A 57,671-nucleotide genomic window follows, 5' to 3' on the forward strand; every position below is an offset into this window, starting at 1 on the left:
TCTTGTTCCCAGATTTTGGCAGGGGATGGCATGTGACACCGCCTTTTATTTAAGGAAGAAGAGCCCCATCATGGCACAATAGGGATTACGGCTGTAGTACTAACCAAGATTTTTCGCAAAAAATGCACCTTGTTGATGTAAAATCGGGAAAATTGGATGGTGCATGGGAACTTTCTAATAACCAGATGGAGCTTAGGTTGCGTCATTTGCCACCTTCCCGTGAATTACGATTGACGGTTGATGAAGGTATAAAAGGCATAAATGAGCGTCGATTGACGACGGGTTATCAGAAAAAATTTAATACAGCCCCTATCACTCCTACAGTTGGATTTGCCAGTAAAGGCTTATTATTACCTAGCAAGATAGCGGAAGGATTGCCTGTTCTGGCCCTCAATGTGGATCGCGTAGATGTCAATTTTTTCCGCATCAAAGATGAAGCATTACCTTCATTTATCGCCAGTTGGCAATACAGCCGTAACATGAATTATTGGAATTCCAAAGAATTACTGCAAGAAACTGAATTAATTTATACAGGCCGTTTTGATCTCAACCCTACCGCCAATACCCGTGAAAAAATATTGCTGCCACTAAGTAACATCAAAGAACTGCAAAGAGATGGCGTTTATCTGGCAGTCATGCAGCAGGCGGGAAAATATTCCTATAGTAATCCAGTTACCCTGTTCACATTGAGTGATATTGGCGTTTCCATGCACAGTTATCTGAACAGGATCGATGTCTTTACCCAATCACTGGAACAAGGCTCTGGTCTGAAAGGCGTTGAGATCCGTTTATTGGACGCCAAAGGGCAGTCTGTGGCAAAAGCGACAACAGACAGTGATGGGCATGCTTCGCTTGAAAAAAGTAATAAAGCAAGATTATTGCTGGCTACCCAGAATGGACACTCCAGCATGATCGACTTGAATTCGCCAGCATTAGATCTCTCCGAATTTGATATCGGTGGGTCGCAAGGGTATAGCAAACAGTTTTTTGTATTCGGCCCAAGAGATCTTTATCGGCCAGGAGAAACATTGATTGTTAATGGCTTACTGCGTGATGCTGATGGTCATCCACTAAAATCACAGCCAGTTAAAGTGGATGTATTGAAAGCAGATAATCAGGTTGTTCGCAGTTTTGTCTGGCAAGCAGAAAACGATCTATACCAATATCGTTACCCGATTCCTCGTGAGGCTGAAACGGGAATGTGGTCACTGCGATTTGATTTAGGCGATAACACACCACGATATTACAAGTTTAACGTTGAAGATTTCATGCCTGAAAGAATGGCACTAGAAATTAAAGGAAACGTTGATAATCAGCCTGTACTTACAGATGAAAATGTTGAATTCACAATAACAGGTCGTTACCTGTACGGCGCTCCTGCTGCTGATAATCGTTTGCAAGGGCAATTATTCCTGAGTCCTGTCCGTAATGCCGTAACAAAATTACCGGGATATGAATTCGGCTCCATAAAAGAAACTGATTTGAGACGGACACTGGATGAATTTGATTTAACCTTAGACAGTGAAGGGAAAACTAACCTTTCTGTCAGCAATAATAACTGGAAGTCTGTCACATCTCCGGTAACAGTCATTGTACAAGCCAGTTTGCTGGAGTCTGGTGGACGTCCGGTAACACGTCGTGCTGAACAGGCTATCTGGCCTGCTGAAAAATTGGTTGGTGTACGCCCGCTTTTCAATAAGAAGGTCATTTATGACTATCGTACTGGCCGTGATGAAAACCGCTATAACGTAGATGAAAATTCATTGGCAGAATTTGAAATAGTTTATGCGGATGCCAGCGGCAAAAAATATGCTGCATCAGAATTAAAGGCGCGCCTGATATATGAACGACGTGATTACTATTGGCGTTGGTCTGATAGTACAGGCTGGGATTCGGGTTATGACCAGAAAGATTTGGTAATGGCTGATGAACATGTACAGACTACGGAAAACGGCACAGCTAAAATCAGTTTCCCTGTGGACTGGGGTACTTATCGAATTGAAGTTTTCAATCCGCAAAATCAGCTCGTCACCAGCTTAAATTTCTGGGCGGGGTATTCATGGCAGGATAATACCGGAGGTACAGGGGCCGTGCGTCCGGATCAGGTTAAATTGTCACTGGATAAACCCGCCTATAAACCGGGTGAAAAAATGAAAGTGCGCTTGTTTGCACCACAAGAAGGTAAAGGTTATTTGTTGGTGGAATCCAGTGATGGCCCATTGTGGTGGCAGGAAATAAATGTCACAGAAAAAGGCTTGGATGTTGAGGTTCCCATTAATCAGGCGTGGGTTCGCCATGATTTATATCTCACTGCGGTTGTTGTGCGTCCGGGTGATAAATCCCGTCAGGCAACACCTAAGCGAGCAATCGGTGTATTGCATATACCACTGACGGATGAAGGACGTAAGCTGAATTTAGCTTTAAATGCACCTGACAAGATTCGTCCAAACCAGGATCTCTCAGTCAAAATCAAAGTTACTCCTCAGCAGGGGCAACCACTGCCTAAACAAGTTAATGTCCTGCTTTCAGCGGTAGATTCAGGAGTATTAAGTATTACTAATTTTAAAACACCCGACCCTTATGAAGCGTTCTTTGGCCGTAAACGTTATAGCGTTGATCAATACGATGTTTACGGCCATCTGATTGAAGCAGAAGGTCGTCAGGCCAACCTGCGCTTTGGTGGGGATGGGAGTGATAGTACGCTGGATCGAGGTGGTAAAAAGCCACTGACGGAAGTAAAAATCATTGCAGAGCAAGCCAAACCGATTACTTTGAATGCCGATGGAGAAGGTGAGATTACCCTGCCTATTCCTGATTTCAATGGAGAGCTCAGATTGATGGCGCAGGCATGGAGTAGTGATGAATACGGTCACAGTGAACGTAAAATCATTGTCGCGGCACCGGTCATTACTCAGATGTCATTGCCTCGCTTTATGGCGGGAGGTGATCAGTCCCAATTGTCGTTGGATATCACCAATTCAACGGAGCAACCTCAGATCCTGACATTGAAGTTTGCTGCTGAAGGATTGGTTAAATTACAAGGAATAACAAGCAAAAAACTCATATTGGAAAAAGGGAAACGGACAACTATCCAGATTCCGGTTAAAGCAGATTATGGATTTGGACAAGGTGAAATTTTTCTGACCATTGATGGCTTGAACCTGTCTGACGAAAAACTGACACAGTATAAAAACAGTTGGAAAATAGGCGTGCGTCCTGCACACCCAGCCAAAACTATTCAATTTGCTGATGTGATTCATCAAGGCCAAAATTGGCAATTACCTCTGACAGCCATTTCAGGTTTGGCACCAGAAACAGTAGAAGGGCAGCTATTGCTGACTAGTAGGCCACCATTGCAAATTGCACGTTATATTCGTGAATTATATGCTTATCCTTACGGCTGTCTGGAACAAACGGTGAGTGGGCTTTATCCGTCACTCTATTCCAATGAAGCTGAATTGAAAAAGCTGGGTATTAACACACAAAGTGATGAAAAACGCAGGAAGGCCATTGAGGCTGGTATTGCACACTTGTTGAGCATGCAGCGCCATGATGGCAGTTTTTCGTTGTGGAATCGTAATGGTGATGAAGAATTCTGGTTGACAGCTTATACAACGGATTTTCTGTTTCATGCAACCCAGCAGGGTTACAGTGTCCCCGTTGATGCCCTGAAAGCGGCTAATAACCGCTTACTGCGTTACCTACAGGATAGAACTATCATCAGTGATCGTTATAATGGTTCACGTATAGCGACACAATTTTCTGTACAGGCTTATGCTGGCTTGGTGTTGGCTAATCAGCAAAAAGCACCGTTGAGTGGATTGAGGCAGCTCTATGAACGTCGGATGCAGGCTGAAAGTGGCTTGTCTCTGGTTCAGCTGGGTGTTGCACTAAAAATGATGGGTGATAATACCCGTGGTAATGAGGCTGTTCGATTGGGTGTCAATAAACCCCGTGAGCCGGGTTATGGATTGGGTGACTATGGCAGTGTTATCCGTGATAACGCACTGATTGTTGCCCTGTTGACAGAGCACAATATGTCGCAGAAAGATCGTGACGAAAAACTGCTTAGTTTATCCAATGAGTTGTCAAGTCGCCGTTACTTCTCAACACAGGAAAGTAATTCGCTGTATCTGGCTGGACGTCACTTTATTAGCACCACTGAACAACAGTGGAAAGCAGCAATTAACCAGCAAATGCCGCCACTTAACCGTGATAGTGCATTGACTGAGACATTAACGGCAAACCAGATTTTAAAAGGTGTGGATATCAGCAACCGTGGTGACAGTACACTGTACTCGCGTTTGAATATAGTGGGATATCCACTGAACACTCCTAACCCTTACTCAAATGTACTGAAAATTAAGCGAACTTACTTTGATTTAAACGGTAATTCAGCCTACATCCAACGCATGAAAAGTGGGGAGATGGTCGTTGTTAAGTTAGAAGTCAGTGCAAGCCAATCAGTGCCAGATGCCTTAATAGTGGATTTACTGCCAGCCGGATTGGAGATTGAAAACCAAAACTTGGCAGCCAGTAGCGCCAGCTTGAATGATAGTGCGACGGGTTTGAAAGATTTTATTGAAGAAATGCAAAATGCTGATATCCGTCACATCGAATACCGAGATGATCGCTTTGTTGCCGCAGTTGCTGTGCCATCTTATAAATCAGTAACATTACTGTATTTGGCTCGTGCAGTTGCACCAGGAGTTTATCAAGTACCAGCACCACAGGTTGAATCCATGTATGTCCCTAACTGGCGTGCTGTGGGTGAAACTGACTCTAGACTGGAAGTTGTCCGCTAATCATTATTAGCTCCTATCTTCCGAGATAGGGGCTATTTCCTTTCGGATACGGTTTGAATGAGAAAATTGTTCTCCCGCAGTTATCTGCTTATCTTGACGATTACTCTGGTTGTTTTGTTGGTTTCCTCCACCGCAATGTGGCTGGCAGATAAAACCTGGCCATTGCCAATACATAACGTCAAAATGGCGCGTGTAGTGGTGGGGGTTGATGGCACACCGTTGTGGCGTTTTACTGATAGCGAGGGGATCTGGCGTTATCCCGTTACTTTAGATCAAGTCTCTCCTGAATACCTTCAGGCATTACTGACTTATGAAGATCGCTGGTTTTATAAACATCCCGGTATCAACCCAATCTCCCTTTTGCGGGCTGCATGGCAAGATCTTCGCGCAGGAAAAATAGTATCTGGGGGGAGTACCATTTCCATGCAAGTTGCCCGGCTGATTGATCCACACCCACGTACTTTTACGGGAAAATTCAAACAAATTTGGCGCACACTGCAACTGGAATGGCACTATTCAAAAGATGAAATTTTGGAGATGTATCTGAATCGTGCGCCATTTGGTGGCACATTGGAGGGTATTGGGGCAGCAAGCTGGGCTTATTTAGGGAAATCACCATCTGAACTTTCGTCTGGAGAGGCGGCACTATTGGCTGTATTGCCACAAGCCCCCAGCAGGTTAAGGCCGGATCGCTATCCAGAACGAGCGCAAGCAGCACGTGATAAGGTATTGGAGCGATTGGCGCAATATCATGTTTGGTCAGAGAAAAAAGTAGCTGATGTTAAAGAAGAAAACATATGGCTGGCTCCACGTCAAATTCCCCATCTTGTGCCATTATTGGCAAGGCGAATGGTGAATGAAAATCAGCAGGAAGTGATCCAAACGACCATCGATATTGGTCTGCAACGTCAATTGGAAGATATGGCACTTAACTGGAAATATCAGTTGGCAGCCAAAACATCAATTGGTGTATTAATTGTGGATCACACTGACATGTCCGTTAAAGCCTATATTGGTTCTGTAGATTTTCAGGATGATAGTCGTTTTGGGCACGTGGATATGATAAGCGCGTGGCGTTCGCCTGGCTCCACACTGAAACCCTTTTTATATGCCATGGTGTTGGATGATGGGTTAATTCATGGTGAGTCTTTATTACAGGATGTTCCCCGTCGCTTTAATGATTATAGACCCGGTAATTTTGATAGTGGATTCAATGGGCCAGTGAGTGCTAGTGATGCATTGGTAAGATCATTGAATTTACCCGCAGTGCAGCTTCTTGAAGCCTATGGTGCTAAACGGTTTACGGCTAATTTGCATAATGTGGGAATGAAACTGCGTTTCCCATTGGGCAGTGAACCTAATTTATCCCTTATTTTAGGGGGAACTGCTGCTCGTATGGATGAGTTGGTTTCGGCTTACAGTGCCTTTGCCCGTCAGGGAAAAGTATCCCCACTGCGTTTTACACCGCAGCAGAAAGTACGGGACAGGCAATTATTCTCTGCCGGAGCGGCTTGGATTGTCAGAAGGATTATGGCTGGTGAGGGGCGTCCTCAGCCTGATGATATTTTGCCCGCCAGTGTTCCGCTGGCATGGAAAACAGGTACAAGCTATGGCTATAGAGATGCATGGGTAATTGGCTTGAATGCTCGTTATACCATAGGAGTTTGGGTTGGCAGACCAGACGGAACCCCTGTCATTGGTCAGTTTGGGTATGCTACGGCGATACCAATCATGAATCAAATAAATGGATTATTGATGGAGAATTTGCGTTATAGCTCAATACGTACTCCTGTTGATCCCCGGCCAGCCAGTGTCACGCAAGCAACCATTTGCTGGCCGAGTGGAACTATTCTGCCTCAAGGCAGCAATAACTGTCGGCAGCGTCGTCTGAGCTGGATTCTGGATAATACGATTCCCCCGACACTATCTGCAGTGGAACAAGAAAGTATTTCAGGGATCAATGAGCGGATATGGCTGGATAAAAATGGCTTGCGTGTTGCTCCTGATTGCCCTGATGCCCACTCTGAAACGGTAAGTTTGTGGCCAATCACATTGGAAGCATGGCTACCCGTTAAGGAACGTCGTGCAAGTCGGCTTCCACCCATTAATCTAAAATGCCCACCCATAAAAATGGATGAAGCACCACTATTGATTATTGGAATCCGTGAAGGAGAAGTGTTGAAGCGTATTCCGGGTAAAAAAGATTTGGACTTACGGATCACGACGCAAGGAGGTAGTGGTAAACAATGGTGGTTTTTGAATGGTGAACAAGTTGCCGTGACAGAAAATAACCAATCTTGGAGCAAAACTTTATCACAACCAAGTAAATATCAGCTCAGTGTTTTAGATTTTAGTGGTCAAGTCAGTTCAATCAATTTTATGCTGAGATGATAGTTGAGGTGGTTCAGACACTGTTTAGGGTATTACTTCTTCATGATATTTTTCATAAAAAACATAAGCTTAGATATGTGATCTGTTCCTGAGTGCAATTTATTTCATGTTTAATGATGAGATATTATTGTTTTACGATAATTTTTGATTATAATTTGATCCAAACTCAAAGCGGATGATATGTATAATGCGCACTTCAAAACTCACACGAATAACGACAATTAGTTTGGTGATGTCTAAATTATCGCTGCTGATTATTTTTGCTGTGATAGTGATGAATATTACTAGCTGGCTGGAACCAAAATTAATTTTGGAAAAATATGGGTTTGAATTTTCCCTGACTGGGAGAATATTATCACATTTTGATAAGGATACTTTTAGTACGTGGAAATTAATGGGAGGAATATTGATATCAACCATCCCACTATTATCGTTAGTAGGTAGTTTTTGGGCTTTTTATCGATTGTTCGGCAATTACAGAAAAGGTGATTATTTTTCCAAAGATACAGTTAAATATTTAGAATACGCAGGTTGGGGGGTAGTTTTATGGAGTATTTTAGATATTTTTTGTGAGCCTCTACTAACGCTGTGGTTAACAATGTCTGCGCCAGCAGGTGAACGCTTTATTTCATTAAGTTTAACTTCCAGTCATTTTGTTGCGATTTTCATTTCAGTTTGTCTGATGATCATCTCACGTATTCTTTATCAAGCATGTGATATATATGAAGAAAACCAGAGTATTTTATAGGAGATACCGTGGCAATTCTTATTAATCTTGACGTGATCATGGCAAAACGTAAGGTTAAATCTAAAGACTTAGCTCTAGCCATTGGTATTACTGAACAAAATCTTTCTCTGCTGAAAACAGGAAAAATTAAAGGTATTCGATTTTCTACCCTGAATGCTATTTGTCAATATTTGGATTGCCAACCTGGGGATATATTGGAATTTAAAGAAGATTAGTTATTCAATTATTATACCCGTGGATTGGGGAATTAATTAAACGTCAACAGTGAGGAAATAAGATGAGATATTTTTCATATGTTTTATTGCTGGGTGCATTTTATATTCCTGCATCTTTTGCTGATACATCAGTGACAGGTGTTAAACGTAACCAAGAGTCAGCCCAACAGGGAGCGTTGATAAAATGTACAGATTTATTACCTGCAGACCGTAAATATACCATTAGTATTATTGGAAAATTGGATAAAACAACTAAAGATGCCAATCAGCGATTAAAAGGAAATCTTAATGTTTCTGATGAAACTAATAAACCGTTAAATCAGGAAATGGGTGAAGCAGTTAAACCTTTCGTTCAATGTGTCACAGATACGGTTTTATAATTGATATTAAGTTAAAAAATACCAATTCAATGATCGTGATCAAAATGCCTATTCGGGATTTATTCGCCCAAATAGGCATTGTTTTATAAAATCAGCAGAGCAAGAAAGAATAACACACAGTGCAGATATTTTGTCCAATGTTAAGGTTAAATATCAGTAAAGCAATTTAACTTGCCGGATGTAATCAAGCAAAAATGTGATTTATGCTAAAAAATGATAATTTTCGCTAAGAAAGTTTTAATAAAATGTTGTGTTTTTTGTAGGCAAGCAGAAAGTCTCCTCCTATAATCAACGCCTATTTTTATTCCTGTCAGATATCAGATACAGGGTAGAGTTGTCCCTCCGGTTTTGTTTGGGGCATAAAAAATTATAACGAATCATCGAATCATCGAATCATCGAATCATCGCTGAAAGTGCCAAAGAGGTTATCCAATGACAATTGAACGTACTTTTTCCATTATTAAACCCAACGCAGTTAAGAAAGATGTTATCGGTTCTATCTATGCTCGCTTTGAAAGCGCAGGGTTTAAAATCATCGCGGCCAAAATGTTGCATCTGACTCGTGAGCAGGCGGAAGGTTTTTATGCTGAACACAAAGGCCGTCCTTTCTTTGATGGTCTGGTGGAGTTCATGACCTCTGGCCCAATTATGGTACAAGCTCTGGAAGGTGAAAATGTGGTTCAACGTCACCGTGATCTGATGGGCGCTACTAATCCTGATAATGCATTGGCAGGTACTCTGCGTGCAGACTACGCAGACAGCTTTACTGAAAATGCGGTTCACGGTTCTGACTCTGTTGAATCTGCAACCCGCGAGATTGCTTACTTTTTCAGTGATGATGAAGTTTTCCCTCGCTTTTAAAGCTCTTAGCTACATGTAGCATCTAAGTAGCATATAAACAGTAAAGTTTGTACAATGAAACGCCCCACTGATTTGATTCAGCGGGGCGTTTATTATTTTATTTCAATGTTCGTTTAATTTGGCTCGAATTCAGTCTTGCCTAAAAAGATAATGACCATTGAATTGGCAGTCACCGCATGAAAACTTAGTGCTGAAATTAGATCAGCATAAAGCCGAAAGTGTAACAACGAGGCGATGTAAAAATGTCCCAACTTAACGAAACCGCACTACCTTCAACCTCCGCTGTATCCGTCACGCCTGAACAGAAAAACGGTAAAATCAATTTGCTCGACCTTAACCGTAAGCAAATGCGTCAATTCTTTGTCGATATGGGAGAAAAACCTTTTCGTGCCGATCAGGTCATGAAATGGATTTACCATTATTGCTATGACGATTTCGAGCAAATGACCGATATCAACAAAGTACTCCGGGCGAAACTGCAACAAGTTGCTGAAATCAGGGCACCAGAAGTTGCAGAAGAGCAACGCTCCTCTGATGGCACTATTAAATGGGCGATTACTGTTGGTGATCAACAGGTTGAAACGGTTTATATCCCAGAAGATGATCGTGCGACACTGTGTGTTTCATCTCAGGTGGGATGTGCTTTAGAGTGTAAATTTTGTTCTACCGCTCAGCAGGGTTTTAACCGTAACCTGCGGGTTTCTGAAATTATTGGCCAAGTCTGGCGTGCCGCTAAGATTATAGGATCACTGAAATCCAGTGGCCGTCGTCCCATAACCAATGTGGTGATGATGGGAATGGGAGAGCCATTGCTCAATTTGAACAATGTCGTACCAGCAATGGAAATCATGATGGATGATTTTGGCTTTGGTCTGTCAAAACGCAGAGTGACATTGTCAACTTCTGGCGTCGTTCCTGCACTGGACAAACTGGGTGATATGATCGATGTTGCACTGGCAATTTCCTTGCATGCACCTACTGACGACATTCGTGACGAAATCGTACCCATTAACCGCAAGTACAATATTGAAGAATTTTTGACCAGCGTGCGTCGTTACCTGACAAAATCCAATGCGAATCAGGGGCGTGTTACGGTGGAATATGTGATGCTTGATCACGTCAATGACAGTGTTGAACAGGCCCATCAATTGGCGGAATGCCTGAAGGATACCCCTAGCAAGATCAACCTGATACCGTGGAACCCATTCCCGGGTGCACCTTATGGGCGCAGTTCCAACAGCCGAATCGATCGCTTTTCTAAGGTGCTGATGGAATATGGTTTTACAACTATCGTGCGTAAAACGAGGGGAGATGATATTGATGCAGCATGTGGACAGCTTGCCGGTGATGTGATTGACAGAACAAAAAGGACACTGAAAAAACGTTTGGCAGGTGAACCTATTCAGGTAAAAACAGTCTAATTTTCTGTTTAATACCGATTAATGGCTAAAAATCTGGCAAAGTTTGACATATCCTTATAAAGGAAAATAGTATGATACGGAAATCAATAAGTTGGTCTATAGTTTGTTTTGGCCTGTTAACGGGGTGTGTGGAACGACCAACGCATCGCGCTTATCAGGTTGTTGCCATAGATACACGATTGCAGCTAGGGAAGGCTTATTTAGCGGAGCGAAATTTATCGGCCGCTAAATATCATTTTCAAAAAGTTTTGCTGGCAGAGCCTCGTCATTCGGAGGCTCACCTAGGTATGGCGCTGCATGAACAATATGCAGGCCGATCGGAAACCGCCAGTCAGCATTATAGAATAGCCATGCAGTATGCGGCTGGAAGTGATACTGTAGTACGTCACTACTATATTTTTCTTTGTGAACAAAAGCAGTATGAAAAAGCGGAGCAATTGATCGCGGAAAGTATGGTGATCGCGGAAAGCATGGCAAACCGTTATAGTTGTGATAGATGATTTTTTGCGTTCGACTCAGTAATTAGATGATTTCACTACATAAATTAAGTGATATGTTCTATCAATTTAATTTGTGTAAATTCTTTAAACCAGAACAGTACCAGTGTCCCTAGCTAATAATGAAGACTGAAACTTACCCAGAAGAAGCCAATCTGACAATAGGTCAGATTTTGCGTCAGGCTCGTGAAAAGCATGAGCTTTCTCAGCAAACTGTGGCAGATCGCTTGTGTCTTAAACTGTCCACTGTTCGCGATATTGAAGAAGATAATATCCCGTCAAGTATTTCACCAACATTTTTGCGTGGGTATATTCGTGCCTATGCAAAATTGGTTCAAGTGCCTGAGTCTGAAATCTTGAGCACTTTGGATAAACAAATGCCATCTAAGGCTATAAAAACGTCTCCTATGCAAAGTTTTTCTGCGGGGAAAAAACGTAAGAAGCGTGATGGCTGGTTAATGAAGATAACATGGATTGTTATCATTTTATTATTGGGAATGACGGTTCTGTGGTGGTGGCAGAACTATGGGGCACAACAAACAGAATTGTCTTCAATGTCAGAACAATATAGTACCAAGGACGCTCAGGTAACAGCTTCTGAAAAAGCACCAACCATAGGAAAGAATAACGAATCCGTTCCTCTTAAAGAAAAGCAATCTGTGGCGGCATCCCAAGGTAATGTTTCCCAAGAAAAAACGTCACCAGCAGAAGCAAGTGATACTGCAGTAAGCAGCATGGCTCCGGTATCTTCTACTCCTAAAACAGTATCATTGCCCGTTAATAAACCAGCAACAAATACGACAACAGAAAATTCGACCTCTTCCGCCAATACAGAGATGGATCATTCTGTTGCGAGTACATCATTGGTTGATGTGAGTGATATCAGTGCGGTGAACAACAATGGACTCATTGTAAATTTTAAAGGTCGATCCTGGCTGGAAATCAGAAATGCTAAAGGCAATGTGTTGTACAGCGGTATTAAAAATAAAGGTGATAGCCTGAAATTTTCCGGTGAGTCGATTTACTCATTGACGATTGGAGTACCTGCTGAAGTTGAAGTTTTGTTCAAAGGAAAACCAGTGGATCTGAGTTCATTTGCGAAGAAACATGTCACTGCTAAATTGAAACTGAAATAGACTCCTTAAATTTAGGCGAACATTGAATTAAGAATTCATGTTCGCCTGTGTGTATTATTCATCACAGCGTGTATTATTCACCACAGCATAGTTGTAATTTTTATAAACAAAATACAGGGATGTAGGGGAGTAATGTAAAAAATGCATAATGAATCACCGATAAAAAGACGTAAATCTAAACGTATTTATGTCGGTAATGTGCCCATAGGGAATGGCGCACCAATTGCGGTGCAATCAATGACTAACACACGGACAACCGATGTTGAGGCGACTGTCAATCAAATTAGGGCGCTGGAGCGTGTAGGTGTTGATATCGTTCGTGTTTCAGTTCCAACAATGGATGCAGCCGAAGCGTTCAAGTCTATCAAACAGCAGGTCAGTATTCCTCTTGTAGCCGATATTCATTTCGATTACCGCATTGCATTGCAAGTCGCGGAATATGGTGTTGACTGTCTGCGCATCAACCCTGGCAATATCGGTAACGAAGAGCGTATCCGTCAGGTTGTGGATTGTGCCCGCCACAATAACATTCCAATTCGCATTGGGGTCAATGGTGGATCGCTGGAAAAGGATCTACAGGAGAAATATGGCGAACCTACGCCAGAAGCATTGGTTGAGTCAGCAATGCGTCATGTGGATATTCTGGATCGCCTGAATTTCGATCAGTTTAAGGTGAGTGTCAAGGCATCTGATGTTTTCTTGGCGGTTGGGGCATATCGTTTGCTGGCACAAAAAATTGATCAGCCGTTGCATCTTGGCATTACTGAAGCTGGCGGCGCCCGTGCTGGCGCGGTGAAGTCCTCAATTGGTCTTGGAATTTTATTATCAGAAGGAATTGGCGATACGTTGCGCATTTCGTTGGCCGCAGATCCAGTGGAAGAAGTTAAAGTCGGTTTTGATATTCTGAAAGCATTACGTATTCGCTCAAGGGGCATTAATTTCATTGCCTGCCCAACTTGTTCGCGTCAGGAATTTGACGTTATCGGTACGGTTAATGCGCTTGAACAGCGTCTTGAAGATTTAATCACTCCAATGGATGTTTCTATCATTGGTTGTGTCGTGAATGGTCCCGGGGAAGCAGAAGTTTCGACACTTGGCGTAACGGGAGCGAAAACAAAAAGCGGCTTTTATGAAGATGGCATTCGTCAAAAAGAGCGCCTTAACAATAAAGATTTGATTGATCAGCTTGAAGCAAAAATCCGAGCAAAGGCAGCTATCCTTGATGCTAATAACCGAATCAGCGTCAATCAACTTGATGAATAAGATACTTAATGCTGGCTCATGCTATCATGAACCAGCTATGCCTTTTATCTTATGCCATGTATCTATAACTCAATGGATTTCGAGTTTCAGATAACTAAAGCTGCAACTTGAAAGATAAACTAGTTTATCGGTACACAGTTATAGTTTTGCTTGCAGATTGAACCCCGCAAGTATTCGCTTTTATAATCGATGGCATTGTATAAATATTAATAAGAGATAAAACGTGACAAAAAATATCCCAGCTATTCGTGGCATGAACGATTGCCTTCCTGCTGAAACGGCCATCTGGCAACGAGTTGAATCCACGGTGAAACGTGTGCTGTCAGGTTATGGTTTTAGCGAAATTCGGACACCGATTGTAGAGCAGACCCCGTTATTCAAACGTGCCATTGGGGAAGTGACCGATGTTGTCGAAAAAGAGATGTATACCTTTGACGACCGCAATGGTGAAAGCTTGACCCTGCGCCCAGAAAATACGGCAGGATGTGTTCGTGCCGGTATTCAGCATGGTCTGCTGTACAATCAGGAACAGCGTTTGTGGTACATCGGGCCTATGTTCCGTTATGAGCGTCCACAAAAAGGCCGCTATCGCCAATTCCATCAGTTGGGAGCTGAAGTGTTTGGTCTTCAGGGGCCGGATATTGATGCTGAAATGATTTTAATGACAGCCCGTTGGTGGCGTGAACTAGGTATTGCTGATCACGTTACACTTGAATTGAACTCTATTGGTTCACAGGAAGCCCGGGCAAATTATCGTGAAGCACTGGTGGCTTTCCTTGAGCAGCACAAAGAGAAGCTGGATGAAGATTGCCAGCGCCGCATGTATACCAACCCACTGCGTGTATTGGATTCCAAAAACCCTGAAATTCAGCAACTTCTTAATGATGCGCCGGAGTTGTTTGACTATCTTGATAGCGAATCGAAAGAACACTTTGATGGACTGTGTCAGATACTTGATAGTGCAGGTGTCAAATACCGTATTAATCAGCGTCTGGTTCGCGGCCTTGATTACTATAATCGTACTGTTTTTGAATGGGTGACATCTGCTTTGGGTGCACAGGGAACCGTTTGTGCGGGGGGGCGTTACGATGGTTTGGTTGAGCAATTGGGCGGTAAGGCAACACCCGCTGTGGGTTTTGCAATGGGCATGGAACGTATGGTTCTGTTAGTGCAGGAAATCAATCCCGATTTTGTTGCTGACCTGACAGTTGCCGATGTTTATCTCTCTTCCTTTGGTGAAGGCAGCCAGCAAGCTGCATTGATATTGGCAGAAAAAATTCGTGATCAACTGCCTGAATTGCGTCTGATGACCAACCATGGTGGTGGTAACTTTAAGAAACAGTTGGCGCGTGCAGGCAAACACGGTGCCAAAGTTGCCTTGATCCTTGGGGAAGATGAAATTCAAGCTGGCAATATCACAGTGAAAGATTTACGAAGCGGTGAACAAGAAACGTTGCTACAACAAGCAGTCGCAGCGCGTTTGAGAGAACTGTTAGGCTAAGGAGAAAGACTCTAGTGCAAGTCTATACCACTGAAAATGAACAAGTTGACGCAATAAAGCGTTTTTTATCTACCAACGGTAAATACCTTGCTGTTGGTTTAGTATTAGGTATTGGTGCTTTGATTGGCTGGCGTTACTGGCAGACTCATCAAACAAACCAGTTACATGATACGGCGGCAGTATTTGAGAAATTGAACAAATCATTGCAGTCGGGGTCGAAAGAAAGCGTTGTTGCCGTAGAAAAGTTCGCTAATGAAACGAATAATGTCTACGGTGTTATGGCGGAGCTGGAACTGGCAAAACAGGCTATTACCCAAAATAATCTGGCTCAGGCAGAGAAAAATTTGCTGGCGGCCTCCGGTAAAGCCAAAGATGAGGACATGCAAGCATTGTTCAATATTCGTTTGGCCCGGGTTCAATTGTCGGAAGATAAAACGGATGCTGCGCTGAAAACGCTGGAGCTGGTCAAAGGCAAGGGATGGAAGGTTATGGTTGAGAATATTCGTGGGGATATTCTGACCAAAAAAGGAGATATTGCTGGCGCGCGCGCAGCATATTCTATGGGGCTTGGATCTGATGGCCCTAAACTAATCAAAGACCTCATGAAAATTAAACTTAATAATTTATCCAACTAAGGGAGCCAACTTCATAATGCAACTGCGAAAAACACTCTTGGTTGGGCTGGTTGCTTCTGTTCTGCTGGCAGGTTGTTCAAGCGAACAGGATACGGTAACAATGTCACCGTTGCCGAAGGTTGAAAATCAATTTAAACCTCGTATCGCTTGGGATAAGTCTGTTGGGAGTGGCATTGGGCAGTATTACTCTCATTTATCACCAGCTTGGCAGGGTTCAACGGTTTACGTTGCTGATCGTCATGGTGTTGTCAAAGCACTTGATATAGACAGCGGTAAAGAGTTGTGGGCAACGGATCTGTCAGAAAAAGCAGGTTTGTTGTCATCCCGCTTGCCAGCGCTGCTTTCCGGTGGTTTGACTGTATCCGGTGATCGCTTGTATGTCGGAACAGAAAAGGCAAAAGTCATCGCACTGGATACAACGAGCGGTAAGGTTGAATGGGATTCAACAGTTGCTGGTGAAGCGTTGTCCCGTCCTGTAGTAAGTGATGGCCTTGTCTTGATTCATACTGGCAATGGTATGTTGCAGGCATTGAACGAAACTGATGGTAGCGCTGCTTGGTCAGTTAACATAGATACACCTCCATTATCAGTTCGTGGTGAATCTGCTCCTGCCGTAGCCTATGGTGCAGCAGTTGTAGGTGGTGATAATGGTCGAATCAGTGCTATTTTGCTGTCTCAGGGGCAATTAATTTGGCAACAGAGGATTTCTCAGGTAACAGGTTCTACCGAAATAGATCGCCTGAATGATGTTGATATGACCCCAGTCATTTCTGAAAATATTATTTATGCCATGGCTTATAACGGCAGTTTAGTAGCAATGGATATGCGTTCAGGTCAGATCATCTGGAAACGTGAACTGGGCTCGGTGAATGATATGGTCATCACGGACAGCAATATTTTTATTGTTGATCAAAATGACCGTATCTTGTCTCTGCGTAAGAGTGATGGAGTGACTTTATGGTCGCAAAATAATCTCTTGCACCGTAACCTGACAGCCCCGGAAATGTATAATGGCTATCTGGTTGTTGGTGATGGTGAAGGTTACCTGCATTGGTTGAATATGGCTGATGGCAAATTTGTGGCGCAGAACAAGGTTGATAGTTCTGGCCTGTTGAGTCGCCCAGTTGTTGCCAGTGATAAACTGATGGTACAAGCGAAGAACGGAACAGTTTATCTGTATACTCGCTAATTCCAGAACGTGTTTTAAATAACACGAAATTATACGGCTCCTGGACAGTAACAGGAGCCGTTTCGTCTTTTTAGTATCTTTGTATCTTGTTGTGGTGAACAACATTGAAAGGGCACTTTCAGCAGGATATCGATTTAAATATAGTCATGAGGCATCAAAAAATGATACCTGTCGTTGCGCTGGTTGGGCGCCCGAATGTTGGAAAATCCACCTTATTTAACCGATTAACCCGAACCAGAGATGCGCTGGTAGCGGACTTCCCTGGCTTAACCCGTGATCGTAAGTATGGACGGGCAGAGGTTGAAGAGCAGGAGTTCATCATCATTGATACGGGAGGTATCGATGGTACAGAAGACGGCGTAGAAACGCATATGGCCACACAATCTCTTATGGCCATAGAAGAGGCTGATATCGTTCTCTTTATGGTTGATGCCAGATCGGGACTGATGCCCGCTGACCATGCGATTGCCAAACATCTGCGTAGCCGTGAAAAAGCAACTTTCTTGGTGGCGAATAAAACTGATGGTATTGATATTGACACCTCTATAGCTGAATTTTATTCACTGGGGTTAGGGGATATTTATTCCATCGCTGCTTCTCACGGTCGTGGTGTGACACAACTGATTGAACGTGTGCTACTGCCATTTTCTGATAAAGAAGAAACGGAAGAAGTCGAACTGACTGAAGAAGAAGCTAACGCAGCTTATTGGGCAGAAATGGAGCAAGCTGAGTTGGATGCTTCTGCTGAACAAGAAGAAGAGGAGGCATTTGATCCTACCGCCTTGCCACTGAAACTTGCAATTGTTGGCCGCCCTAATGTGGGTAAATCCACATTAACCAACCGTATTCTGGGTGAAGAACGTGTTGTTGTTTATGATATGCCAGGTACAACCCGTGACAGCATTTATATTCCTATGGAGCGTGATGGCCGTGAATATATTTTGATTGATACCGCGGGCGTTCGTAAGCGTGGAAAAGTCACTGAAACAGTTGAAAAATTCTCTGTGATTAAAACGCTTCAAGCGATTGAAGATGCGAATGTTGTGTTGCTGGTAGTGGATGCCCGCGAAGGAATTTCTGATCAAGATCTCTCTTTGCTTGGTTTTATTCTTAACAGTGGCCGTTCTCTGGTTATTGCTGTAAATAAATGGGACGGTATGAGTCAGGAAGATAAAGATCACGTCAAAGATATGCTTGATCTGCGTTTGGGTTTTGTCGATTTTGCGCGTGTTCACTTTATTTCTGCATTGCATGGTAGTGGTGTCGGGAATTTATTTGAATCAATTCAGGAAGCCTATGAAAGTGCAACCCGCCGTGTTAACACTGCTTTATTGACCCGTATAATGCGTATGGCTGAAGATGATCATCAACCACCGATGATTCGTGGCCGCAGAGTGAAAATGAAGTATGCCCATGCTGGTGGATATAACCCACCTATTGTGGTTATCCATGGTAATCAGGTGACGGCTTTACCGGATTCTTATAAGCGTTATTTGATGAATTATTTCCGCCGTTCTTTGAAGGTGATGGGAACACCTATCCGCATTCAATTTAAAGAAGGCGCTAATCCTTATGCGGGCAAGAAAAATACATTAACAACGACTCAGCTTCGTAAACGTAAGCGTTTGATGGAACATCTGAAAAAACGTTAATTATTTCAAAATACTGTTATAAATAAAGGGCTGTTTTCAGCCCTTTATTATTAAGTAAACGTATAATTTTTTCTTTTTAAATATAAGCTTATGATTTTGTGATTTTTCTATTTATTCTTCTTTTTAAGAAAGTCATTCAACTATCATAAATATAAAAAATACTACATAAAATAATTTTACAAGTAAAACTAATTAGTTGAAAAATTTTCTCATGAATATCAGTGTAATTATATACCCTGCTGTATTAATTTGGATATTTTTCTTATTGGTTATCTTAAATATTATGTAAATCAGTGAATAATGCTACACTTCAGTTAAGTTTGTTTTTGACACTTGTTATCTGTTTCTATGATAGAACATTTTTCTAAAATTAAATTTATTTAAAAAAAGTTTTCTCCAAAAATTTATTTTCCTGATAGTTGGTAACTGCCTTCTGATTCAGAAAAATTTTTATTTTTATAGAACAGGGGGTCATCTTTAGGGTCTGAGGGATCTTCGCTGATTGATTTTTCCATTAGTTTATTAACGTGATCTAATGTATTTAAAACACTTTCTTTGTCATTAGCATCACAGGTTTTTGCAATATATTCCAATAAATAAGGAGGGATTATATTCTGTTTACTCGTTCTATTATTATTCATGATAATACCTTGTTTTGTATGTGTTGCCGTGTTGGTGTATATTTCTCCTAACTCAAATAGTAACTAAATTAACCATGTTAGTCACTACTAAAAATGTAAATTTTTATGATATGACACAAAGTAGTAAAATAATTCATTTTATGAAATAGAGGGATAATTTATTATTAGCGATCTGCAACTTTGAAAAAATAAAAAATTTGATTCAAATAGTAGATATGAGTAGAGGAAGTGGAGGAATATATAAATATAATCAAGACCTTCCTTGGTCTTTGATGATTAGTGAGATATTCTTGCTTTTAGAGCAAGGTTCCGACTTGATTCCATGAATGGGTCACAATATCTGAAATTTTCTTACCAAATAATATGTTAGCATTGTCAACGGTTAACTGTGCAAAATCATTAAAACTGGCTTTATGGGATAACCGTTTGTCCAATAATGTGTTGTACCAGATTTTTCCGGCTTGCTCCCATGAGTATCCTCCCAATTCTATTGCCAATAAATAGAATGCCTTATTGGGAATGCCTGAATATTTGTGGACACCTCCGTTATCGTCTCTGACTGACAAATCTTGATATTGATTCATATGACCGACTTGGTTATCTTTCGGGTTTGCTGTTCCGGGGTTTTTAAATGAACGTAAGGCAATATTAGGATCATTGTCTGGATTAAGTGCCGGGCCAAATATTCCTTGGCCTATCAACCAATCAGATTCGTTGGCTTTTTGGTTATTAGCATACTGCTTTACCATAATGCCGAATACATCTGAAATAGATTCGTTTAATGCACCTGACTGATAAGCATAATCAAGATTTGCTTCACTTTCAGTTACTCCGTGGGTCAGTTCATGCGCAGTAATATCAATGCACGATGTAAGACTATTGAAGTAGGGAGCATAACCATCACCGAAAATCATTTGATTATTATCCCAAAATGCATTCATATAATTTCTTTGATAATGAACAGTAGCAACTAATTTAAGACCTTGGTTATCAATTGAATTACGACCAAAAATCTCCTTATAAAACTCATATGTCTTACCAAGATAATTATAAGCTTCAGTGGCTGAAACATCATCGATTACAGTCATATCTTCACGTAAAATTAATATTTTACCTGGATATAGATCATTATATTCAGCACTATAAATAGTTCTGTTCAATTTATTATCAGAACCTGGCTGATATCCATGAACTAGAGTATCTATTTCTTCTGCAGGGTTATTCATTAGATTGTAAACATGGTCTAATGTTTTTAATATGTACGTTTTATCTAATTGACCACAAATTTTAACAACATATTCTAATAAAAATGGTGGGATAATCCCAGATTTGTTTAATTTTTCTTTATGGCTGCACATAATAATACCCCGCTTTTTAGATGTTATGAATATTCTTAGGGCCTAAATCAATTATGAATCTAAATGGTGGTATTTACTACTAATACAATGTGTTTTTTGGTGTTTAACATATTAATTTATAAATATAATAAAGGGCTATCCTTAACCCTTTATTGTTTGTTTTTAAGATTATCTTAATGTTGCTAATTAGAATTTTAATTGATATTTTATTAACTTAATTTATTTTAGAAAGTAGAATGCCAACTTCTTTCCAACAGTTATTTACAATATCAGCGGTTTTTTTATCAAATAACTTCTCTGCATTATTAACCGTTAGTTTGGCGAAATCTTCAAAATCTGCATCTGAAGATAGGCGATTATCCAGTAGCGTTTCATACCAAATTTTACCTGCTTTTTCCCAGGCGTAGCCTCCAAACTCCATCGCCACTAGATAGAATGCTCTGTTGGGAATGCCTGAGAATATATGAACTCCTCCATTGTCAACGGTGAAGGGAAGATCTTCATATTGATCCATATGACCAACTTGCTTATCTCCGGAAAATGCCGTTCCTGGTTTGATAAAGGTGCGTAACGCAACACCGGGTTTGTTATCTGGATTAAATTTTTCTCCGAGTAAACCTTCGCCTAATAACCAATTAGATTCATCAACTTTTTGGTTATTAGCATATTGTTTAACCATAATACCAAATACATCTGCGATGGATTCATTCAATGCGCCAGATTGGTAGATATAATCCAGTTCTGCTTCACTCTCGATGACACCATGCGTCAACTCATGGGCTATAATATCAATGGCGGAGGTAAAACGATTGAAGTACTTTCCATCACCATCACCAAATACCATTTGTTTTCTGGACCAGAATGCATTCAGATAGTTTGTGCCATAGTGTACTGTAGCAACTAACTTTATCCCTTCATTATCAAGAGAATTGCGACCGAAAATTTTTCTATAGAATTCATGGGTTTTTCCAAGATAATCATAGGCTTCATTAACCGCAATATCTGAAATGTCTGACATGCCTTCAGCACGAGATAATTCTTCCCCCGGAAACCTTTCTTTATTTTTAGCATTATAGATAGTGCGGTGAAGTTTATCATCTTTGCCTATTTGGTTTTCCTGTTGAGATAAATTCTCTTCAGAAGGGGCACTCATTAATTGATAAACATGATCTAATGTTTTTAATACATATTGACTAGTACATGCATCACAATCATCAGAAATATGTTCTAAAACAAATGGAGGAATTAAACTATATATATTGGTTTGATTGTTTTTCATAATAATACCCTGTTTTTGTCGTTAGATGTTGTATTAGTTTTTTTCGGGCCCGGATTGAATACTAGCTGTAATTAATAGGAGAGTCATTAGTGAAAGTATTGATTTTTTATGGCAGGGTATTGCTAATGAAAAATAATAAATGTTTTTATCAGTATTATGATAAATCTCCTGAGAGTTTCAGAGTTAATCTTAAAAATAAAAAATAAAACAGGAATAAAGAGATTCCTCTATATTCCTGTTTTGAATTGTCATACCCAATCTTTTTTTATTAGAAATGAGGTATGTAATTCAGATTCAGGAGAGTCAGACTCTGGGGAGTAACCATATTCCCAACGTACTAACGGGGGCATGGACATTAATATTGATTCAGTTCTTCCACCACTTTGCAAACCAAAGAGAGTTCCTCTATCCCAGACGAGGTTAAATTCGACATAGCGGCTTCGACGATATAACTGGAATTGCCTTTCTCGATCGCCCCAAGTGATATTTTTTCTTTTTTCAACAATAGGTAAATAAGCAGATAAGAACCCATCTCCGACCGCTTGCGTGAAATTAAAGCAGGTATCAAAATCGGGCGTATTTAAATCATCATAAAACAAACCACCAATGCCGCGAGGTTCATTTCGGTGCTTTATGAAGAAGTAATCGTCGCACCATTTTTTATATTTAGGATAAATATCATCACCGAAAGGTTGACATAAATTTTTGGCAACGGTGTGCCAATGAATAGCATCTTCTTCAAAACCATAATAAGGCGTGAGATCAAAACCACCGCCAAACCACCATACAGGAGATTCACCTTCTTTTTCAGCAATAAAGAAACGCACATTTGCATGGCTCGTTGGGACATAGGGATTAATTGGGTGAATAACAAGGGAAACTCCCATAGCCTGATAACTGCGACCTGCCAATTCTGGACGATGGGCTGTGGCAGAAGCCGGCATTGAATTCCCCGTTATATGTGAGAAATTCACTCCGGCTTTTTCAAAAACCATACCTTCCGTTAGTATACGGCTCCGCCCGCCACCACCTTCTTCTCGTTGCCAGCAGTCTTCCATGAAAGTTGATTGACCATCAAGTTGTTCCAGTTGCTTGCAGATGTGATCTTGCAATGAGAGGAAAAAATTCTTCACTTGATATATGTTAGGTATATTCATTTCTGCTTTCATTTTGGTTAGTTACGAAGACCAGCAGTATACCTGTTAGTGTCTGTAAACGCATTTTCATATTGATTCCACAATAAAAGCAGCGATAATTAACAGTGATTCAATTGCTTATTAAATAGGCTTATTAACTATGGAAATTCGGATATTTCGGCAAGACGACTTTGAAGCCGTTATTACACTTTGGGAACGCTGCGATTTGATTAACTCTGGTGATGATCCAGAAGTAGATATTGAGCGTAAACTCAACCATGACGCTGATTTATTTCTGGTTGCTGAAGTTGCGGGGGAAGTGGTTGGTACAGTGATGGGCGGCTATGATGGGCATCGTGGTCATGCCTATTATCTGGGAGTTCATCCTGAATTTAGAGGTAGAGGAATAGCTAATGCGCTGATTTCCCGCCTTGAAAAAAAATTATTGGCAAGAGGTTGTCCAAATATTTTGATCATGGTTACAGAAGAAAATGATGCAACAATTTGTATGTGTGAAAAGATGGAATATGATTATTTAGGTCAAGAGAGTATGATATTTAGTAAGCGTTTAATTATTGATTGAGCTACCTATTAAATAAATATGTGAACTTAAAATGGCTGAATAGTATTGTGCTATTTAGCTATTATTATGTGAATCCGCGTAATAAGAAGATTTTCTAAAGTTACAGACTTTTCACTGTTAATGTGAGGAGTGATTTTAGTTAATAAATAAACTATTTTAAATATAATTTGATGTTTCTGTTTATGAGCGATTTGATATTTACAATTGAATGTTTTTTTGAAAGTGTGGTCTGATAGATATCAAGTATCAGTTCTACAGAGCTAAGGGTAAGAAAATAGTGATGAATAAATTCTTTGCATTCAAGTATTTTAGTCATAAGCATTTTGGACATAAGTATTTTGGACATAAGTATTCCAAGTATAAAAGAATTATGGCAGTCAGTAGCTTAGCAGGATGCTCATTCTTGCTGACAGCTTGTGCTGGAACATTAGGTGTATCATGGCCAGCTTTATCTCCTTTTAACTGGTTTGGCGGTTCCTTGAGTGTTTCTGAGAAGGGGATTGGAGAAATCAATAAACAAACAGATATGGCTCAAGCAGCGATAGAAAAGGGTTTGGAAGGGAAATATCATCTGCGTAGCGGCATGGAAATGCAAAATGGTAAGTTAGTCAGTGTGATTCAGGGCATGGAAGAAGGTCAGGTGAAAGTGGAGTTTCACGGGCTGGTCAATGGTAAAGTTAACCGTATTGATGTATTGGATGACGAGGTTAAAACAGTTTGGGGAGCAAAAATAGGAACATCTTTCTCTGAGCTATATAACAAGGCATTCGGAAAATGTCAGCGTTCCCATGATGTTACTGCACAGCCTGCCGTCATTTGTACTGCTCCGCAAAGTCAGCATGTCAACTATGTTTTTACCGGAACTTGGAATGGTCCTGAAGGATTAATGCCTTCTGATGATGTTTTGAGGAGTTGGAAAATTTCGCAAATTATTTGGAAGTCATGATAAAATTCTGATAATTATTTTATTTAAAGAAAAAATATTTTCATAAAAGGAAAGCAATATGACGCAGTTACAGACATTTTAAATTTAAACAACGGTGCAAATCATTTCAATGCTATTTACTGTGGTATTGGTTGATAAGGGATCACCCTGCTGCACCGTGACATACCTGATAATTAGCTCTAAATAATTAATACCAGATCACCACTCCGCTTATATTTTCTACACCTTATCGCTTTTCATCATTTCTCATAAAAATTCGGTATATAAAACATAGGTTAGTATACTACCCTGTTATAAAGATTCTGGATACAGTAAAGAAAGGGCTGTCAAATAGTGTGACGAGTAAGGTGTTGGATGAAAATAGTGGCAATAAAAAATAAATTATTGAGCGGAGTGGCTACCTTATTGCTTTTTGCTAGTCTCAACGCTTATAGCTCCAGCGCCTTGGCTGTCGGGCTGCTGAATAGTTCTTATGATATTGGACGAGAATTATTCTTGAGCTTGAATCCGGAATTTGAAAAACAATGGAATGAACAAAACCCGCAGAATAAATTAACCATCAAACAATCTCATGCAGGTTCATCTAAACAAGCGTTGGCCATTTTACATGGGTTGCGAGCGGATGTCGTCACTTATAATCAAGTCACGGATGTTCAGGTTTTGCACGATCTCGGCAATCTCATTCCTGCCAACTGGCAACAGCGCTTTCCGAATAATAGTTCTCCATACTATTCCACCATGGCTTTTCTGGTGCGCAAAGATAACCCTAAACACATTCGGACCTGGGAAGATTTGGTACGAAATGACGTGAAATTGATTTTCCCAAATCCAAAAACATCAGGTAATGGGCGCTATACCTATTTGGCTGCATGGGGCGCTTTTCAGCAAAAAAATCCACATAATCCTGCAAAGGTTCACCAACTGATGCTGCGTTTTTTACAGAATGTGGAAGTGTTTGATACCGGAGGTCGTGGAGCAACAACCTCTTTTATTGAACGGGGAGTAGGGGATGTATTGATTAGCTTTGAATCTGAGGTCAATAACATCCGTAAGCAGTATGGTGAAGATAACTATCAGATTATTGTGCCGTCGGTAAATATTCTGGCTGAATTCCCGGTGACTTGGGTGGATAAAAATATTGAGAAAAACGGCACTGAAATCGCCGCCAAAGCGTATTTAAATTATCTGTATAGTTCGGCTGCCCAGCAAATCATAGCCAGTTTTAACTATCGTGTGATTGATCAAAATATTATGAAAGCACATCAATCCCGTTTTCCTGTGACCCAATTATTTCGCCTCGAAGAACAATTCGGTAGCTGGCCTCAAGTAATGAAAACTCATTTCAATACTGGTGGCACGCTTGAGCAGTTATTGATGGAAGGGCGTAAATAATGTCGGTATTCAGTAAACGTGTCTTGCCCGGATTTGGGCTGAGTTTGGGCTGTAGCCTATTTTATGTCTGCCTTATTTTGCTGTTGCCATTAAGCGCTCTGGTGGTACAGCTATCGAATATGACATGGGAGCAATATTGGCAGGTTGTCGTCAACCCGCAGGTTGTGGCTGCTTATAAAGTGACATTACTGGCCGCAGCGGTTGCCAGTTTGTTCAATATGGTTTTTGGCATGTTAATGGCTTGGATATTAACGCGCTATAAATTTCCGGGACGCAGTTTACTTGATGGTTTGATGGATTTGCCATTTGCCTTACCGACAGCTGTTGCGGGTTTAACGCTGGCGACACTTTTTTCTGCGACTGGGTGGTATGGTGCCTGGCTTGGCAACCTTGATATCAAAGTTGCCAATACTTGGCTGGGTATTGCGGTCGCAATGGCATTTACAAGTCTGCCTTTTGTTGTTCGCACTGTTCAGCCTGTTCTTGAAGAATTAGGCCCCGAATATGAGGAAGCGGCACAGACATTGGGCGCAAGCCGTTGGCAAACTTTCCAGCAGGTTATTTTGCCAGAGGTTTCCCCTGCATTGATAGCCGGGACTGTGCTCTCTTTTACACGTAGTTTGGGGGAATTTGGTGCTGTGATTTTTATTGCGGGCAATATTGCCTGGCAAACCGAAGTCGCCTCCCTGATGATCTTTGTCCGTCTGCAAGAATTTGATTATCCGGCCGCCAGTGCGATCGCTTCGGTCATCCTTGCCGCATCATTATTATTGTTGTTTAGCGTCAATATATTGCAAAGTCGCTTCGGTAAACGGATAGGGGGACATTGATGACTAGATTTTCCGAATGTTCTGTTTCTGAAGACACGGTTTCTGAATATACAGTGGCGCAACGTTCTTCCACCAATTGGGGGAAATGGTTACTGATTGGCACTGGCGTGTTTTTTTCAGTTTTATTGTTGGTCATACCGATAGCATGGATTTTCCTGACCGCCTTTTCCGAAGGAATCGACATGGTTGCCCAGAACCTTTTCGATTCCGATATGCTGCATGCTATCTGGCTGACAGTGATGATTGCGCTTATCACCGTTCCTCTCAATTTAGTTTTTGGGGTCATGACGGCATGGCTGGTGACGCGTTTCCAATTCCCCGGCAGACAATTATTGCTGACATTAATTGATATTCCGTTCGCGGTTTCGCCAGTTGTGGCCGGGTTACTTTATCTTCTGTTTTATGGTGACAAAGGTTGGTTAGGTGGCTGGCTGGGGAGCTATGACATTCAACTGATGTTTTCATGGCCTGGCATGGTGTTGGTGACAGTATTTGTGACGTGTCCGTTTGTTGTTCGTGAATTAGTGCCGGTGATGTTGAGTCAGGGAAATCAAGAAGATGAAGCCGCCATATTATTGGGAGCCTCTGGCTGGAAGATGTTCTGGCGCGTGACACTACCGAATATCCGTTGGGCATTGTTATATGGTGTTGTTTTGACCAATGCACGGGCGATTGGGGAGTTTGGTGCTGTGTCTGTGGTATCGGGGGCAATTCGCGGTGAAACCTATACGCTGCCTTTGCAGGTTGAACTGCTGTATCAAGATTACAACACGGTTGGCGCATTTACAGCAGCGGCCTTATTGGCGGTGATGGCGATTATTACTCTGATTGTCAAAAGTGCATTGCAATGGCGTTTAAGCCGCCAGCAAGAGTAGATCAGGAGCGAAATATGAGTATTGAAATCAATAAAATCAGTAAATCTTTTGGTCGATCTCAGATACTGAATGAAATCTCACTGGATATTGAATCTGGTGAGATGGTAGCCCTGCTTGGCCCATCGGGTTCAGGTAAGACGACATTGCTGAGGATCATTGCGGGGCTTGAACAGCAGAGTGCGGGTCAACTGAAATTTCACGGACAGGACGTCAGCCGATTACATGCAAAAGATCGCCGTGTTGGGTTTGTATTCCAGCACTATGCTTTATTTCGCCATATGACGGTGTTTGATAATGTAGCTTTTGGCCTGACAGTACTTCCCCGCCGCCAGCGCCCCAGTACTGAGGTATTGCGTCGTAAGGTCATGACATTGCTTGATATGGTGCAGCTTTCTCATTTGGCAGAACGCTATCCTTCGCAACTCTCTGGCGGGCAAAAACAGCGTGTGGCATTGGCAAGGGCATTGGCGGTTGAGCCACAGATCCTATTGCTGGATGAGCCTTTTGGCGCATTGGATGCTCAGGTACGAATGGAATTGCGTCGTTGGCTGCGCCAGCTTCATGAAGAATTGAAATTTACCAGCGTATTTGTTACCCATGATCAGGAAGAAGCGATGGAAGTGGCTGACCGGGTAGTGCTGATGAATCAAGGCCGCATCGAACAGGTCGGTACTCCTCAGCAAGTATGGCATGAACCGGAAAGCCGCTTTGTCCTTGAGTTTATGGGTGAAATAAACAAACTGAATGGTGAAATTAAAGGTTCCCAACTCTGGATTGGCGGGAAAATTTTTCCATTGGATATCACGCCACTGCATCAAGGAAGCGTAGATGTCTTTTTCCGCCCTTGGGATATGACACTTAGTACCAAGCAAACAACTTCCTGCCCTTTGCCAGTGCAAATCGTAGAAGTCAATCCCCGTGGTCATTTTTCGATATTATCTGTTCAACCGATAGGGTGGGGTGATGAATACTTGTCAGTAATTTGGCAGGATGATTCATCCATTCCTGTTAGGGGAAGCCGCTATTTTATTGGAGGCACAGATGCCCGCTTATATGCAGGTGATTTGCCATTAAAGGTTTTGCAATTAGCTGAATCTGCCTGATTTAATTAATTTATATATTGAATCCCTATCTCCCGCCACGTAAGGGAGCAGGGATTTTTTGCTTAATATCTTGCTACAGTTTCCTTAATATGATTATTTGGTTATCCATTCTCATATAAACTAGGTAATGCTGTGGCAAGCTTGGAAAAATTTATAGGTAATACACCGCTGGTAAAATTGCAACGAATTACAGAAAGTGTTGATGCGGAAATCTGGGTGAAGCTGGAAGGCAATAATCCTGCGGGTTCTGTGAAAGACAGAGCAGCGCTTTCTATGATCCAGCAAGCGGAACTGCGCGGAGAAATTACTCCGGGTGACGTTCTGATCGAAGCAACGAGTGGCAATACCGGCATTGCTCTGGCGATGATTGCAGCGGTAAAAGGATATCGTCTGAAATTATTGATGCCTGAAAATATGAGTCTTGAGAGGCAGGCATCAATGCGGGCTTACGGCGCTGATTTGATTTTGGTCAGTAAAGAATTGGGAATGGAAGGTGCGCGGGATATGGCGCAAGAAATGGAGAAAAATGGAGAAGGAAAAGTTCTGGATCAATTTAATAATACAGATAACTCACTGGCACACTTCAATACCACTGGCCCAGAAATCTGGCAGCAAACACAAGGGCGGGTTACGCATTTTGTTTCCAGCATGGGAACCACTGGCACAATTACGGGTGTGAGCCGTTATCTGAAATCCCAATCAGATCAAGTAAAAATCACGGGATTGCAACCTGCGGAAAATAGTCATATTCCCGGTATTCGTCGCTGGTCTCCGGCCTATATGCCCGGTATTTATCAGAAAGAGCTGGTGGATCAGATTCTGGACATCACCCAGACAGAAGCAGAAACGACAATGCGTTTATTGGCGCGGAAGGAAGGCATTTTCTGTGGCGTCAGTTCGGGTGGAGCAATTTCCGGTGCATTACGCATTGCGGCCGAAAACCCTGGCTCAGTCATTGTAGCGATTATTTGTGATCGGGGTGACAGGTACTTATCTACCGGGGTATTTAGTTAGCAATCCTTTCATCTTTTATCTCCCCTCTTATATTTCAAGCTGTAGTTTTGTTGGTTGTACTATGGCTTGAAGCCGATTAAAAATCTATCAGTCACAAATGTTTTTAAAAGATCACTTAATGAACTGATGCTTCCGGTATATTATTTTATTAACGGTTTTATTATAAATTAATGAGGGTTTTTTTAAGTTTTAATCGATTTAATGGAAGTATCACATTAATTGTATTTGTTGATTGATGAGCTATCTAATAGAGTGATTTTTAATATTGTTTCTAATTTTGTCTATAGATTAAAAATCTATTCCATATATTAGATGAGTTTTATTTATAATTTCCGTTAAAAAATGAAAAAATTAATGAGTAGCATATTATTCTGCGAAACGTTTTTCTGAATTTCAATAACCATCTTCTTATTAATAATGATTTAAGTAATATTTTATATTATGGAAAAATAAATGGATTATTATTAATCTCCATTGAGTTATTTGTTTTATTAGATATATATCCTGAATTTTTATTATTTTAGGGCGATAACACTCCCATGCGGTAGCTATTGTATTAATTGTCCAGGTAAATGTTGCAAACAAAAAAACCAATGAAATTAAGCATGAAAAGGGAAGTCGTGATGAATGTATCTGAGCGTAAAAAATTAGTATCTGAATATCTCTGTAAACTTTCTGGTAAGCAGAGTTTAGGTGATACCGTTAATATTTTCGAAACTGGCTTGGTTAACTCTCTGGCTGCTATCCAACTCATTTCTTTTCTGGAAAAAAATTTCAAAATTAAGGTCGAAATTGATGATCTCGACAATGCCAATTTTTCTAGTATTCAAGCTGTCTGCAATTTTTTAGACAAAAAGGTGGTGGCAAATGTTTAATCGCTTTTTATCACCTGTGCAGCAAGAATGGTTACAGGCATTTGAGCGGTTTTCAGCCACGGAAGTTGCCCCTTGTGCTGATGAATGGGATTTGTCTGAAGCAATACCTGCCAATGTAGTACAGCAACTAGCCAGCAATGGTTGGTTAGGGGGATTGGCAAAAACGGAACATGGCGGGCTGGGGTTTGATGTCACTACATTCGGATTGCTGAATATGGCCATCGGAGCTGGAAGCGGATCGCTCACTGGCCTGCTGAATGTACACTCAATGATGTTAAAAACCATTGAGGATTGGGGTTCCCAAGATCAAAAGCAACGCTTTTTGGCACCTTTGGTAAAGGGTGAAATTATTGGTGCTTTTGCCCAAACGGAAGTTTCCGCAGGTGGTGACTCTAAAAATCTATCGACCCAGTTTGAAGATCATGGGGATGAACTAAGTATTCATGGGCAAAAGAGCTGGATTACTTTCGCTCAGATTGCAGATCTATTTTTGGTATTTGGTAAATATCAGGGCTTGGATACCGCTGTATTGGTTCCTAAAAACACGCCCGGATTAAAAATAACAGCCAAGAAAAATATGCTGGGATTCAAGAGTGCCTATCTGGCAATATTGGATTTCAACGATTGCCGGATCCCCAAGACGAATATTGTCGGGAAGCCTGGTTTTGGACAAAACCTCATATCTAACAGCGCATTGGACTATGGACGCATCAGTGTGGCCTGGGCTGCGGTAGGAATACAGCAGGCGGCATTGTCGGCGTCAGCACGCAGGGCTAATTCTCGTGCTACCTTCGGCACATTGCTTGCAGATCAAGGCATTATTCGTGGCTATTTGGCGGAAATGTCCAGTAGCCTGCTTGCCTCTCAACTTATTTGCCTGTCAGCAACAAAAGCCAAAGAAGCCAAGGATGAAGATGCTCTTGAGCAAATTCTTCAGGCCAAACTTTTCGCATCACAGGAAGCGGGTGCGAGTGCGGCAAAGGCGGTTCAAATCCATGGTGGTCACGGTTGTGATGAGATAAACGGCATCAGCCGGCTTTATCGGGATGCAAAGATTTTGCAAGTTGTTGAAGGAAGCAATGAACTGCAAAAAATGCTGATTGGCAAACAAGTCTGTACTCGGTATAGCTACGACGCTGCACTGACTCATCCATAAACTAATTCCCAATATTTATTACCTGAAAAGCAAGACATTTTGTCTGGCTGACGGATTTCTATTGCCCGACATTAAACCATAACGCTGGTTTGCCATGAAGTTCAGGAACAAAAGTTTGGGAATCATCATTTGGGATTAATAAAGCCAGCAATCAGAGGACTTCGGCGTCATGAAAACAGGTCGATTTATTACTGACTATTTCGAAAGCACGGCGAGAAATAACCAGAGCACGGCGATACGCTGGGGCAACGGAAACACTTTATCCTGGGAAGAATTATACGTAAGAGTACAACGATTGACTCATTATCTGCTCAATGAGAGGAGTCTGAGTAAGGGAGAATGTGTTGCCATTGGACTTGAACGCAGCCCGGAGTTTTTGGTGGCAGCATATGCGGTTCTGCTGGCCGGTGGTGTTTATTTTCCAGTAGATCCAAAAACCCCTGTTGTCCGTCTGGCATCCATGTTTACAACGGCTCAATGTCGTATCGCCTTCTGCAATACAAATCAAAAAAATTTATTTACTGAGGCAAATGCTGAATTGAAGTTGATCAGCTGTGAGCAATTAGAAGAGATAACCATGTTGTCATGCTCAGAACATGCGTGTCACAACATAGCTCAGATAAAAGTACCTCAATTGCAGGCGGCTGATCCGGCATATTTAATCTTCACTTCCGGTACTACGGGGACACCCAAAGGGGTATTGGTCAATCATGGTGCATTCATCAATCGGCTGGAATGGCATCAGCTACACAGTGAGATGATGGATTCAGACATTATCCTACAGAGAACCGCGTTGACTTTTGACGTATCTTTATGGGAGCTTTTTTTGCCAGCCTTGAATGGTGCAAGCAACTATCTGCTGCAACCCGGACTGGAATCCTTCCCCAGAGCTATTGTGGCGGCATTGGCAAGCGAAAAAATCACAATTGTTCACTTTGTCCCCAGTTTGTTAAAGCCAGTACTGCAAGAACTTCAAGAGAATCATGTAGATCTGGCTCCACCATTACCCTCTTTACGCAGGGTATATGTGAGCGGGGAATCACTGCTTGCCAGTCTGGTCGTTCAATTTAATAACATGTTCAATGCTCGTGGTCTGTTAACTCATTGCTTGTTGACCAATTTATACGGTCCGACTGAAGCCGCTATCGATGTCAGTTTTTATGATTGCCTGAAAGATGATCGCATAGAAACGCCGTCAAACCTCGTTCCCATCGGCAAGGCTCTTACCGGATGCAAATTATACATAGTCGATCCGGACAATTTGGCGTTAAAAGCGGACTCGGAAAAAGGCGAAATCGCCATCGGTGGGATATGTCTGGCAGAAGGTTACTACAACCGACAGGACTTGACCGATAAAGTGTTTATTTTCCATCCAGAACTTCAGGAGCGAATCTATCTGACGGGTGATCTTGGTTGGCATGAAAAAGAAACAGGCTTTTTCTGTCAGGGCAGAAAGGATAACCAAGTCAAGCTCCGTGGATTGCGGATCGAGTTGGGGGAGATAGAGCATCATTTACTTAACTACCCCGCCATTACTGAAGCTGTTGCCTGTGTCGTCGAAGATGATGAGCAAGAACAATGGTTGGTCACAGCTATCGTAGCGGGGCAGGAAGAACTGAATCCGCAAGATATCAGGCAATTTCTTTCAGCACAGGTACCGGCTTATATGTTACCTGCACGCTACTGGCAGGCTCAATCTTTGCCGAGAGCCAGTTCAGGGAAACTAGATCGGAAAGCGATCGCCCAACATATGCGAGATCTGTTCTTCAATCAAAATGATGGCTCACACCATGAATAATAAATCAATTTTTGGATTAACCCGGTCACAACAGGCCGTTTTCAAAATGGGTTTGTTCAATCTGTCTGGTCATCAGTTCTATTTAGGGGGCGTAGCGCGCCTGAAAGGGATGATTTCTCTGGAGCGGCTTGTTCGTGTTGCTGAGCAGATCCTCAATACGCAAGATGTTTTTCGCATAGGTTTTATTAATAACGCTTTTATTAATAACGAACCGCACTGGGAGCTGGCGGAAGAGGCATTATTGGAAACCGAATCAGTGGAAATAAAATGGTTCGGTATTCGACACGATAACCCTCAGGTAGCCGTAGAAAAAGTTGATTTCAGCAGATATGCCGATCCCAGTGCCGCGTTTGAGCATTGGGCTGAACGTCAGCTACTGGCGGACGAAGATCTATCACTCACACCACTACGAATTTTTGCGGTGCGTTTTCAGCAGGATCAATCAGGGTGGTTTTTGAAAGCTCATCATGCCGCGATGGATGGAATGGGTTTAGCGATATTGCAGGACTATTTAATCAAGGAATTGGAGCAAGAAGGTGCAGATTCAGCTTCAGGTACAGAACAGACCGAATCCTTTTTCTTCTCTTCCGGTTCTGGGGAAGAACAAAATTATGAATGTTCGCGGCGTTTCGAAAGAGATGCTGCGTACTGGCAGACACTTTTTGGTGATACGGCATCGGTAAATGCCCGGAGCATATCCAGCCGTTATCCGATAGGTGATTACCGTGGATTGGAACCGCGATCCCTGCGTATAAAAGCAACAGTGACTGAATCGCAAAATGAGATATTGTGCCGATTTAAAAACAGTGGCGGTTCCATTTTCAGATTATTTTTTACTGCGGTTGCCTATGCGCAAATGGTGATTGAGGACGGCAACTGCGCGTTATTGCAGGCACCTATTGTAAACCGTTGGGGCAAGACAGAGAAACGTTCTGTTTCAATGGGTGTGGCACCTATTTTGATGCCTGTATTTCGGCAGGCAGGCCAGACGGTAGCGGATTGTTACCGAATTCTGAAAAAACAGTTGCAAAAAGCTATCGTGCATTCACGTTATGCCCCTGCTACCCGTTGGGGAGAATTAGCATCATCAGACTGGCAACGGATCATTCCGGCTTTCGGTGTTTCCTATCAGACTGGTGAATTCCAGAAAACCGCTGTGGGTGCAGAGATAACCATTGATCACATTCAGGCTGTCGAATCTCTGTTTGCCACCATCCACATTCATGACCGTTTTGAAAATGGCTGCTTCGTACTTGAAGCGGATTTCCGCAAAATATGGCCGCCTGAACAATGTCACGCCTTTTTGCAGTCCGTACTTGATTATGCAATAGATGCCGCTGTCGAGGTCATGGAGCAGGAAACCGTAAATACAGAACAAGGTGAAGCGGAACAGATAGAAGAAGAACAAATAGAAAATATCGAACAAACCGCACCAATAGGCATTCACTTGCTTGAGGCGTTTGAATGCCATGCTGACAGGACATTATTTAAGTCAGAATTTAAGTCGGAACTTAAGTCAAATGTGGAAAACTGTGATTTGACTTACCACCAAGGATTACAGTGGATTCACCAGTTCAGTGGACAATTACGTGACATGCGTGACATGGACGGATTTCACATGGAGCATAAACCCGTGTTGATTTTAGGCAGGCGCTCCCCTGAAACGCTGCTGGCTTATCTGGCTTGCCTTATTGAAAATGTGACTGTTGTTCCTGTTTGCCCCACGACAACACCGACGGAGAGGTTATTAACCATTATCCGTAATTCAGGTGTTTCCCTATGTATTTACACCGAGATTGACCAAGATTTAGCAGAAGCGCTAAATTTACCCCTATTACGAGTTTCTTTGCAGCAAGAAGACATTGTTCATATAAGCATTGATCGTAAGAACATTGATCATAAGAACATTGATCGTAAAAACATTGATCATAAAAACATAGCAATTGCCTCGTATCCTGAGATTCCGTTACAGCCAATCTCCTGTAATCCGGCTTATATTCTGTATACCTCCGGCTCGACCGGAGAACCGAAAGGTGTTGCCATTTCCCCCTTTGCATTAGCAAATTACGCGCTGGCAGCGAAAGCAGCTTATGCTGATAAAACGCCATTTAGCACACCTCTGTTTACTTCCTTTGGGTTTGACCTGACACAGACTGCTATTTTAGTACCGGTTTTGTCTGGAGGATTTATCCAAACTCATGAACAGGATATTCGTGATAATCCTGAATTATTGCGAAGTCTTCTCGCTGATGAGTCTCTGACAGGCATTAAATGTACGCCATCCCATCTTTCCTTATTGCTAGAACATGGCCTTAACGCCAATAGACAGCATCCACTGACTTTTATTGTGGGTGGAGAAAACTTGCCTGCTTCATTGGTGAACAAGGCACTCGATTTCTTGCCGTTGGGTAGCAGGATCATCAATGAATATGGGCCAACAGAGGCAACGGTCGGATGCTGTATTTACTCAATAAGCAATGATGCGGGTACATTTGAGGAAAGAGAAAAGGCAGGGGCATCTGTTGTATCCATCACGCCTATTGGCACAGCGCTGGGTAAAGCGGAAATATCGATCAGAGATAGCTGGGGGCAAATCATGCCCCGCGGGTTCAATGGGGAGATCTGGATCAGCGGTCCTATCTTGGCGGATGGGTATCTGAATAACAGTGCCCAGACAGAAGCAAACTTTGTGCACAGTGCGAATGGTCAACATCGTTGGTATCGCACGGGCGATTTGGGAATGCAGGATGCACAGGGCATATTTCATTGCCTTGGACGCATTGACGATGAATTTAAGGTGCGTGGTCATCGGATTCATCCGGTGGAAATTGAAAAAGCTGTGGAAGATGTACTGTTGCAGCTTGGGCAATCGAATGAACACGGTTGGCAGTTGAAAGCATTGAAACTGGTCATCGATGAAATTGATGGTACGGCAGACCATGAAATCATTACCTTGTGCAGCAATCAGCCTGTTCCCCATGAAAGCCATGAATTTCAAAACAGATTAAAAGAAAAAATTGCTGAATCTTGGTTACCGAATTTGTATTGCACTGTGCAGCCCTGGCCGATGAATGCCAACGGTAAGGTGGATATAGCACCACTTATTGTCGCTGTTGAAGCACACCGAAGGGCATTGATTGATGCTGCACAGTGCTGTTTAACGGATAAAAAAGCACAGGAAGAACCAGAGAATTACTTACTCCCTGACTGGTTGAATGAGGAATTCCTCAGGCCGATTTGGCCTCAATCGGTGGATCTGGCCGCCTCATTTCTTGAACAAGGGGGAGACTCAATCAAAGCCATTCGCCTTGTTGCATTGTTAGCAAAAAAAGGCGTGAGAGTCGGAGTCAATGCACTGTTGGCTCCGACCGCGTTGGGCGCAGTATTGGAAAAATTCTGTGTGGAACAATCAGCAAGTACCGCAACGGATCCCTTGACATTAGAAGGGGAATTAAAAGAGTTAACCGCAGATTGGCTGCAATATTTACCCAGTGTTCGCTGGTTTCAGCATCATCGCTTTAAGCATGGTGATCGGTTACAGCAAGGAGTAGTACTTGAGTTAAACGCTTCCTTATCTGCCGATCAGATTAATGCAGCAGTCGTTGCAGTCAAAACCAAACATAAAATCTTTTCCCTGAGAGCCAGCCACGACCTGAGCGAGTTTTATTTCTTGTCTTCCTCTTCCGCACAGGCATTGAAAGATATCGAATGGGAGCTACAAAGCAGCAAAAAAATCTTGGCATCAGGCGAACATCTTGAAAACAGGCTGGAACGCTTGCAAGGCGAAGTCTGTTTGGCGGAACGGCCTAGTGTGCATGAGGTGATATTCGATCCGGTTGCAGATAAACACTACTTGATTTGGGTTTGCCACCACCTGATTTGCGATGTCCATTCATGGATTTTCTTATTGGATGAATTGGATCAGGCACTGGGTAAATCTGCCATTCAAATGAATACCGTTACCGGTGGGGATGCAGAACAGGGCGTGTTCCTATGGGGGAAATGGCTTGCGGACAAACTGTCACAGATCGAAACAGCACAGAAAAACCTGACTTATATAGAGCCTTCACTTGATGACAATACCAATGATCAACCAGCTACGGTTTCTGCCACATTAGCATTGTCAGTTTCCGGTAGTGATTTCAATTTGATGGAACGATACAAAAAAACCGGTCGAACACAGTTAATTGCAGCTGCATTACTGGAGGTGATACAGGATAGCGGCTTGTTATCTCTGTTACCACAGCCTCGTGTATTGTTTGAGAATCACGGTCGCTTATTTTCTGAAACCCAAATGCCAGCCGCCTGGAATGCAGCCATGGCAAAAGCCGTGGGGTGGTTTACGGGGTTCCAATTATTGCAGCTTAATGTGGCTTCAGGCCATTCATTGAGTTTTTTGCAAACGCTGAAATCACATCTGCATGAAGATAACTCAGATTGGAAAAAACAACTGGGGCTGGATGGCACCGGTACAAAGCCTCTGATTTGCATCAATGATATTGGTTTAGGTTTGGGCAATAACGAGACATGGCAGCACATTAATTTAGTTCAATCTCTCTCAGGCGGTTTTCGTCATCCCGATGAAAAGAGTAGTGCTGATTTCGACATACTCATTCGCGATTGCCGAGAATCGGGTTCTATTTTTGTCGAACTGAGATTGGGAATTTCTGGGTGCAATGCTGATGATGCCCTGAATTATTTAACCCAACTAAATGACAGGCTATCGGCATGGTGTCGTACCTGTTCCGATGCCAGTCAGGAACGATCACTGATCCCTGCGGATTTTCCTCTTTGTCAGCTCTCACAATCGGAGCTCGATTTTATTATTCATGGAGCCTCAGAATGAGAACAGCTATCGATTCAGCCAAGACCGTATTTTTGTTTCCCGGAGTGGGGGCGCAGCAACCGGATATGTTTGCTGAATTTAAAACATATCCTGAGTATCGGGCATGTTTGGAGGAAGTCTCCGATCTGTCACAAGTCGATTTATTTGATGTTATCCACGGTGAGAGCCGCGACATTTTGAAACAAGTGCGTGTTGCACAATTGGCGCTTACAGCGACGACAGTTGCCATTGCCAATATATTGTGCCTACATTGTGGATTGGTGCCTGAATTTATGATGGGGCACAGCTTGGGGCAGTATCCCGCACTATGTTCTGCCGGCTATCTTGATTTAGCAACATTGACGCGTGTGGTCAATATTCGTTCCGAAGTGGTGGAAGCCTGCGCACTTAATTACCAGCAGGGGGACATGTGTTGGGTCTTGCACCTTCCCGCAGAAGTCGTGGTGCAGGAGGTCGATAAAGCCCGCATTAATGACGGCATCGCCATATATGTATCCGCGATTGATGCGTTTGATCAGGCAACCATTTCCGGTGAGATGGCAGATATCCGGCGTTTTGCACCGCGCATGGAGGCTCTGGGGGGATTAGTGTATCCGCTGAAAATCGGCGGGCCTTTCCATTCTCCTTTAATGGTGGAGGCGAAAGAAAAACTGGACAAGCTGCTTGATTTTTTACCGGGATCAGGCCAGCAAACCCCTCTGTTATCCCGTTTGGTTTGCAATGTCAGTGGTACGGAATTACCGGCGGAGAACTTGAAATCGTCGATTTTGCAACACCTCGTTTCTCCAGTGCAATGGTTGCCGGGTTTACAGTATGTTGCGCAAAACGGCGTTACCCGTTATCTGGAAATTTCACCGAAAAACGTATTGAGTTACCTCACCCAGCGCTCCGGATTGCCTATGCGTTCCCTGTGGGAATCTGGTGAAATGTTTACGGCCACTCAGGCATTGAGTACCAGAGAGAATCGGCTGGAACAGTTTTTCAGATATTGCTGTTTTCACCTCTACAGTCAGCGGTTGCCTGATATTACCGATCCCGTAGCACTGGAGCAATTGCATCGCATTCGAGAAAAAGCCAAACAAACGTTTAACGGATCATATCTGAACGTTGAAGAATGTGATTCTCTCTATCAGCTTACAAAGCAATGGCTGGAGATTGTTGAGACGCTGGAGATTGTTGAGACGCTGGATATTGTTGAGACGATGGATGTTGCTAAGAAAAAAGTAAATGGCCCTCTTTTTGCGGAGAAAGCAAATTTTATAGAGAAAGAAAAGTTACACAGTCTCTTTGATGCGGCGAGGCGTTGATTATGGCGGACTTCAAGCACAATTTTATTGAACCGAACTTTATTCATAACCCTGTTGAAGAGCTGCTACAGGCGACACCACAAGCGAATGGTTTGTTGTTTCATGCTTTAAAAGATGGAAACAGCGCTTACCATATCGGAGTGATATTCAGTCTGCAAGCCGATGTTGAAAAAGAAGATATTTTCCATGTATGGCATCAGATACAGGAAGCACAACCCGCCTTGCGATCCGTCTTTGTCTGGCAAGGACTTGGGGTTCCTCATCAAATTGTATACACGTTGCCGCGCATTCCGCTGGAATATATCTGCATTAAGCCCTCCGTTAAACAGCAATCGCTTGACTGGCTGGCTAAATCAAAAGCAACACCATTTGCCCTGAATACAGAAGTATTCCGTATCGTGGTTTTTCATGACATTCACGCAGGAACGTTAAATATTGCGTTCTCTTTTCACCATATTTTGATGGATGGTTGGAGTAGCTCGCTACTGATTTCTTTATGGTTGCAGGGATTGCGCAAGCAAAAAATTGTGCCTTTGGCAGCACGTTTGTACGCGCAGCAACTTTGGCGGGGATTAAATAAAGAAGAACAGGAAGCCAGCCGTAAATATTGGCAACAAACATTGCAACAGTTGCCCGACGGAGAAGATTCAGCGACAACAAAACTATTGGCTGAACCACTATTCCGTCCTGCTGGATATCCTGCCGACAAGCCGAATATTGGCAATAAAATAGCAGCAAACCGATTGTGGGACGAGGAGCGCAGGGCAGCAATAGAGACACTATGCCGTCGTGTTGGAGTAACTCCGGCAAGTTTCATTTACTTATGCTGGGCGTTGACATTATCCAAATTAACCTTCCAAAAAACCGTCGCGTTTGGCTGCACATTTTCAGGCCGAGGCGCGGCATTAACACAAGATGGCGACCGCCAACCGCTGGGATTATTTACCAATACAGTGCCACTGTGCTTAGTACTTGATGGCAAATGGAGTCTGGAAACTGCACTGCGTGCTATTTTCCAGACCTTGCAACAGGTTCAGCAACATGAAAAAACACCGCCCCTAATCATTAGGGAAGAAACGGGAGTCCGTGATGACCTTTATGACTCGATTGTCGTTTTCGATAATTATCCCATTGATGCCACGTTGCAGGATCGCTGTCACGGTGCATTTTTAACGGATCTACACAGCGAAGAAACCACGCATTTTGGTTTGACATTAACCGTTTCTGGCGTGGAGCAGTGGCATGTTGAGTTAAGTACAGGGGAAACTTACAAGGGAAATCCTGTTGCAGTCACAATGGCATTTAACGCATTTGAATCACTGGCAACTGACCTGCTCGAACATGCCGCGAATAGCCCGATTGAAGATCGGGTATTCACTCTCAATTCAGGCGAACCAGAAGCAATAAAAGAAGTGAATGCCGCTCAAGAAACTTCTTTGGTGGTGGGAGAGCTAAAAGAACAGCATTCTGATATCAACGAATTTTTATCCCGTATTTATCATCGCCTTAATGAACTTCCGCAAGAAGTCAGTCTGATCGACAATCGTCACAACATTAACAATGGCGAATTGCTGCGGGGCGTAGGTGTTTTACAGGAGCATTTACGGCAAGCCGGTTTTATTCCGGGTGATCGGGTGGCTGTTCATCTCGAAAAAGGGCTGTTGTCCACTCAGGCAATATTGGCAATTTTATTCAGTGGCGGGAGTTATTTTTATCTCAATCCAAAAGATCCATTGCAGCGCAAAAAAAACCTGCTGACTTTGGCCGATTGCAGCATTGTTTTATGTAATAAAGAATTATGTAATACAGATTTATGTAATGCGGCACTGAGCGGGAAATTGGGCAGTGATAGCGAACGCTATTTATTATTGGATATTGAATCGTTAAATATCGGATCGCCAGGCACCGCAACAGTACCCGTGCTGTATCCTAATCGACAACCTGAAAATGAGTTTTACTTCATTTTCACCTCAGGCACCACAGGTACTCCCAAAGGGATCTCGATCCGTAATGAATCAGTGGCAAATTTGCTGGATTGGTTTGTGAAAGAAACGAGCCTGACACCCGCAGATCGGGTGCTTGGGTTGACTGACCTGAATTTTGATCCCAGTGTGGAAGATCTGTTTGCCAGTTTTGTGGTTGGTGCCACTCTGGTCTATCCGGCACCCAATGTATTGCTGGAAAGGCAGGCATTTATTGAGCTATTGCAAAATGAGTCCATTACGTTAATCAACTTTATTCCTGGAGCCATCGCACAGCTTATTCAGGGCGCACCTTTCTTTCCTGCCATGCGATTATGGATATTCGGTGGAGAAGAGCTGCCGAAACATCTTAAGGATGATTTGTTGCAGCAAGGCTATTCTGTCAGTAACCATTATGGCCCCAGTGAGGCAACCGTAGATTGCCTGACAGCCAGACAATCTTTGACTACGAATGTTTCCATTGGCTTGCCAATTCAAAATGTGATTGCCTATTGTGCTGATGTATTCGGCAAACCACTGCCCGCAGGTATTCGCGGTGAACTGTGGGTGGGAGGACGTGCCGTCGCTCATGGTTACACCACTAATCCGGTTGAATCCGCCAAGTATTTTGTTCATGCCAAAGGCATTATTGAATCTCAGAATCTGACCAAATATTTCTCTCATGCAAGTTTCTATCGCACTGGTGATGCGGTCATCTTTTCTCATGAATCCGGTTTTCGTTATCTCGGACGCATTGATGATCAAGTGAAAGTCAATGGCATCCGCATTGAACCACGAGAATTAGAACTGGCTGTCGAAATGCTGGAGCAGGTAAAAGCCTGCTATTTGTTACCTGCGGTGCAGGCAGGCACACGTCAATGGCATCTTTTTGTTGATAGCGCAGAATCACCGGCAGTGCTGGAAACCCGCGTAAGAGAACATATCCGCCGGCACTTTCCAGAATCATGGAATCCGGCGCTCATTGTGACCGTGGACGGTTTTGAACGCACAATTACTGGCAAAGTTGATCGTAAACGACTTCAAACCATTGCGGTTGAGTGGCAACAAAAACAAGCCACAGAACATCATGCCCCGTTGACCGATCCGGTAGAAGCCCAAGTTCAGGCGATCTGGAATGAAATTCTGGAAAACAAGATTGTCGCTACTGATGTGAATTTCTTTGATGCAGGCGGGGACTCGCTCAAGATCATCACGCTGCAATCCCGGATGCAGCAAGCGTTCAATCAGGACATTGGTGTTGCCGTCTTATTTGAGCACCCGACTATCGCCTCGTTTGCAGGCTGGATAAAACAGCGTCATTTATCGTCCGAATATGCAGAAAATACCGGGGCGACTCGCATTGATTCCGGCAAGCAGTTATCCCAAGAATCCACTTTGTCGTCGGCCCGATCCGGTAAAAACCGACTGGCGGATCGGCGGCGTAAAGCAAAAGGAAGTTCAGCATTATGAAGCGTGAATATAGCGGTAACGAAGTCGCGATTATTGGCATTTCCTGCCGATTTCCCCACAGCCCGGATTGGCAAAGTTTTTGGCAGAACCTGCTGGCAGGACGGGAATTGGTGTCGTTTTTCTCCCGGGAAGAGCTTCTGGCTACGGGAGTTCCTCCTGAAATAATTGATCAACCTAATTATGTACCCGCCAAAGCCGCCCTTGAAGACGTCGAATGCTTTGATTATGGCTTTTTCGGTTATTCGCAACGGGAAGCGCGAAAAATGGACCCGCAACTTAGGGTACTGCATGAAGTCAGTTTTAACGCCTTTCTTGATGCGGGGATTTCTCCCGGCGCTTCAACGTTAAATGCAGGAGTGTTTATCGGTTCTACATTGAACTTAGCTCGATTAGGACAATTCACGGCAGCCAGTCAGGACATTTCGGAAATGTTCGATGTCGGTAATTATAACGATCCGGCTTCGTTCGCAGCACAAATCGCCTATCGCATGAAATTGAACGGGCCGGCAGTGCATGTGCAGACCGCCTGTTCGACTTCATTATCTGCTGTGCATTTGGCTTGCAAGGCATTGCTGGCGGGAGAGTGCTCTCTGGCACTGGCGGGTGGAGCCTGCATTACTGATCCTGTAGCGGGGGGATATCTGCATCAGGACGGCATGATCCTGTCTCCTGATGGGCATTGCAAAACCTTTGCCGCAGATGGGCAGGGAACTGTGAACGGCAACGGTGTCGCGGTGGTACTGTTAAAGCTGCTGGAAGATGCGATAGCGGATGGTGACCCTATTCATGCTGTGATTGTTGAATCCGGCATGAACAATGACGGTGATAGGAAAGTAAGTTTTGAAGCCCCCAGTGTTCAGGGGCAAGCTGAGGTGATCTCGCGGGTTTATCAGTTGGCAGATATCCCATTTTCGAGTCTGGGCATGATTGAAGCGCATGGCACTGCGACGGTATTGGGCGATCCCATCGAAATTCAGGCATTAAACCGAGTTGCCCAAGAGCTGTTGCCCCCGGATGAATTGAACCAATTCCGTTGTGCGGTAGGAAGTGTCAAATCCAATATGGGGCACTTGGATTCCGCAGCGGGTATTGCCGGGCTTATCAAGGCTGCTTTAAGTGTCCGCTTTGGTACGATTCCACCTTCCCTGCATTTCAATCAACCAAACCCGCATCTGGAACTGGATCGAACTCCTTTCTGGGTGCCGACGCAAGCCACTGACTGGCCGGAACAACAGAAGATTCGGCGCGCTGGTGTTAGCTCATTCGGCATTGGCGGAACGAATGTCCATGTATTGCTTGAACAGCCGCCGGAAACGGCCGGTGAAGAGGCAGATATGGCTGAAAACCGTGGTTCAGAAAACGGGTATTCAGAAAACAAAGATTCAGAAAACGGCTTACCGATACAAATATTGCCTCTTTCAGCTAAGTCTCCTATGGCTCTGGCGCAACTAACGGCAGCGTATTCGAATCATCTCAGTGTTGTTCAAATAAAATCGTCTGATTTGGCCGCCATTTCCCATCAATTGCAGGAAAATCGCACTACATATCCAAGCAGAGCCGCTTTTGTCACTTCAAATAGCGACGATTGGAAACAACAGCTTGATCATTGGTCATTGATGGACGGTGCTTATGCAGCGTTGGAAGAGCAAGTCTGGTTATTTCCGGGGCAGGGTTCACAATCGCCAGAAATGGGATTGCGTCTTGCGGCGGCTTATCCAGAATTCGGGGATATTTATCTGGGATTGTTGGATAAAGCTGCCAAGTTGTTGTCCGAAGAGGGCGGTATCGCCATTGACAGAAAAACGATCATCGGATGGATCAAGCAACCTGAAACACTATCAACTTATCACCTCCAGCCAATTTTATATGCTTCCCAAGCGGCATTGGGCGCTTGGTTACAGCAGGTTGGCTGCCGCCCCACAGCCTTGTGTGGTTTTAGTTTAGGGGAGTTTGCTGCGGCGGCAATTGCGGGAGTATTTAGTCTTGATGAAGGTATGGAATTGGTGATTGCCCGCGCAAGGTTGATGGATTCTATGCCAAAAGGGGCTGTTTTTGCGGTTAGCCAGAGAGCCGGCAAAAAAGAATCTGATGGTCATTTTACCCCCATATTTCCATCTACATTGTGGTGCATATCGGAACTCAGTCCAAGAACCTGGACATTGGCAACCGAGGAGGGACTCGTCGAAGAAGCAGAAAATTGGTTAACGCAGCAGGGTTTCACGTTTAAACGAGTGGCAGTGTCCCACGCTTTTCACACACCAATGGTTGAGCCAGCCGCAAAAGCGTTTGGCGAGTTGCTGAAAAATTATCATCTCAAACCCGCACAATACGCGATTTATTCAACGGCATCGGGACGGAAAATCCCGGCTGATGAGATGTGTGATTCGCAATATTGGGTCAAACAAATGTTGTCCCCTGTGCAGTTTGGCTCCGCACTGAAACAAATAGAACAGAACCATCCGAAGTCACTTTTTGCGCAAATTGGCACTGGCATGGATTTGTTGCAGCACGCGCGCAAATGGCTGCAATTGAATGTAGAACGGATAAGCCCGACGTTAGGGACGCAGGGTGCAGATCACGAAGTGAAATCGATATTACAGTTTATTGCCAAGAGCTGGACACATGGTGGCAATATTGAATGGGCAAAGACTCACACACAGCCGTACTTTACTAATAATAAAATTACTACTACTAATAAAATTGTTACTGACAAGAAAATTCATCTACCGGGTCATGCGTTTGAGCGAGATATCTGTTTGCCGCAAGAATCTTCTTCATCATTGAATTCAGCTTCAAAAGCAAGCACGACATCAACGCTCTCATCGCTGTTTTTCGGTTCACATTACTATGGGTTCGATTGGGAAAAAGCCAACATAGCTGTGTTGGGAAGTGATCGTAAACGGGAAGTAATGCCAACAACATGGATAATTTGTCCGCAGGTTACAGCCAGAGAACAGAGTCTGGTTGAGGCGCTGGCGATAAATAGCGATGAATTGAAATTGAGTGAAATTGCTAATTTATCCAACACTGATTTTTCAAATATCTACACAATGTTATCTGACTGGCTGACACAAAGTTGGCTAGAACAAGGTTGGTTAAAACAAGATCGGTCAGAACAAGATCGATTAAAACGACAAGAGATAAAAGCGCCGGCAGAAATAGATGTGATTATCACAGGGCTGTTGGATGATTTGAACGCACAGCAGGCTCAGTTCTGGGCATTCTGGCTGCCTACGGCTCTGGCGAGATGGAGCGCAACACAAAACCCTGCACCGAAAATGAGGCTGTTTTTCCCTGCCAGACAAATGGTGGCATGGGATCGTTCGGAGTCGCTGAATGCTGAAAAGAACCAACTGCATGGGTCATTGTTGATACTGCCGGAAGAGTATCCCCATATTGCTACGCTTTGCATCGATTTTAAACATTCAGATACGGAAACTGTTGCCCGTGGATTGCAACCGTGGAGAGAACAAGACTGGCAAGGTGGTCAATTCTATTGTTTCCGTCAGGCTGGTTCTGGAGAAAATAGTTCAGGAAAAGACAGCTTTTGGCATCGCCGGATAACTTCACGCGTACAAAAGCGGGCTTTATCCCACACATTGCCGAACATCAGCCGCAACAGTTGGGTGTTAATCACGGGAGCCAATGGTGGTATGGGTGCCGCGATTGCTGAATATTTGGCGCGTGTTTATCACTGTAACCTTTTATTGCTGGTGCGCCAGACTTTACCGAAAAAACGGAATTGGCAGGCGGAGATTGAGAATAACACTACCCATGCTTCATTGTTGCAATGGGCTGTGAACCTTGAAGCCAAAGGAAGTCGTGTAGAGTTTATACATGCGGATTTAGGGGATTACCAAGCTCTGGATAAGGCTTTTATACCCGTATTTCAATTGGCTGCGCACGGTGTTGGGATAGATTACATATTTCATACTGCCGGTCGGGGAGAAGGCGCTATGTTGCAAATGCGTTCTGAGGCTGAATCCCTTGCGACGCTGGCTCCCAAAGTCACCGGAACCCGTTTCCTCTGCGATAATTTGAGCCGTTTGGGAAATCCGGCACTACTATTGTTTTCCAGTCTGGGCAATTTATTGCCGAAGGAGAAAGTCGGTCAGATTGCTTACGTTGCCGCTAACGCCTGTTTAGAGTCCTATGCGGAACAAGTTCGCAATAAAGGAGGCAAAGCGCTGGCAATTGCATGGGATGATTGGGCGGAATCCGGTATGGCAACACGTTCAGCACAGCAACTGGATCAAGCTATCAAGCATTCATCAAAAGAGATTAAACATTCATTAACAGAGATTAAATATCCATCTGAAACTGAAACATCTGGCGTTTCAGTAACCAATATTTCTTCACGTAATATTTCTATATGGCGCCAGCGAGTAAGCGCTACAAATGATTGGTGGCTCGACGAACATCGGATTGATGAATCAACCACTGTGATGCCTGCCATGGGTATGGTTGTTCTGACCCATCGTGCTGTAAGTGAGTTGTGTATTGAAATGCAGGGGGCTTTTTCGTTACAGGGGATCACCATTGAAAGGCCATTGATTGTGGCTGACGGGGTTGATCTTGATATTGCAGTGGTTTTTGCGGAGACATTGAATACCTTTGAGATTTTTTCGGGTAATGGCGAATTTTCCCATGACTCATGGATTAAACATGCGAGCGGTAAAGTTGTTCCTCGTAACGATCAGGTTATACCTTCTGACAAATCTCTCCCTGATCAAGTCATTCAGAACTTGTTCCGTACCACGGATAACATTGGTATCAGTCCAAAGGCGGCTCTGACTTTTGGCCCTCGTTGGCAAAATGTTGTTTCTGTCGATCAAACTGCCCATGATGAAGTGCTGAATCTGTTGCAGCTGCCTGTCGCTTATCTGGGGGAAGCAGAAACCTCCGGCCTGCACATTGCGTTATTGGATACAGCAACATTGATTGCCTCTCCGGAGGATGAAGATGTGCAATTTGCGCCTGTTTCAATTGGTGGTTTTACTCAATTCGCGCCTATGTGCGACCGGGTGAAAAGCCATGTTCAGATACAGGAGATCGGCACCAATAGATTATTGCAGGTAAATATTTACTCAGAAGCGGGCAATCTGCTGGTAACAATGGATGATCTGTTATTGGTTGATGCAGCCACAGCATTGGCGAGCCAAGCAGAGTCAATGCAAGGAGCCGGAGAAACTGAAATTGAACAGAGCGATGCAGAATTGCATCGTGTCATGCGCCTGCATAACGATGAATCAGGCGGAGCGAACTTTGCCTTTATTTCACGGCTTGAAACACGTAAAGAGCTAGGCCCTCTGGATGTTGAAATTCAGGTTAAGGCGGCAGGAATTAACTTCAAGGATGTATTAATTGCGCTTGGTGTGCTGCCGGCACCTGTTGATCCCACCATGACTTTTGGTCAGGAAGCTGCTGGCATCGTGACCCGCATCGGGCAAGAGGTCACGGATATTCGTGTTGGGGAGCGGGTGATGTGTGCCGGACACAGTTGTCTGGCTGAACATGTTGTGATGCCACAGCATGTTGTGGCGTCCATTCCGCATACTCTGGGTTTCCAACAAGCCGCAGGTATCCCCGTTGCTTTCACGACCGCTTGGATCGCCTTGAAACATGCTGCCAATTTGAAAAAGGGACAACGTATCCTGATTCATTCTGCTGCGGGCGGCGTTGGTATGGCGGCCATGCAGATTGCACTGTACCTGGGAGCGCAAGTCTGGGTTACGGCAGGCAGTGAAGAGAAACGTCAATTGCTGATAAATATGGGTGCTCAGGGTGCGGCAAATTCCAGAACGCGGGAGTTCGGAGATGTTTTTCGTCATGAGCTGGGAGATCGGCCTTTCGATGTCATCCTCAACGCATTGGCGGGTGAGTTGCTGGAAGAAAGTATATCCCTGTTGGCACCACAAGGCCGATTTCTGGAGTTGGGTTTGCGGGATATTTTGCAAAACTGGCAACTGGGACTCGCGATTTTTGCCGAAGGCGGCAGCTTCCATGCCGTGCAGGCAGGGGCAGAACATCCGGCCTACCAAGAGGCTTGGTCTGAAATAACAGCACTGTTTGCACAGGAAATCCTTAAGCCTTTACCGACTAAAGTTTACCCCGCTAAAGAAATTTCTGAGGCGTTTCAGTATATGGCTCAGGGAAAACACATCGGCAAGATTGTCATTGCCATGGAGGAACGCAGTAAGGCTCTCAGTTTTGTTGAAAAATTGCAGGCAGAAGGTCTGTCCAATGCAGAAGGCACTCAAATAGCGATGGCAATGGCAGCATTGGTTCATCAAATCCCGTTGCCCTATGTTGCTGTATCCAAACTTCCCATTGGTTCCGTTCTGGAAAAACAACTGCATACCCAACAGATGTTGTTCAGTACCGGCTCAGCGCTGAATATGTCTAATACTGCCAGCGATATAGTCAATTCATCCTTGAAAGGCGCAAATGCGGAGGATTTGCTTCAGGCTATGCGTTCCATGCTGGAAGGTTTTTTGGGAATTGAAGGCTTGGATGTGGATGCCAGTTTCTTCACTTTAGGGGCAACTTCTCTGGATCTGATTCAATTTGCCAAGAGATTGGAACAACGTTTGGAACGGGATATTCCAGTGGCCTTGCTGTTTAAGGCGGCGTCTTTACGGGAGTTGAGCAAAGAATTGGCCCCATTGCAATCCACTGCAGAGGAATCACAAACGCCGCAATCAGGATTGGGGGATAAGCGACGTTCGTTGCAAGCCCGCCGTAAATTGCGCGGTACAGCATCAGGACAGGAGAGCGAAGCCAATGATTAACGTTGGACGTGTCCGTAAAGGGTTTTTTTTTGTCGCCATTGGATTTGCGTTGATGATAGGAACACCTGCAATAGTGGGTGCCCCTGTTGATGATGTTGCTGTGATTCAAGGTAATATAAAACAAAGCGGTACAGAGCAAATCAGTACAGAGCAAACCAGTTCGGAACAGGCCAATCAGAAAACACAGGCGAAACTGGAAAAAATAGTCAATGAATTACACCGGCGTTGGGATATTGAACAGGTCCCTACTGCCGGACTGAGCATTGTTGTTGACGACCAAGTCATTTCTTTGCGCTTGGGCAAAGCAGAGAAGGGATTGTTTGAACTGGCTTCTACAACCAAAGCTTTTACTGGTTTATTAATTGCATTGCTTGAGCAGGAAGGGGTGCTCAACCTATACGATGAAATTACGAATTGGCTTCCGGAATTGGCGGAATATCCTCAAATGGGTTACCCCTCCGTTCAGATTCAAGATTTGCTGTTCCATAACAGTGGTATTGCAGAAAGTACCATTGATCTTCTGCGGCCTAATATGAAGCCCGATGCTTTATCACAATTGCCGGCATTGCTGAAAAATGTTCCTTTGGCTTATTCCGTTGGTACTCGGGAAGAGTACGCCACATTGAATTACAGTTTGCTGGGTTTAATTGCTGAACGGGCGACCGGTAAACCCTTTCCGGTGTTATTGAGGGAAAAGGTTTTTCTCCCTTTAGGCATGATGAGCACAAAGGTGGAGGAGAGTATTCCGGCGAAAAATACCGAAGAGTTACCTATTCCGGGATATAAAATTAGTTTCACTACCGCACAGCCCTATGATGCGCCGCGTTATCTGCAAAATACGCCTGCCGGTTATATACTCAGCACCCCACAGGATATGGCAATTTGGTTGCAATTTTTATTGCACAGATTGCCGTCGAATGAGGTGTTATTAAATGAATCGATATTGAACGAATCGATATTAAAAAAAGACAATAATCACTCGTTTTCTGCACTGTATGCAGCGCGGGAACAGGCAAAACATCCTTATGCAGGGGATGGCAACGAAGGGTACGCTTATGGCTGGGATGTTGTCACCGATCAAACCACGTATTGGAGCCATCCGGGACAAAATCCCAATGCCGCTGCTTATGTCGCTTTCGATCCACAGGAAGGCGTCGGGATTGCCTTGCTGGGGAATAGCAATAGCCCCCAAGTTATCGAATTGGGTCAGGCAATATTCGAATATTTGCGCGGTGCTTCTCCACAAATCCTGCCGGAACACTTCTCCGTCGATATAAATGATCGAATTTCTACAGCAGTCGCAGCCATTTTCTGGTTGGGGGGCGCATTGTTTCTACTGGCAACCATCTATAAACGAGGAAAAAAGAATATCGGCAAATTCTTCTTCATTGCGTTCATTGCTCTGAACACACTGCTGATATCTGGACTTGCAATTGCACCTTCATTGCTATTGGGATGGAGTTGGTCAAATTTGCTGGTTTGGGGGCCTTTAAGCCTGCCTGTCGCGGCAGTGGGGCTGATTTTCCTTGCCAATATTATCAACTTGTTCTTTTTCAATCTGTTCTTTTTCTACTCAGTGAAACCCAGTGGCAAATATTGAGTTAAAGGAAGCGAGTTATGTGTAATAAGTCGTTGTTATCTGAGTGCCATAAATATGTTGTACATGAGCTGTTTGAGCAGCAAGTAACGAAAACGCCGGATGCCATAGCCATTCGGTTTGGCGAACTGGCGCTATCTTACGACGAGCTAAATCGTCGGGCGAACAGGTTGGCACATTATCTCCGCCGCCATTATTTAGATCACCATTCATTAGATCATCAATCAGAGCATCATGTAAGCCACATTGCAGGCGATGAAATTTCTGCGGTAGGTATTTATTTGGATCGCGGCATAGAGATGATTATTGCTGTTCTTGGGGTCTTAAAAGCGGGAGCCGCCTATGTGCCCGTGGATCTTAATTATCCCGCTGAACGCCAGTCCTATATTTTGCATGATTCCAATGTGTCAGTCGTCATTACCTGCGGTGCTCTTATTCACTCGCTTCCCGGTACGCTTGAATGTATCGATTTGGAACAACTCGATTTGACCTGCCGTGATACCAGTGATTTTTATAAAAACGATTGTGCAGAAGAAAATAAGACTGATGAAAATTTAACGGCGACCTGCACTTCTGACAGCCTGGCTTACCTTATTTATACCTCAGGCTCGACCGGCAAACCCAAAGGCGTTTGTATGCCGCACAAGGCATTGGTAAATCTGCTGGTTTGGCAGATCAGAAAGCAAGGTGAAATATCCGGCGGTGTTATTGGCTGTGATTATGCCAGCAGAAAAACATTGCAGTTTTCTCCATTGAGTTTTGATGTTTCATTTCAGGAAATATTTTCCACTTTGTCCAGTGGGGGAGAGTTGGTACTGATCCCTAACCAGTTAAGATTAGATCCACTGGCATTGTTGTCATTTCTGTCTGAACAACGAATTGAGCGGATATTTCTGCCTTATGTTGCACTAAACAGTCTGGCATCGGTTGCCGTGGCCGAAGATCATTACCCTGAAAATCTGATTGATGTCGTGACGGCAGGTGAACAACTGGTTATTACCACTGCTATCAGGCAATTTTTCAAAACCTTGCCCCATTGCCGCCTGCACAACCATTATGGCCCATCGGAAACGCATGTCGTGACTGCCTATACCCTAGAGGGAAAAGCGGATGACTGGCCATCACTGCCTGCTGTCGGGCAACCAATCGACAATATCAAAATCCATTTACTAGATGATGAGAACCGCATTGTTGTTGATGATTCGCCGGGGGAGTTGTGTGTAGAAGGTATCCAACTGGCGTGCGGTTATCACAAGCGCCCAGAGGAAACTGCTGCTAAGTTTGTCGATATTATTGGTGATGAACAAACCTCCATGCACGTATACCGGACAGGTGATTTGGCGCAATGGAGACCAGATGGTTTGCTGGAAGTGCTGGGGCGGATCGATTTTCAAATCAAAATACGCGGGCATCGGGTTGAATTGGGGGAAATTGAAGCGTTATTGATGACGCATTCCGCTGTACGGGATGCGGTTGTCGTCGCGCAAGGAGAACGTGCGGAAGAAAGACGTTTGGTCGGTTTTGTTATTGCTTCTGAACGGGCTTTGCAGCGCCAGACTCAAAATGGCGTGAAAGAGAATATTCAGCAATTTATCAGAGATGCGTTACCAGATTACATGTGCCCTGCGGCTATTGTCATCGTTGAACGCTTTCCTTTATCTGCCAGCGGTAAAATAGATCGCAAAGCGTTTCCTCTTATTGCTGCCGATGAATTGATCCAACAGGAAGTGGAGCCGCCGAAAAATGCAGTGGAGCAAATGCTGGTAGAAGTGTGGTGTGAGTTGCTTGATATGAAAAAGATCGGGCGAAATTCACATTTCTTGCAGCTGGGTGGTCACTCGTTGCTGACGATGAAAATGATGCTGGAATTGCGTCGCCGTGGATTTATGGTAGATGCCCATACCTTGTACCAGTATCCGGTTCTGTCGGAATTGGCGGAACAATTGCAGGCGAATGCCCGGCATGGGAATTTGTCTGCAACGGCAACATCCAAGACAGAAAATACCGTTCCGTGGGTGCCGTTGAGCCAAGCGGAAATTGAGGTGTTATCCGCTGCTATTCCCGGTGGCATGGACAATGTCAAAGATATTTATCCTCTGGGACCCTTGCAGCAAGGCATGGTTTACCATTCTCTCACTAATGTGGCGGGTGATCCCTATGTGCTCTGGCAAATAACCCGTTTTAGTAATGCGGAATTACTGCAAGCTTATCTTGATGCCTTGCGCTGCACTATCGCCCGTCATGATGCATTTCGCGTCAGTATCCATTATGAAGGCCTTTCCCAGCCTGTGCAGGTGGTTTGGCGGCAAGCTGAATTGATGGTGGAGGATGTAGGGGAAAAGCTGAATTTAACGTCAGATTGCGAAGATCTACAGGCCGCATTGAAACAGTATTGTAACCCCGCAATGCAACATTTTGATTTGACCAAAGCGCCTTTGCAGCGCTGTCTTTATTTTTATGATGCTAAACAGGGCGAATGGGTATTGTTGCACTTGCTTCATCATATGACGGTGGATCACACGACAATCGAAAAGATGCAGCAGGAGATAGAAGCACAGTTAACGTCACTGCCGCTTGCTGAGGTTTCTCCATTATCATTCAGGCAGACAATGGTCGATCTCTTCAACGCAACCCGTGTTGATGGACAAAAAACTTTCTTCGACGATTTATTGCGGGATTATGAACCCGCGCCAGCCCCTTTTGGCATTGATAAATATTCAGGGGGCGATGCGACGGTTGGGGACGTGATTGTGGAAGCGTGGCGACCGTTGCCGGCGCAGTTGGGAAACCAAATACGCCAGCAGGCTAAAACTCATGGTGTCAGTGTTGCTGCGATTTTTCATCTGGCATGGGCGAAGGTGATCGCTTGCCTGACCGGACAAGATGATGTTGTTTTCGGGACTGTTTTACTGGGTCGATTGTTCGCTGGTGAGGCTTCCGTCGATGCAATGGGGCAGTTTATCAATACACTGCCAATCCGCATGCGTCTAAATAACCAGCCTGTTCTTGAATGCCTTTGGGGCACGCAGGATACCTTGATGCAGTTGGTCAAGTATGAACAAGCCTCGTTGGCTCAGGCGCAGAAATCAGTACAAGCAGCGGGAGCGACCCCACTGTTTACTTCATTGTTGAATTATCGCCATAGCGAAGTGCGCAACATTCCTTCAGCAGAGCCATTTCAGGCACTTAATCCGTCCTCCGTGGAAGGTATTCGCTATTCCGGCATTATGGAACGGACGAATTATCCCATTTCTGTCAACGTTGATGCTTTTACCCAAGACGAGTGTATTCGAGATGAGTGTGTTCGAGATAATTGTATTCAAGATGACCACACCCAAGATTTTGTTATTAATGCGCAGGTTGAGCAGGCGCTTGACCCTGAACTGATCTGTGATTACCTGCAAACAGCATTGCTGGAAATTGTTTCAGCGTTGGCAATGACTCCTGAGCGGAAAATCGGCCGCATTAATACCCTGCCTGCACAGGTAAAAGATCAACTGATACATGAATGGAATCAGACTGAATCGGATTTTCCGCACCACTCTTGTCTCCATACTTTGATTGAAGCGCAGGTTCAGCGAACGCCAGATGCTATCGCTGTGGAATTTGCCGATCAGACATTGAGTTATGCGCAACTGAACCAAAAAGCCAACCAACTGGCTCGTTATCTGCGGACTGAGCTTAACGTTGGCCCGGATGCACTGGTGGCTGTTTGCGTGGAGCGCAGTATTGAAATGGTCGTGGCATTGCTGGCGATATTGAAAGCAGGGGCAGCGTATGTTCCGCTCGATCCCGGTTATCCCAGAGAAAGACTCGATTATATGTTACATGATGCCGCTCCCTGTGCATTGTTGTCTCATGGTGATATTTCGGCGGAAATATGCGCGTTGCTGACTGACTATGCAGCAAATACGGATGCCAGAATCATAGACTTGAATGAAGATGAGGCTAAGTGGTCAACCCAAAGCGGTGATGATTTATCCTCGGCGGATATTGGCCTGACGCCATCTCATCTGGCATATGTCATTTATACTTCTGGATCTACCGGACGGCCGAAAGGCGTTATGAATGAACACCGTGGCGTAGTCAATCGCTTGGTGTGGATGCAGAAGGCTTATCAATTAAATGCAGACGATGCGGTTCTGCAAAAAACGCCTTTCAGTTTTGATGTTTCTGTTTGGGAGTTTTTTTGGCCGTTGATGTATGGCGCGCGTCTGGTGGTGGCGAAACCAGAGGGACATAAAGATCCCCTCTATTTAAGTACCCTGATTTGTCAGCGTAAAATAACAACCCTTCACTTTGTTCCATCAATGTTGTCGATTTTTTTGGAACATGCATCTTCAGAAGTGGGGGTTTGCATCAGGCGGGTATTTTGTAGTGGTGAAGCATTGCCGGCACGCAGTGTATTGCGGTTTCATGAACGATTTGCTGACGCTGAATTACATAACCTGTATGGACCAACCGAAGCCGCCATTGACGTGACTGCATGGGATTGCAGCCCGAGGAAAGCAGGGGATTTGACCGAAAAAAGCGTTATCCCCATCGGCAAGCCAATTGACAATATTCAGCTCTATATTCTTGATGCTTATGGTCATCCAACTTCCGCTGGTGTCGTCGGGGAGCTGTATATTTCTGGCATCGGTGTGGCACGTGGGTATCTGAATCAACCTGAATTGACCGCAGAAAAATTTATCAAAGATCCCTTTAGTCCAGATTCAGGGCATAAATATTCAAGTTATAGAAATTCAAGTCATAAAAATTCAAGTCAAAGAATGTATCGTACCGGCGATTTAGCCCGCTATTTGCCTAATGGCGATATTGAATATTTGGGACGAAATGATTTTCAGGTCAAGTTACGAGGTCTGCGCATTGAATTAGGGGAAATTGAAACAGCGCTGCTGTCACATGACAGCGTAAAAGAATGTGTTGTGCTGGTTAGGGAAGATACGCCCGGCGATGCCCGTCTGATAGCTTATGTCACCAGTGCCGATTCTTTATTAACAGACAATCATCCAGCCGTGTTGAATCAGGCTTTGAAAGTACATCTACAGGCTTGTCTGCCGGCGTTTATGATGCCGTCACATATCCTCTGGTTAGAGGCATTTCCGTTGACTGCAAACGGTAAGTTAGATCGCAAGGCATTGCCATCTCCCTCTGATGCATCTGTGATGCAGACAGAAACTATTGAGCCTCCCCGTACCGGAACGGAAATGAAATTGGCTCAGCTATGGTCTGAGTTATTAAACATAGGTTCTTTGGGTACAGGTTCTCTAGGCATAGCTTCTTTAGGTATAGCTTCTCTGGGTCGCCAATCTCACTTTTTCGAAGCGGGCGGACATTCCTTATTGGCTGTCACGCTCATGATGCGGATACAGCAAGAATTCGGGGTTTCGCTGCTTCTGAGTTCGATAGTCAGTCATCTGGATCTGGCTTCACAAGCTGCGCTTATTGATGCTGAGCTGAGCCGCGTTGAAACCGCAGGAGAAAATCTATCGTCTATACCGCCAGTAATACTGTCAACAACACAGCCAACTGAATCGGCACCGATGGGACTGATTCGGGCATTGCCGACACAGAAGGCAGTTTATAAAGCCCTCAAACTGAATCCCCGAGATTTGAGCAACAATAGTTTTATTGCCCTATCGTTCGAAGCTGAACCTGACCTTAAGCTGCTGCGTAACCTGTTGCAATTGGTGTTCTCCCGTCATGTAGGATTAAGTGTGCAATTTATGCTGGTTGATGACGAGCTTTACCTACAGCCAGCCAAGCGTTTTGCGTTTCGATTGGAAAAGCGTCAAAGCCTCGGTTCTCTGGAAGAAGATTTACGTGACTTTATCCGTCCTTTTTCGCTGGAGGATGGTATGAACGTTCGTGGTCGATGGTTGGTTGCTGAACCAAATCCCATATTGTTGCTGGATTTTTCCCATGCCTGCATCGATGGTTCAGGCTTGATGCAAATACTCAATGAATTGGCGGCTGAAAATAACACACATTATTCGGGCGTCAGTTTGGCGGCCTA

At 43.8% G+C, this 57,671-nt stretch carries 33 protein-coding genes and 1 pseudogene (1 of these 34 running past the window's edge); 30 read left to right on the plus strand and 4 right to left on the minus strand.

All coding sequences use genetic code 11. From position 1 onward, the window contains the following. Positions 1–101: 101 nt before the first annotated feature. The 14 genes and pseudogenes from Xvie_RS14305 to der form a co-directional block, all read left to right on the plus strand. A pseudogene (locus Xvie_RS14305) lies at positions 102–4,805 on the plus strand (alpha-2-macroglobulin family protein); the annotation flags it as partial. A gap of 57 nt (positions 4,806–4,862) precedes the next feature. Beyond that, the gene (pbpC, locus tag Xvie_RS14310; RefSeq protein WP_086109979.1) at positions 4,863–7,196 is read left to right on the plus strand and encodes a peptidoglycan glycosyltransferase PbpC; all 2,334 of its coding nucleotides are present in this window, start codon (positions 4,863–4,865) and stop codon (positions 7,194–7,196) included. 187 nt (positions 7,197–7,383) lie between these two features. Then, entirely contained in the window at positions 7,384–7,944 is a 561-nt protein-coding gene (locus Xvie_RS14315) for a DUF2975 domain-containing protein (RefSeq protein ID WP_167376283.1), read from the plus strand. Positions 7,945–7,952: 8 nt separating this feature from the next. Then, a complete protein-coding gene (locus tag Xvie_RS14320) occupies positions 7,953–8,159 on the plus strand; it encodes a helix-turn-helix domain-containing protein (RefSeq protein ID WP_086109981.1) in 207 nt (68 codons plus the stop codon). A 62-nt stretch (positions 8,160–8,221) separates the two neighbouring features. Beyond that, complete coding sequence (locus tag Xvie_RS23270) at positions 8,222–8,539, plus strand: hypothetical protein (protein WP_244175657.1); 318 nt, start codon at positions 8,222–8,224, stop codon at positions 8,537–8,539. 432 nt (positions 8,540–8,971) lie between these two features. Further along, positions 8,972–9,400 (plus strand): nucleoside-diphosphate kinase, encoded by a 429-nt coding sequence (ndk, locus tag Xvie_RS14330; protein ID WP_086109982.1) that lies wholly within the window; start codon positions 8,972–8,974, stop codon positions 9,398–9,400. A gap of 242 nt (positions 9,401–9,642) precedes the next feature. Continuing rightward, on the plus strand, positions 9,643–10,821 hold the full coding sequence (gene rlmN / locus Xvie_RS14335; RefSeq protein WP_086109983.1) for a dual-specificity RNA methyltransferase RlmN: 1,179 nt from the start codon (positions 9,643–9,645) through the stop codon (positions 10,819–10,821). Between the two features lie 71 nt (positions 10,822–10,892). After that, a complete protein-coding gene (locus tag Xvie_RS14340) occupies positions 10,893–11,321 on the plus strand; it encodes a fimbrial assembly protein (protein WP_086109984.1) in 429 nt (142 codons plus the stop codon). 119 nt (positions 11,322–11,440) lie between these two features. Then, a complete protein-coding gene (gene rodZ, locus Xvie_RS14345) occupies positions 11,441–12,454 on the plus strand; it encodes a cytoskeleton protein RodZ (RefSeq protein ID WP_086109985.1) in 1,014 nt (337 codons plus the stop codon). A gap of 141 nt (positions 12,455–12,595) precedes the next feature. After that, positions 12,596–13,717 carry a flavodoxin-dependent (E)-4-hydroxy-3-methylbut-2-enyl-diphosphate synthase gene (gene ispG, locus Xvie_RS14350; protein ID WP_086109986.1) on the plus strand — a complete coding sequence of 374 codons (1,122 nt, stop codon included), beginning with the start codon at positions 12,596–12,598 and terminating at the stop codon, positions 13,715–13,717. Positions 13,718–13,940: 223 nt separating this feature from the next. After that, positions 13,941–15,218, plus strand: coding sequence for a histidine--tRNA ligase (gene hisS / locus Xvie_RS14355; protein WP_086109987.1), 1,278 nt, complete (start codon positions 13,941–13,943; stop codon positions 15,216–15,218). 14 nt (positions 15,219–15,232) lie between these two features. Then, positions 15,233–15,853 carry a YfgM family protein gene (locus Xvie_RS14360; RefSeq protein ID WP_086109988.1) on the plus strand — a complete coding sequence of 207 codons (621 nt, stop codon included), beginning with the start codon at positions 15,233–15,235 and terminating at the stop codon, positions 15,851–15,853. Between the two features lie 16 nt (positions 15,854–15,869). Next, complete coding sequence (gene bamB, locus Xvie_RS14365; RefSeq protein ID WP_086109989.1) at positions 15,870–17,042, plus strand: outer membrane protein assembly factor BamB; 1,173 nt, start codon at positions 15,870–15,872, stop codon at positions 17,040–17,042. Positions 17,043–17,203: 161 nt separating this feature from the next. Next, positions 17,204–18,694, plus strand: a complete 1,491-nt coding sequence (gene der, locus Xvie_RS14370) for a ribosome biogenesis GTPase Der (protein ID WP_086109990.1) — start codon at positions 17,204–17,206, stop codon at positions 18,692–18,694. Between the two features lie 404 nt (positions 18,695–19,098). On the opposite strand, the gene Xvie_RS14375 is transcribed toward der, so the two are convergent. From Xvie_RS14375 to hemF, 4 genes are all read right to left on the minus strand, one after another. Beyond that, positions 19,099–19,335: a protealysin propeptide domain-containing protein gene (locus Xvie_RS14375; protein WP_086109991.1), complete on the minus strand. Its 237-nt coding sequence runs from the start codon at positions 19,333–19,335 to the stop codon at positions 19,099–19,101. Between the two features lie 296 nt (positions 19,336–19,631). Then, entirely contained in the window at positions 19,632–20,693 is a 1,062-nt protein-coding gene (locus tag Xvie_RS14380) for a M4 family metallopeptidase (RefSeq protein ID WP_086109992.1), read from the minus strand. A gap of 214 nt (positions 20,694–20,907) precedes the next feature. Beyond that, positions 20,908–21,972 (minus strand): M4 family metallopeptidase, encoded by a 1,065-nt coding sequence (locus Xvie_RS14385; protein WP_086109993.1) that lies wholly within the window; start codon positions 21,970–21,972, stop codon positions 20,908–20,910. A gap of 248 nt (positions 21,973–22,220) precedes the next feature. Next, entirely contained in the window at positions 22,221–23,129 is a 909-nt protein-coding gene (hemF, locus tag Xvie_RS14390; protein ID WP_086110031.1) for an oxygen-dependent coproporphyrinogen oxidase, read from the minus strand. 139 nt (positions 23,130–23,268) lie between these two features. On the opposite strand from hemF, the gene Xvie_RS14395 reads away from it, so the two are divergent. The 16 genes from Xvie_RS14395 to Xvie_RS14475 all read left to right on the plus strand — a co-directional run. Then, the gene (locus Xvie_RS14395) at positions 23,269–23,691 is read left to right on the plus strand and encodes a GNAT family acetyltransferase (protein ID WP_086109994.1); all 423 of its coding nucleotides are present in this window, start codon (positions 23,269–23,271) and stop codon (positions 23,689–23,691) included. Positions 23,692–24,061: 370 nt separating this feature from the next. Next, a complete protein-coding gene (locus Xvie_RS14405) occupies positions 24,062–24,637 on the plus strand; it encodes an RpoE-regulated lipoprotein (RefSeq protein WP_086109996.1) in 576 nt (191 codons plus the stop codon). 354 nt (positions 24,638–24,991) lie between these two features. Further along, positions 24,992–26,029, plus strand: a complete 1,038-nt coding sequence (gene cysP / locus Xvie_RS14410; RefSeq protein ID WP_086109997.1) for a thiosulfate ABC transporter substrate-binding protein CysP — start codon at positions 24,992–24,994, stop codon at positions 26,027–26,029. Further along, positions 26,026–26,859 (plus strand): sulfate/thiosulfate ABC transporter permease CysT, encoded by an 834-nt coding sequence (cysT, locus tag Xvie_RS14415; RefSeq protein WP_208612596.1) that lies wholly within the window; start codon positions 26,026–26,028, stop codon positions 26,857–26,859. The genes cysP and cysT overlap by 4 nt, the downstream gene beginning before the upstream one ends. Then, entirely contained in the window at positions 26,859–27,734 is an 876-nt protein-coding gene (cysW, locus tag Xvie_RS14420; RefSeq protein WP_244175660.1) for a sulfate/thiosulfate ABC transporter permease CysW, read from the plus strand. The genes cysT and cysW overlap by 1 nt, the downstream gene beginning before the upstream one ends. A 14-nt stretch (positions 27,735–27,748) precedes the next feature. Continuing rightward, positions 27,749–28,837 carry a sulfate/thiosulfate ABC transporter ATP-binding protein CysA gene (cysA, locus tag Xvie_RS14425; RefSeq protein WP_086109999.1) on the plus strand — a complete coding sequence of 363 codons (1,089 nt, stop codon included), beginning with the start codon at positions 27,749–27,751 and terminating at the stop codon, positions 28,835–28,837. Positions 28,838–28,969: 132 nt separating this feature from the next. Further along, positions 28,970–29,851: a cysteine synthase CysM gene (gene cysM / locus Xvie_RS14430; RefSeq protein WP_086110000.1), complete on the plus strand. Its 882-nt coding sequence runs from the start codon at positions 28,970–28,972 to the stop codon at positions 29,849–29,851. Between the two features lie 623 nt (positions 29,852–30,474). Next, entirely contained in the window at positions 30,475–30,726 is a 252-nt protein-coding gene (locus tag Xvie_RS14435) for an acyl carrier protein (protein WP_086110001.1), read from the plus strand. Then, on the plus strand, positions 30,719–31,882 hold the full coding sequence (locus Xvie_RS14440) for an acyl-CoA dehydrogenase family protein (protein WP_086110002.1): 1,164 nt from the start codon (positions 30,719–30,721) through the stop codon (positions 31,880–31,882). The genes Xvie_RS14435 and Xvie_RS14440 overlap by 8 nt, the downstream gene beginning before the upstream one ends. Before the next feature lie 169 nt (positions 31,883–32,051). Next, positions 32,052–33,680 carry an amino acid adenylation domain-containing protein gene (locus tag Xvie_RS14445; RefSeq protein WP_086110003.1) on the plus strand — a complete coding sequence of 543 codons (1,629 nt, stop codon included), beginning with the start codon at positions 32,052–32,054 and terminating at the stop codon, positions 33,678–33,680. Beyond that, positions 33,673–38,526 carry an AMP-binding protein gene (locus Xvie_RS14450; protein WP_086110004.1) on the plus strand — a complete coding sequence of 1,618 codons (4,854 nt, stop codon included), beginning with the start codon at positions 33,673–33,675 and terminating at the stop codon, positions 38,524–38,526. Before Xvie_RS14445 ends, Xvie_RS14450 begins: the two co-directional genes overlap by 8 nt. Beyond that, positions 38,523–39,833, plus strand: a complete 1,311-nt coding sequence (locus Xvie_RS14455; protein ID WP_086110005.1) for an ACP S-malonyltransferase — start codon at positions 38,523–38,525, stop codon at positions 39,831–39,833. Before Xvie_RS14450 ends, Xvie_RS14455 begins: the two co-directional genes overlap by 4 nt. Before the next feature lie 2 nt (positions 39,834–39,835). After that, entirely contained in the window at positions 39,836–43,264 is a 3,429-nt protein-coding gene (locus tag Xvie_RS14460) for an AMP-binding protein (protein WP_086110006.1), read from the plus strand. Continuing rightward, positions 43,261–50,055, plus strand: coding sequence for a type I polyketide synthase (locus Xvie_RS14465; RefSeq protein WP_086110007.1), 6,795 nt, complete (start codon positions 43,261–43,263; stop codon positions 50,053–50,055). Before Xvie_RS14460 ends, Xvie_RS14465 begins: the two co-directional genes overlap by 4 nt. Then, positions 50,048–51,655, plus strand: a complete 1,608-nt coding sequence (locus tag Xvie_RS14470; protein ID WP_244175662.1) for a serine hydrolase domain-containing protein — start codon at positions 50,048–50,050, stop codon at positions 51,653–51,655. The genes Xvie_RS14465 and Xvie_RS14470 overlap by 8 nt, the downstream gene beginning before the upstream one ends. Before the next feature lie 17 nt (positions 51,656–51,672). Beyond that, a protein-coding gene (locus tag Xvie_RS14475; RefSeq protein ID WP_086110008.1) for a non-ribosomal peptide synthetase crosses the window boundary here: on the plus strand, positions 51,673–57,671 show its 5' portion. The gene runs 814 nt beyond the window's last position; 5,999 of the gene's 6,813 nt are visible here — the first part of the coding sequence; it begins with the start codon at positions 51,673–51,675; its stop codon lies off the right edge, out of view.

The organism is Xenorhabdus vietnamensis (assembly GCF_002127535.1).
Classification (GTDB): Bacteria; Pseudomonadota; Gammaproteobacteria; order Enterobacterales; family Enterobacteriaceae; genus Xenorhabdus; species Xenorhabdus vietnamensis.

Excerpts from the sequence above, each read along its gene's own strand:
- pbpC (WP_086109979.1), top strand. The coding sequence starts at position 4,863 with ATGAGAAAATTGTTCTCCCGCAGTTATCTGCTTATCTTGACGATTACT.
- Xvie_RS14315 (WP_167376283.1), top strand. The coding sequence starts at position 7,384 with ATGCGCACTTCAAAACTCACACGAATAACGACAATTAGTTTGGTGATG.
- Xvie_RS23270 (WP_244175657.1), top strand. The coding sequence starts at position 8,222 with ATGAGATATTTTTCATATGTTTTATTGCTGGGTGCATTTTATATTCCT.
- ndk (WP_086109982.1), top strand. The coding sequence starts at position 8,972 with ATGACAATTGAACGTACTTTTTCCATTATTAAACCCAACGCAGTTAAG.
- rlmN (WP_086109983.1), top strand. The coding sequence starts at position 9,643 with ATGTCCCAACTTAACGAAACCGCACTACCTTCAACCTCCGCTGTATCC.
- Xvie_RS14340 (WP_086109984.1), top strand. The coding sequence starts at position 10,893 with ATGATACGGAAATCAATAAGTTGGTCTATAGTTTGTTTTGGCCTGTTA.
- rodZ (WP_086109985.1), top strand. The coding sequence starts at position 11,441 with ATGAAGACTGAAACTTACCCAGAAGAAGCCAATCTGACAATAGGTCAG.
- ispG (WP_086109986.1), top strand. The coding sequence starts at position 12,596 with ATGCATAATGAATCACCGATAAAAAGACGTAAATCTAAACGTATTTAT.
- bamB (WP_086109989.1), top strand. The coding sequence starts at position 15,870 with ATGCAACTGCGAAAAACACTCTTGGTTGGGCTGGTTGCTTCTGTTCTG.
- der (WP_086109990.1), top strand. The coding sequence starts at position 17,204 with ATGATACCTGTCGTTGCGCTGGTTGGGCGCCCGAATGTTGGAAAATCC.
- Xvie_RS14375 (WP_086109991.1), bottom strand. The coding sequence starts at position 19,335 with ATGAATAATAATAGAACGAGTAAACAGAATATAATCCCTCCTTATTTA.
- Xvie_RS14380 (WP_086109992.1), bottom strand. The coding sequence starts at position 20,693 with ATGTGCAGCCATAAAGAAAAATTAAACAAATCTGGGATTATCCCACCA.
- Xvie_RS14385 (WP_086109993.1), bottom strand. The coding sequence starts at position 21,972 with ATGAAAAACAATCAAACCAATATATATAGTTTAATTCCTCCATTTGTT.
- hemF (WP_086110031.1), bottom strand. The coding sequence starts at position 23,129 with ATGAATATACCTAACATATATCAAGTGAAGAATTTTTTCCTCTCATTG.
- Xvie_RS14395 (WP_086109994.1), top strand. The coding sequence starts at position 23,269 with ATGGAAATTCGGATATTTCGGCAAGACGACTTTGAAGCCGTTATTACA.
- Xvie_RS14405 (WP_086109996.1), top strand. The coding sequence starts at position 24,062 with ATGGCAGTCAGTAGCTTAGCAGGATGCTCATTCTTGCTGACAGCTTGT.
- cysP (WP_086109997.1), top strand. The coding sequence starts at position 24,992 with ATGAAAATAGTGGCAATAAAAAATAAATTATTGAGCGGAGTGGCTACC.
- cysW (WP_244175660.1), top strand. The coding sequence starts at position 26,859 with ATGACTAGATTTTCCGAATGTTCTGTTTCTGAAGACACGGTTTCTGAA.
- cysA (WP_086109999.1), top strand. The coding sequence starts at position 27,749 with ATGAGTATTGAAATCAATAAAATCAGTAAATCTTTTGGTCGATCTCAG.
- Xvie_RS14435 (WP_086110001.1), top strand. The coding sequence starts at position 30,475 with ATGAATGTATCTGAGCGTAAAAAATTAGTATCTGAATATCTCTGTAAA.
- Xvie_RS14440 (WP_086110002.1), top strand. The coding sequence starts at position 30,719 with ATGTTTAATCGCTTTTTATCACCTGTGCAGCAAGAATGGTTACAGGCA.
- Xvie_RS14445 (WP_086110003.1), top strand. The coding sequence starts at position 32,052 with ATGAAAACAGGTCGATTTATTACTGACTATTTCGAAAGCACGGCGAGA.
- Xvie_RS14450 (WP_086110004.1), top strand. The coding sequence starts at position 33,673 with ATGAATAATAAATCAATTTTTGGATTAACCCGGTCACAACAGGCCGTT.
- Xvie_RS14455 (WP_086110005.1), top strand. The coding sequence starts at position 38,523 with ATGAGAACAGCTATCGATTCAGCCAAGACCGTATTTTTGTTTCCCGGA.
- Xvie_RS14460 (WP_086110006.1), top strand. The coding sequence starts at position 39,836 with ATGGCGGACTTCAAGCACAATTTTATTGAACCGAACTTTATTCATAAC.
- Xvie_RS14465 (WP_086110007.1), top strand. The coding sequence starts at position 43,261 with ATGAAGCGTGAATATAGCGGTAACGAAGTCGCGATTATTGGCATTTCC.
- Xvie_RS14470 (WP_244175662.1), top strand. The coding sequence starts at position 50,048 with ATGATTAACGTTGGACGTGTCCGTAAAGGGTTTTTTTTTGTCGCCATT.